Origin of the sequence: Exiguobacterium sp. ZOR0005 (genome assembly GCF_000798975.1) — a bacterium.
GTDB lineage: Bacteria > Bacillota > Bacilli > Exiguobacteriales > Exiguobacteriaceae > Exiguobacterium > Exiguobacterium aurantiacum.
In genome coordinates, this window is record NZ_JTLB01000026.1 from 57672 (window position 1) to 100046 (window position 42375).

A 42375-nucleotide genomic window follows, 5' to 3' on the forward strand; every position below is an offset into this window, starting at 1 on the left:
AGGAGCGGGAGCGCCACTTCGATCACTTCCGTGTCCCCTTCGACGTCACGTGTGACCGTCGCCGTCGTCCCATCGATCTCGAGCTCGGTGATCGTCGTCACGTAGTTCATGTCGAGCAGTTCGGCGACGCGCGGAGCGACTTGGCCGCTACCGCCGTCGATGGCGACGTTCCCGGCGAAGATGAGATCCGGTGCTTGCTCTTTCAAATACGTCGCGAGCACTTTCGAGATCGTCACATGGTCCGCGTCCTCGACGTCGTCCTCGATCGAGATGCGGACCGCTTTGTCCGCTCCCATCGCGAGCGCCGTGCGCAACTCTTTGTCCGCGTCTTCCGGTCCGACCGTCACGACCGTGACTTCTCCCCCGAGGTCGTCACGTTTGCGGATCGCTTCCTCGACCGCGTATTCGTCATACGGGTTGATGATGAACTCGGCGCCGTCTTCTTGGATTTCCCCGTTCTCAAGCTGAATCGCTTCCTCCGTATCGAACGTCCGTTTCAGCAATACAAAAATATTCATCGTAGTTCCCCCTTTAAGTTGTTCGCACCATCATTCATGAATCGGCATTCATTTTTTGGGCCAATGAGAGGGCTTACGGTTAAGCAAGCCCTTTTTTTAACATATGGTGTACTTTCGGAAGCGTCGACATCAAGTCATACTTGAAGCCGCTCGCCATCCAACTCGTGACCACTTCATCGATTGTGCCGAAAATCATTTGCCGGGCGAGCCGGTAGTCGAGCTCGTTGTCGAACTCCCCTGTCTCGATCCCATGCTTGACGACCGCATCGATCAAATTCAAATATGGTTTCAATACTTCGCTTATTTTTTGGCGAAGCGCCAAGTTCGACTGTCGCAACTCGATTTGTGTCACGACGGCGAGGTCGTAATCGGCCGACAGTTGTTTCAGATGTGACTCGATCAAGCGGTACAGCTTGTCCCCTGCCGTCGTCTCCTGCTCGATCTGTTGCTTCGAGTAGTCGATGAACAGCCCCATCTTCGTCTGGAACAACTCGATCAAGAGATGTTCCTTGTTTTTGAAATACAGATAGATTGTTCCGTCCGCGACGCCCGCCTCTTTGGCGATGGCTGTCACCTTTGCACCGTGATAGCCATGGTCCGCAATCACTTTCACTGCCGCATCGATAATGCGGTCACTCTTTGATCCATTCTTTGTCATAAACCCCAAGCTCCTTACCGCTGCAGAAAAATGAATGATGGTTCATTCATTTATTATTCTATCATGTGTGAAGGCAGTGTCAACTGCTTTGTTTCACTTGTTTCGCCTTCTCTTCATCGACGAGGACGCGACGCAAAATCTTACCGACGAACGTCTTCGGCAACTCATCGCGGAACTCGTACAGCTTCGGCACTTTATACGCCGCCAGTTTCTCCCGACAATGCTTGTCGAGCTCTTCTTCGGTCACGTTCACGCCGTCACGGGTGACGATGAACGCTTTGACCGTCTCGCCGCGATACGGATCAGGCACGCCGATACAGACCGCTTCTTTCACGGCCGGATGTTCGTAAAGCACTTCTTCGATTTCCCGCGGGTAGACGTTGAAGCCGCCGGCGATGATCATGTCTTTCTTCCGGTCGACGATATAGAAGAAGCCGTCCTCGCCCATGTAGCCGAGGTCGCCGGTCGCGAGCCAACCATCTTTCAAGACGGCCGCCGTCTCTTCCGGCTTTTGCCAGTACCCTTTCATCACTTGCGGACCGTGGAGCATCACTTCCCCGATCTCACCGATATCGGCCGGCGTCTCGCCGTCCGCTTTTACAATTTTAGCAGAAGTGTCCGACAGCGGCACGCCAATCGAGCCGACGATGCGCTTGTCCCATAAGAAGTTCGCATGTGTCACCGGTGACGTCTCTGACAACCCGTACCCTTCGACGATGCGTCCGCCCGTGATGCTCTCGAACTGTTCTTGAACCTCGACCGGCAGCGGCGCCGAACCGGAGATACATGCCTCGATCGACGACAAGTCGTATTTCTTCAGTTTCGGGTCGTTGAGGATGCCGACATACATCGTCGGTGCCCCCGGGAAGAAGTGTGGTTTTTTCTTGTGAATCGTCTTCAAGACGTCGGTCACGTCAAAGCGGGGCACGAGGACGAGCTCATAACCGTTCGCCATCCCGAAGTTGAGGCAACATGTCATCCCATAGACGTGGAAGAACGGCACGACGCTCAAGACGCGTTTCTCATCGCCACGGTTGTATCTATAGAAGAAGTTCGAAATCTGATCGACGTTCGCCGTCAAGTTGAAGTGGGTCAACATGACGCCTTTCGGCAGACCGGTCGTTCCGCCCGTATATTGCAAGACGGCGACGTCTTCTTTCGGGTCGACCTCGATCGGCTTCACCGGACCGAAGTTTTTAAAGTCTTTGAACAAGACCGATCCCGTCGTATCGATGACGATATTGTTCTCACGTTTCACTTTGATCGGGTACAGTTTGTTTTTCGGGAATGGAAGATAATCGGCGATGCTCGTCGTGATGATCGTTTGAATATCGGTCTTCTCTTTCACGCGGAGCGATTTCGGATAGAGGAGGTCGAGCGTGATGACAATTTTCGCGCCCGAGTCGGTGATCAAGTTCTCGAGTTCATGCTCGGTATAGAGCGGGTTCGTCTGGACGACCGTCCCTCCGGCATACAAGACGGCGTAGAATGAGATGACGTATTGCGGACAGTTCGGGAGCATCAGGCTGACCCGGTCCCCTTTTTGTAGCCCTTTTGACTGGAGCATCGTCGCGAGACGATGGGCGGCATCATCGATTTGGGCGAACGTGAGCTCTTTTCCGATGAACGAGACGGCCGTCCGGTCCGGGAAGTCTTTCGCGGCTCGACTGAGCGCCTCATAGAGGGGCTTCACCTCATAGTCAATCGTCTTCGGCATGTCGGCTGGATAATCTTGCAACCACGGTTTGTTCATCGCTTTTCCTCCTTGAGAATGAATAGTGATTCAGTTACATCCATTATAATGCTAAGAAAACGCTTTCATCTACCCTTTACCCAATAATTTTCAGAAAATATCGAAAAAAAGCGATTGGATCATAAAATCCAATCACTTTCAAATGCGTTTGAAGTAATCCTCGGTCTGTTGTGCGTTGCCGATTTTCTCGTCAAGCCGTTCCTGCAAATCTTTCTCCCATTTGATTGCCGAGAAGTCGATTCCGAACCATGCCTCCATCTCCGGACGAGAGAAGGCGTACGTCCGGTTCGGGAAGGCGAAGCGGACGATCTCCGCGTTCTTCACGAGTGTGAAATATGTCGCGGCGTTGCGGATGGCGAGCCGCTCCTGCTCGATCCGGTCCATCTCCGGATCGTCATAGCGCACGGTAAGACCGTACGGCCGCTTCTTCGTCTGCAACTCGACCGATTTATAACAGTCATGCATCGGCAAACTATGAGCAATCCCGACAACGGCGCTATTGTCGCCGACAGTGGCACCTTTATACTGGAACGGATTCGGGCGACCTGTCGACGAATCCGCACAACCCGACAAGACGAGGAGCAGAACGAGCAATAGACTGAACCGTTTCATGGGAATCCTCCTTAAGATTTGAGTTGCAAGTTGAAGCGGTAGAGCAGGCGTTTCGCGAGCAAGTGGGCGAGGAAGCCGCCGATCAAGAAACCGATGATGTACAGTGTGACACTCGTCGGGTACGAGAATGCCGATAAAATGATGCCACCGAGCATGGCGAAACAAATGACCATGATGACATGGACGAGCCAAAGCCAGCCCGTGAACATGAAGAAACGGCCGTTGTTCTCCTGCGGGGCCCGGTTGAACATGAGAAGACCGAGACCGAACGTCAACCCGATGAAGAGGAGTGAGCTGAATATCCCGACCGTCGCAAAGTCACGCCACACCGAATTGTCGGTAAACAAGTTATACGTGTCGACGTTCGCGATGTTCACAAGCGGTGACAAGATTCGCATCGGAAGGCTTTCCATTGCTGCCGAGTACCAGTCGTACGAGACATATCCTGTAATCGCTTGAATCGACCCATTCACCAACGACAAAATTCCAATCGGGAACAAGAAGGCAACGATCGACCAGAGCACTTGAGAAATCGCCTCGCCTCCGAACGAGCCCATCCAAAGCGACAACGTGAAGACCGAGATGCCAATCAAGATGACCAAACCGATGACGGCGGCCACTTTCAACGTCTGTCCTTCGATCAAGAACGCGTAGCGTGACGTGTGAATCACGACGAGCATGATTGCCCCGCCGATCAGCGACGACAGGACGATGCCGCTCGTGCCAATCAACCATTTCGATATGTACAGCTGGTTGCGGCTGAATGGGAGCGACATCGAAAAGTCGGACATTTGGCTATTGCGCTCACTGCCGATCAAGACAGATGCCATCAAGAATCCGAACACGACGTAGAGGAAGACGACCGTCTCAATCGGTAAGAGCGTCCCTAACTCACCGATCGCATAACCGACTCCAGGTATTGTCGTGAAGAAGTCTTCCGTCTCGAGTGAAGCGACGTCACTAGGAATCACCCCGTCATCATACTGGGAAGGGTTCTGTTGAATATCACGAATCCGTTCATCGTAGTACTGCATCTCATTAAACACCGGCACCGTGTAAGCGAGAATTCCGAGCCCGATGAGTAAAATCCATAAGAGCGATACTTGTTTCCAATCTTTTTTAAGTAGCACGTTAGACAACATTCGCCTCACCTCCTAATTGGACGCGGAACACGTCTTCTAGCGACATCGGAATCTCTTCGACGAGCATCGGCTTGTAGCTGTCGACGAACGCCTCGAGCTCATCCGACCGCTCACGGGCCATGAACAAAACGACACGCCCGGTCACGCTTAAAATTTCGATATCTTTTCTTTCGAGCAGTGCGACTGGCACCTCATCTTGGAAGACGACTTGCCACTTCACGCTCAAGGCGCGCGCCTCTTCGAGCGTCATGACGGCTTTGACCCGTCCCTTTTCAATCATGATGACACGGTCTGCGATTCGCTCGAGCTCGTGCAACTGGTGACTCGAGACGATGATCGAGCAATCACGCTGCTCGATTTGCGCGATCATGAGCTTCAAGACGTCCGCTTTGGCGACGACATCGAGTCCGTCGGTCGGTTCGTCGAGAAGATAGTATTTCGCCTGAACAGCGAACGCGAGCGACAGCGTCACCATCGCCTTCTGCCCTTTCGAGAGCTGACGAATCTTCTTATTGTCGATGTTGTATCGCGTGAGCGTCTCACGGAACGTCGAGCGGTTGAACGTCGGATAGATCGACTCGTACAAGGCAGCCGCCTCGTTCACCGTGTAATGTTTGAGCGCGTCGGCCGAGTCGGGCACGAAGATGACGTCCCGTTTCAATTCCGGCGTGTTGAAAATACTCGTCTTCCCATATAAGACGTCGCCTGTGTCCGGCCGGATGATGCCGACCATCGTCCGGAGGAGCGTCGTCTTGCCGGCCCCGTTCCGTCCGACGAGCGCGACGATTTCGCCGCGATGGACTGTAAAGTCGACCCCGTCGAGCACAGTCTGTCGATCAATTTTCTTCGTTAGTTGCTGGACTGTCAGCATGGCTCTCCCCTACTTTCTTATATTCCGTCTCGAACAACGTCACCGCTTCATCGAACGAGACGTTCGCGTAGTGGCAATCGATGGCGAGTTTTTGAATGGCTTCAATCACCGGTCCGCGCGAGGCGTCCTGGTCGACCCAATCTTCTGATACGAACGTGCCGCGGCCGCGATGCATCTCGAGAAGTCCTAACCGCTCGAGCTCCTGATACGCCTTGCTGACCGTATTCGGATTGATAACGAGGTCGGTCGCAAGTTCGCGCACCGACATGACCTTGTCCCCGGGCCGTAAAATGCCGCGGATGACGAGTGCTTTCGTCTGGTTTACGATCTGTTCGTATAAAGGTTCCGAACTTTTCATATCGATATTATATAGCAATTTCTCACACCCTCTCCCTTATCCGTTATAAGTGTATTATATGTACTAGTACACGTAAATGCAATAGTTCTTCGAGGGCATCTTTAGTTTACAGGGAATTGGAAATAATTTGTATACGCCTTTAGACCGAGACGGTTTCGGACTTTTCGGGTACATTGGAGGAGAGGTGACAAAGGATATGAAAAAAAGATTGTTGTTTGGTGCAGCCGCCCTCTTCGTGGCAGGCTCGATGTATGGACGTGGGGAAGCGACGGAACGCTATGAGACGTACATATATGACACATATGGGGAGAACGTCGAGGTGGACGTGTCGCGTGATTGGAAGATGGCGAACTTTAAAGCGACGTTCGAACTCGAGCGTCCCCCGCTCCAAGGCACGTATCACGCCCGGACGTACGGTGACGGAACGATCCATGACGACGTAATGCCGACCTACTGGGTGAACGAAGCGGAGTCGACGATTCATGCCCGGCTCGTCGACGCGAATGCCTTGACGGAAGCAGAGACGGTACGCGCGACCGTGTCCGATAGGGCCGGACGAGGACAAACGATCGAGACGATGCCGGCGACGTCCATCTTCGAACTGAATCCTGAACGATTTTTAGGCGTCGCGATCATGTTGCACGAGGCGTGGGACGACACGGACGAGCAAAAGCAGCGCGTCCTCAACATCATCCGTCTGCTCGAGGACGATGTGAGATCGATCCACTTCTCGTTCGACGTGACGCCGGACGAGGATGACGACTTCACGGAACGTTATTTGAACGTGACGCAGAACGGGCGCGATGGCGAGCCATCATTCGCCTCGCTCCAGACGATCGACGACTTGAACGACCACGACCGGCTTTACGGGTTCGACGAGACAACGTTCATCACGGAATACCGTTTTGACGGGACGAAGATCGACCGGGACACGGCCGATTGAACAGGTCGAGTCGCCTCACTTTACATGGGGCGATTCACTTGCTATCATTTGACGAGTCAATGATTGATTAGTCAAACGAGAAAGGTGGGACGCTATGGAGCTACGTGATGTGAGCCGTTTGCTTTACCAAATCAAACTCGCCGACCAACGTGTCGCGACGGCGTTCGAGAACGAGACCGGCTTCAGCCTGACCCGTTACGAGATGCTCATGGTCGTCAATGAGAAAGGCGTCTGCTCACAAAGTGAGATTAAAGACGCGATGAACATCGACCACGCCGCCGTCACCCGGCACTTGAAGATCCTTGAAGACAAGGGTTACGTCTTACGTGAGCGGAACGCCGCGAACCATCGTGAAGTGTTCGTCCGCCTGACCGACGACGCCGCGCGCGACTTACGGTCGTGCGAACAAAAGCACGACGCGTCCAACCATTTGATGAGCGTCTTGTCGGAAGATGAGATGGCGCAACTGTCCGCTTTACTTGAAAAATTAAACCAAGTCTAAACAGAGAGAAAGAGGAGATCCCCTATGGCAACTACATTTAAAAACGATACATTCCAAGACGTCGTCCTCGGTCGTAAATCGATCCGTGTGTACGATGAGAACGTGAAAATCTCACAAGAAGAGATGCTCGAGATGATCCAGGAAGCGACGATGGCCCCGTCATCGGTCAACATGCAACCGTGGCGCTTCGTCGTCGTCGAGAGCCCAGAGGCGAAAGAGACACTCAAACCGCTCATCAAGTTCAACGTGCGTCAAAACGACACGTCGGCCGCGATGGTGCTCATCTTCGGTGACATGGAATGCTATGAGCTCGGCGAACAGATTTACGACCAAGCCGTCGCGGAAGGTAAAATGCCGCAAGACGTACGCGACCAGCAGCTCGCTGCTATCCTCCCGTACTACAAGAACTTGTCGAAGCAAGAGATGAACGACATCGTCAAGATCGACTCGAGCCTCGCCGCGATGCAGTTCATGCTTGTCGCCCGTGCGCACGGTTACGACACGAACCCGATCGGCGGTTTCGAGAAAGACCAACTCGCCGAGACGTTCGGTTTAGACAAAGACCGTTACGTGCCGGTCATGATCCTCTCTGTTGGGAAAGCGGCAGAAGAAGGCTACCAATCGGTCCGCCTCGACGCTGAAACAATCACAAACTTCAAATAATCGGAGGAACCCCACATGATCCTAATCAATGCCATCTTCGACGTGAAAGAAGACGCGTTCGACAACTTCTTGACAGATATCAACAAGCTCATCGACTCGTCGAAACAAGAAGCCGGTTGCTTGAGCTATGAACTGTTCCAATCGACGACGTCTGAGAACCGGTTCGTCATGATCGAGAACTGGGCCGACCAAGCGGCCGTCGAGCAACACAACCAAAACCCGGACCTCATCGCGTTCGCCCAAAACGTAGGCAACTACGTGACGGCGAAACCGGTGCTCCATGTGACGGAAGTAAACTAACAAATGCCTAGAGCGGTCAACGCTCTAGGCATTTTTTTAATGGTGTGGTTCCGTCACGGCTTCGACCCATGCGGCGCCTTCGTACAGGGCTGCCCACTCGGCTTCCGTCAATTCCCCGACGATGAACTGTTTTGCTGGGAAGATGGTCGATCCGTTTGCTTGCGCGTGGACCCGGGCGAGATACAGCCCGTCTTCTTTTAGCGACGTCGTCAATGCGTACGTCCCTGCCCCGACCCGTTTCGCTTCTTGCATCCCGTATGACAGCGTCCCGTCCGCCTTTTGCAGTTCAAGGTGGACGAAGTCCGGTTCGTCTTCACTGAGCGCGATCTCGAACGTGACCGGTACTCCGGGAATGACCTCGTCCGGGAACTCAAGCGTCGCCTCAAGCGGGGCTTCTTCTTTATACAAAGTCGTCGCCTCCGGATTGACCGCGCAACCAGCTAACGCCGTTACGGCGACGAGGCATGAGATGATGGATAGCTTCCATTTCATTCGTTTCACCCCGCATTCAAATAACGCTGTAGTGTCGTTGAGCGTCGGATGACGACCCAATCGAGTAACGCGACGATGAGAAGCGACAACCCGACGAGCGGGAAAACGATTCCAAAGCCGACAAGCAAGACGAGGAACACGTTCCGCCGTATTTTCGACGGTGCGGATGGCGCCCCGCTCTTCGCGTTCGGCTTCCGTGAATACCATAAGTAGGCACCGCTCACGACGACGAACACGACGCCGAGACAGATGACGAGGCCAAGCAACTGGTTGAACAGTCCGAACTGTTTCCCTGTATGAAGCGTGATCCCGAGTGCGACCGCCTTGCCGACGATGCCGTAATGGTCGTAGCGATAATCAGCGAGCACCGCCCCCGAATACTGATCGAGGTGGATCGTCGCCTCGTCTTGGGCCCGGTCCGGGTAAGCCGACAACGTATAGACGCCGTCTGCCGTGCCCGGAAGGCTAATCGTATAGCTCGGGTCCATCCCGACCGTGGTCGCGATTTGATTGACTTGATCGAGCGAGAGCGGAACGTATCCGGCAACAACGGAGTTCGGCACCGGGAGCGTCTCCGCCGCCCACGGGACGTCCGCGACGTCTTCTGTCTTCACGGATGAGGTCGGTGCTTCTCCGCCCCAAATCGACGGCGGATAGCCGACACCGGCGTTCGTCGCGATCGATTGGAAGTTCGCGCCCCAAAACCCGGACCACGGGAGACCGGTCAAGACGAGGAACAAGAGCCCAGCTGTCACCCAAAACCCAGGGACGACATGCAAGTCACGCCGCAACACCCGTTTCCCTTTCCGGAGGCGCGGATAAATCGTCCCCGACGCCTGTAGCCCGTTGCGCGGCCAGAATAGATAGAGTCCCGTCGCCATCAAGACGATCGTCCAACAGGCGACGAGCTCGACGATTCGGTCACCGAGCGTTCCCATCATCAGTTCGCCATGGAGGACCTCCACTTGGTTCATGAAGCGGTCGGCGTTTAATTGTGACCCGATGACGTTCCCGCTGTAAGGATCGACGAACACTGTCGTCGCCCCTTCTTCGGTCATGACACGAAATTCACTCGAGCGGTCCGGCGACTCACCCGGTCGATACCGTGTGATTGGTGTATCCGGATACTCGGCTTGAACCCGATTGAGTAGCTCCGTCGCGCTCAACCGTTCCCCGCTCGGCTCGACTTGATAGTAGTCGGCATAGATGACTTGCTCGATTTGTGGCTTGAATAAATAAACGGCCCCCGTGACCGCTAGCACCAATAAGAACGGTGCGATGATCAATCCGGCGTAAAGATGCCAGCGCCAGACGGCACGGTACCAATCACGCCCCGATGAAGATGATTTCATGATGATTCCCCCGGTTATGTAATGTGTCCAATATGTGAACAGGTTAATTGTACGCACTCACACTTTTTGTGATCGCTTACTTTGTGGCTGTTGTTTGTCTATCTGACGAAATAAACGTGAAGTTAGATTCATCGTAATTACACAACTGCGCTTGATAACTTGTAGGATAAGATGAACTCATCTTGTAGACTGATTGAAGTGAGGTGATCTAGATGAAATATACATGCCCTTGTTGCGGGTACAAGACGCTTGACGAAGAACCACCTGGCACGTATGACATTTGCGGCATCTGTTTTTGGGAAGATGACGTGGTCCAGTTCAATGACCCGGACTACGAAGGTGGTGCCAACGAAGTGTCACTCCGACAAGCACAACAGAACTATATTCATGTTGGCGCATGCGATCGAGGCTCGCTCAAATTCGTTCGGACTCCGGACGAGGACGACGTCAAAGATCCAAAATGGCGACCACTTCGTAAAAAATGAGCATAAAAAATCCGCTTCTACGCATAGGTAGAAGCGGCTATTTTTATAACCCGATGATCGCGACAGACACACCGAGAACACCGATGAGCGCCATCGCGTAAACTGGTACGCGTGGCATCTCGCCGTTGTTATCGAGCGCCTTCCCGAACATGAAGAACACGAGCGGGTGAACGAGGAACGGCATCGAGAAGATGAGCGGGATGAGAAGCGACGCTTCCGTCCCAAACATGCCGCCTTGGATCGCTGCGAAGAGACCGAAGTGCGAGATCGCTGACGACTGAGCCATTGCCGAATAGTCGAACGCGATCGTGCTGAAGCTGAGGAGCACGAGTCCGCCGAAGACGGCCATGATCTGCCAGCCGAACGAGAACTGCATGAGTGCCTTGACTTCTTTGAAGTCTTCGCCGTTCGCAGCGCGCAAGTTTTTGAGCGCGAGGAACGTAAGTGTGAGACCGACCAAGACGATGATTGCCGTCGGCCAGATCCAGAGTGCCCCGTTATCGGCACTGATCGCCAAAATCGAGAAGACGAAAATGTGACCGAAGAACGGGATGTTGATCATAATCGGGGCACGTTTCGCTGCGACTTTCCCGAAGTCACCAGCTGTACATGCACCTGTGAGACCACTGTGCGAGAGCGATCCCGCCATACCTGGTGCGAGGTTACGGATGTGTCCTGTACGTGCGAACCACATGAGGAGCGCGATTCCACCGAACATCCAGAACAACTGTCCGAAGAATCCGTAGAAGAGGACCGAGTTCATGCCTTCGATGGCGAAAGCGTCCCCGATGCGTGAACCACCGACCATGAAGTTCGCTGCCAAAACGACCGGGATCCCGGCGAAGAGGAGCGCGCGAACCGTCGGGCCGTACGTCCAGTTTTGGAAGATGGCACCGAGCGCTGACGACAAGATCATCGCGAAGAAGATCTGCGGGAGCGCGATAACAGGTTGGACGAGCGTGGCGATCGCGAACGAGATGAACAAGATGGCGATCAAAATCACCGTCTCGATCAAGCCTTTACGCATGTACACCTGTTTGTCGTCGATTTGCGCCTTGTGGTCGATCAACAGGAACGATGCCGCGAGACCGATCAACGCGAGAATCGGATAGTAAAGCATGATGCCCTCAGCCGTACCCGGTTGAATCATCATACGGAAGAACCCTTCCAATCCGACGAGCAGGAAGAATGAACGGAGGATGAAGATGAACTGCGTCCGTCCCGTTCCGAGGAACATCTCTTCTTTTGACGGCACGACGATGTCTTTCACGTCGAGCGCTTGTTTGCTTAAGATTTTACGTAGCTCTTGCCCACCGACGAAGAACGACACGACGAGCGCGATGATCGTCGTCCGTGAGAGGAAGTCGACGAGCGGGAATTCTGGGAGACCCGGCGTCGCGATGCCCATCTCGACCATGACGAAGCCAAGACCAAGTCCGAAGATGACGATGACGAGGATTGGCGAGAACCGTGAACCGGCCACGACCATCCGTGACAAGATGACCATCGGGATGACGAAGGCCATTAACAACCAAAACTGGTTGAGTAATTGAACTTGAGATAACTGCTGTACAATTTCCATGGATAAACCCCTTATACATTTTTTTCACACTGTCTCGAAGTGTAACGTATTGTCGATTTTGTGACAAGGGGGTGTGACGTATTGTAAAGATTGAAAGCGGAACCAAATGAATTGGTCCCGCTTTCGGTCAATTATTCGGTTGACGAAGACCCCAAGTGCCTTTATTTCCTGTGGCATAAAACAAGTCTTCTTTCCCGGCGAAACTCGCGGAATCGCTCGAGTGGGCACGAATCTGTTTATTGACGTGCGCCTTCCAATCTTTGTACCGATCGAGCTCGAGTTGATAGTACGACTTCTCGATGTAGTCATAAATTTCTTTCAAAGATGCCTTCCCGCCGTGATGCTGGAGGGCGAATTGGATTTTGCGAAGTAGTGCGCGCTTCAAGTTATCCCTCACCTTTCACTAAATACTTCTAAATACTCTTCAAACTTTTGTTCAACCGCTCTGACGATTCTTTCATGAACAAATTCGCTCTCAATACGAAATTCTTCCCTAACACAGAATATATCATCAACTAACTTAAAAGGCGGAGAAATATTGCTCACTCTTGTAGGAGTAGTCGATAGGTACTTCAATGGCAGTGTTTTTAAGTGCCGTTTCATTTTCGCTTCGGAGAAAGGAGCTTTAAATTCCTCGCTTATATTTTTGAGAGCGTACAAGCGGTGTTGGCTACTAACTAAGTCATAATAAGGTCTTGCTAGTTCAGTTATTGAAACTGGGGCATGCCAATCATGAGGACCTCGCTCTAACATAATCTTCAGTACATTCATTTTATAAGGTCCCTGCCTATCGAACTCATCTATGTACTGAATTAACTGCTTAAGCCGTTCTTCCATAATTACGCCACCCTCATTCTGAAGCTTTCCGACTGAAGTAGTGATGCAGCCGCACTTCAACGATTTGACTGACCCATTCGTAAACCAAAGGATGAGCATACGCTTCGTTCTGCTCAATATGTAAGGACTCCTCTGACACGAAGAACGGCCCTTTTGCTATTTTATCAAAAGGCATCCGTAACAGTAACTTTTCAATCCGTTGCTGCTGGAACGGGGATTGGAAGTCTTTCGTTTGCCCGTCAATCTGTTGCCGATATGGGAATGTGTTGATGAACTCATAGAATGGTCGAGCCGCCTCGCTCGCCGGAAGTGGTCGAAGCCATCCATCGATTCCACGGCCTAGCATGATTGATAGCACAATCATCTTATAGCTCTTCGTCATGTCCGTGTACTCCACTTCAAGCAACAACGACTTCGCCTCTTCAAACAGATGACTCTCTTCATCATCTAGCTCACCTATCCGGTCGAGAAACCCGTAAAAACCGCCATCTTTCTTCCATTCAGAACGATAGGCATCGATTGAGTATTCGCCTCGTTGAATCAACTCTAGGTAACTCGGCCTTCTCCCTAACTCTTCTTTCACCATGTAGTAGTTCCGCTCCAACTGTTGCCGACGCGTCGAAGAACGGGTCACCATCCGCTTCAATAAGTCGATGGCCTGTAAATCAAATTCGATTGTACAACCGTTTGGTAAATCGATTCCTGTAGGAAGTGACTTGACGACCGGTTGTCGTTTTGTCGTCAGGAGTGCCAACTTCTTGTCGATATTTTTGTAGTTCCCAATTAAATCGATAATGGTGCAATGCGTCTTCCCGCTCAGTAAGCGGAGTCCACGACCAATCTGTTGGGTGAAAACCGTCAACGATTCAGTCGGGCGGCAGAACAATAACGTATCAATCTCTGGAATATCGACACCTTCATTGAACAAGTTCACCGCAAAGATGATATCGAGATGTCCTTGTTTCAATTGACGGATGACTTCCGCACGGTCATATTCGGTCTGGCTATGTAACGCGACGGCTTGAACACCTTGTAGGCGGAAATAGTCGGCCAAGTATTCAGCCTGATTGACTGACGAACAGAAACTAAGCGCTCGTGTTTGGTGATGTATCTTCCACGCCTCATAGATTTTTTGAGCGACACTCTCTTTCAACTGCTCCGCCAACAGTTCGTCCTGATCATAGCGACGACCATTGATCAATCGAATCTGCGAATAGTCAATCTCATCATAAATCCCAACGTAATGGAATGGCGTCAAATACGACTCTTCAATCGCTTCTGTGAAGTGCATCTGATAGGCGACATTGTCGTCGCACAAGGCATAGACGTCTCCACCGTCCAACCGGTCCGGTGTCGCTGTCAATCCTAGCAAGAATTTCGGTTCGAAATAGTCCAAGACACGACGATAAGACGGTGCCGCCGAGTGATGAAATTCGTCGACGATTATCAAATCGAACTGATTTGGCGCGAACTGTTCCATTCGGTGTTTCGAGGCCAACGTTTGAATCGAAGCGAACAAAACATCTGCCGATTCTTCATCTCTCGAGTCACCGCCAAGGAGTAATCCTGTCTTCCATTCATTGGAGACCCTTATAAAAGAGCTCTCAGCTTGAAGCAGAATCTCTTTTTGATGGGCGATGAAGAGTACTCGTTTGAACTGTCTGGCGAAAAAGGCGCTCAAGTACGTCTTTCCTAAACCTGTAGCGAGTACGAGCATCGCCTTACGTCTTCCTTCATCCATCGTCTCGCGTAACGCCTTCAACGCAGCATCTTGCACGGTGTTCGGCGTTATTGTATCGTCCTCGATATAGACCGGCGTCGGTTCTGCAATTTGCTCCGCTTCCTTCATCCGGTCTTGACGGGCATTGTACTCTTCACGATAAGGCTGTATCGAGACGGCATTCATGATTTGGGCGTAATCACTATAGAAGAGATCGTGAAACGCATCGACCGATTGCTCGAACACGTCCTCCGAGATACTTGCTGGAATCTCGACGTTCCATTCGACACCTCGATTCAAGGCGCTATGCGACAGATTGGAAGAACCGACAAAGAACGTTCCGCCATCTTCTGTTCGGAACAAGTAGGCTTTCGGATGGAATGACTGACCTTTGGATCGATAGAGTCGCAGTTCCACGCCTTGAATGTTCATTAACATTTCCAGAGCATCCGGATTCGTCAAATAGAGATAATCGCCAATTAGAATCCGGACTTGCGCACCGCGTTTAACTGCGCCCTTTAGGGAAGCTGCAATTTCTTGCACGCCCGATACTTGCGCAAACGCGACGACCATATAAATTTCAGTCGCCGCGTCGATTTGGTGTTGTAATGGAATTCGTAAATGACTCGTATGCAGACGTAACTCACTCATGATCAAGGACCTCTTCCAAGAAGAGACCTTTTTCAAAACCGCCCCGCTTTTCACGCTTCTCCTCGCGGATGCGATTCAATTCTTCGAAGCTTGCACCATGCATCTTCCCGAGCGTATAGACGAGTTCCAAAATATCAGCCAATTCTTCGAGTGATTCTTCATCGATGTTCGTCTCTTCATACTCTTTGATTTCTTCATAGAGTTTCAAACGGGCCTGTTCGAAATGTTCGGCTTGATTCAAGTGTTTGACGACAGGAATTTGCCCTGCTTCGTGAATGATTTCAGGGATACGGTCGCGGATTAGTTTGTTATAGCGCTCCATAATTTATTCATCCTTTCTCTAAGGCGTGATGGTAGATCCACATTCGATTAAATATTATACTTTCATTATATCCAATTATTTGGAATAGCGCTTTAAGTGCAGGGAGGTATTTTATGATAACGTCAGAAATCCAATCAATATTTAATGTATTTAACAATAACTATGTATACGAAATACCTGATTTTCAACGAGATTTTGTCTGGGGCGAACACGAAGTAACTCAATTGTTTAAAGACTTTAACGAAGATACAGAGGAGTTTACAAAAGAAAGTTCTTTGTTAGATGGATATTTATTGGGGAATATCGTTTTAATTAATAATGACGCAACTACAGCGAGCAAAATTGTTATCGATGGTCAACAAAGACTCACTACACTTTCTCTACTCTACAAAGTACTAGAAGAAACAATTGATTATCGTCTTCATCGAAAAGAAAATAGTATTGAAACCATGCAAAAATGGATGAATATGCGCGGAGAATTAAATAAAGGTTATGGCTTATTTGATGATGAAGCAAATTTTAAAAATTCAAAGATACAACATCATAAGAGTCTAGAATTCGGAAGTATTTACCGACACATCATACGTCCAGATTCAAGTGCAAAGAATAGTCTACAACAATCTAGTCAAATCGAAGAAGTCTATGAAGTTTTAAAAGAAGAGCTCTCAAAGTTGAGTGACCAAGAACTACCTAAATTTGTGAACTACATTAAACACAAAGTGATGCTTATTGTAACGACCGCTCCAACGTTATCTAAAGCTTTTCAGTTATTTGAAATCTTAAATAACCGAGGTAAAGACTTGGAACCTTTAGATTTGATAAAGAATATGCTCCTCAAAAATTTGGCAAAAGAACATTATAGTGAAGATGAACGTGATAAATTTACAGAACTATGGCGGAAATTTAATGATAACCTTGCGCTGAATTCTAAGAAGAAAATTGAGTCTTCTACTTTCCTGAAACATTATTTAGTCGGAACAACAGGCGAGAATGTCCGCAAAGATAAATTGTTTAACTATTATTCAGAATTAAACCCATCAAAAGAAAACGTACTAATGATGGTTTCAGAAATGCATGATGTTTCGTATACTTACGGGAAACTTGAACGAAAAGAATTCGATGGCTTTATCAAAAATACACATCTACTAGATATTCTTTTTAAGCTTTTAAGTCTAAAACAAGCACAAACCATCCTGATCCCATTCTACAACGAATCTGAGCAACGTAAGTCAGAAGTCGTTGACTTAGCAATTCGCTTAGGAGCTAGTGTTATCTTCTCTTATACTCAAACAAACTATATCGAGGCTGAGATACCTTCACTAATCAAAAAATATTACGCTACTTTGGATAGAGAGGGTTCAGATCGAGCATACTTCCAATTCACGAATGAATTAGAGCGTCGCATTCAGGAAAAAGCAAAGCTAGCTAAAGATGCTGTATCTACAAGAAGGTTTGAAAATACTCGTGGAAATTATAACAAGAAAGGTTATGACCTTTTACGTTTCATTGAATCATATGGTCACTTAGACAGTGCTGTGCTTTTAACGTCAAATCGAAGTAAAAAAATCACTTTAGAACACATCATGCCGAGAACACCTGTGAATCAAGAATTTATAATCGATTCCGGCTTTACAGATATCGAAGAATATAAAGAATACGTGAATCGAATCGGTAATTTTGCTCTAATACACAATGATGAAAACTCCGCTCTCTCGAATAAAAGTTTTGATCAAAAACGTCTCGTATACGCTCGCTCGTCAATTTGGACAACTCAAGTACTGAACAGTATGTTAGTTTCGACAATGAAATCCGGAAAAGAAGTACATCAGTATGAGGTAATTAATGAATCTTTGTTTGTCCAGGCCGAAGAAGGGATTTGGACAAAAGAGAACATTCATGCACGTTCAGAGAAAATTGCACTATACTTGGAATTGATTCTTACTAAGGGCGGTAGTAAATAATTTAGCTACTCAACACATAAAAGAAGCGACCGTTGAAGGGTCGCTTCTTTTATTCCACAATCTCAAACGCCTTCACATACGCCACGTGATCAAGGAACAAAATCATCTCCTCATCGAATTGAACGAACCCGTCCGACGCGTGTCGGAACGATTGATAAATCGACTCGAGCGCCGCATAGCGGCTCTCCGCCTCGACCGTATACGTCAAAATCTCTTCGTTGATCAAATGAAACTCAATCTCGTACGATTTCATGCTGTCTCCTCCGTTTCGTGTGGATAGCGAGCCTGTCTGCTATCCTTTACCCGCTCTTTGCCGTCTCGTCTCAAAATTCGTCCACCTCGTTGACTTCGGTCACAACGACACCCGTATCCCCGACTTTCCCCAAGTCTTTAACGATTGGGTCTTCATACGCCAAGACATGAAATTCTTGCTCGACCGTGCAGATCACGTAATGCGACAACGACCCCCGGTACGTGTTGACGCGTTCTGTCGACATCGTGTCTGCGGCGAATCGCGTGAATTGAGACGTCTTCAGCTTCACGATGGGGTAGGCATTGCGTAGCCCTTCTTCGTGCATGCTATGGTCCTCGATCGTCCCGAGAAACACGGCATATTGCTCAAAGCGGATGAGGATCCGGTCGCGCTCCGCGTCCCACGTCAACAACATCGTCGCATCCTCCGCTCCGAAACACGTCCACTCGAGCGGATAGTACATCTCGCCTTTCATCTGAAACGACTCGACATCGAGCACGTAGTCCTCCGTCGTCATCAAAAAATTCAAATCGATGGCCAAACCGTTTCCCCCTTTCAAAAAAAGCGACGTCCGCAAACGTCGCTCTCCCTCAATAAAAGATAAACCACAGTGCCGCTGCCACTAAAAACAACCCGGCCCCGATGAAGAGAATCTTCGCTAATCGTTCATATACCATGTCTTCACCTCACTAACGCCGCACCGACGATGAGCGAGACACCAATCGAGAGGAGGAACGCCAAAAGCCCGACGGCGATGTTCCCTTTCCCAATCTCTTCGTTCACCTTCAAGGACGGGGTCAAAAATTCAAACAACCAATACGTGACGAGGAGCAAGAAGAAACCGAAGCCCCCGCCGACCAAAATGTCGACCATGCGATCGTGGTGGCTCTCGACGACACGGAAGATGTTGGCGAGACCGACAACCTTCCCGCCCGTCGCGAGCGCCACGGCGATGTTCCCTTTTTGAATCTCGCGCCAATTGCTGTACGGCGTCGTCACCTCGAAGATGGCGAGCCCGACGACGATCATGAGCCCGGCGATCGTATACAGACCGAACGACTCGAGCATGACGTTAAACGTTACGTTACCCAATAGCATCTCGTCCTCACTTCAACTCGACGACCGTGACCCCGAGTCCACCTTCGCCCATGCCGCCCGGACGCTGACTCTTCACGTGGCGATGTCCTTTCAAGAACTCTTGCGTCGCTTGCCGCATCGCGCCCGTACCGAGCCCATGGATGATGCGGACGTTGTCGTAACCCGACACGAGCGCCTCGTCGATATATTTGTCTAGGCGTGAGAGTCCTTCTTCGACGCGGACCCCGCGCAAATCGAGCTCCGACTTCGTCGTGCTCTGGCGCTTCAACGAGCTGCCTTTCGCTTTGAGCGGCTGCTCTTTCGACGGTCCGATTTTCTGAAGGTCGTCCGCTTTGACGTTCACTTTCATGATCCCGACCTGGACGTTGTACTCGTTGTCGTTGATCTGGTTCACGATATAGCCTTTTTGATTGAACGTCGTCACTTTCACTTCTTCGCCTTTACTGAACGTACGTTTCTGTTGCGCTTTTTGTTTCACTTTTTGGATCTTTTTATCTTGGAGCGTCGGTTTCGCCGATTCGAGTTCTTTCTTCGCGGCGATGATCTCATGCTCTTTGACGATGCCCTGCTCACGCAGCTTCTTCAAACGGTCGATGACTTCGTTCGCTTGACGCTTCGCCTGCTCGACCGCCTTGTCGGCTTTCGCCTCGGCCTCGCTATACATCGTGTCGCGTTCTTTCTCGAACTCGGTCATCTTCGCCTCGAACGCCGCCTGTTCTTCTTCAAGGTCGTGGCGCTTGACGATCAATTCTTGTTCGAGCTGCTCGGCGCGTTGTTTCGCCGACTCGAGCTCGTTGATCATCGATTCGACCGACTCGGCATCGGTGCCGACATGGCTCCGCGCCTTGTCGATGACGTCGTCAGACAATCCGAGACGACGGCTGATCTCGAACGCGTTCGAGCGTCCCGGCACGCCGATCAACAGACGATACGTCGGGCTGAGCGACTCGATATCAAACTCCATCGATGCGTTCATGACGCCTTCCCGGTTATAGGCGTACGCCTTCAATTCCGAGTAGTGCGTCGTCGCGGCCACACGGGCCCCACGGCGCTTCACTTCGTCGAGGATGGCGATGGCGAGCGCGGCCCCTTCTTGCGGGTCGGTTCCGGCACCAAGCTCATCGAACAAGACGAGCGACATGAAGTCGATCTTGTCGAGCATGCTGACGATGTTCGTCATGTGCGAGCTGAACGTCGAGAGACTCTGCTCGATTGACTGCTCGTCTCCGATATCGGCGTAGACGGCGTCAAACACGGACAGCTCCGTCCCGAAGTCGGCCGGCACGTAGAGACCTGACTGCACCATGAGCTGAAGCAGACCGATCGTCTTGAGCGTGACCGTCTTACCGCCGGTGTTCGGACCGGTGATGACGAGCGACGTGTAATCCTCGCCGAGCTCGACCGTGATCGGGACGACCTCATCGCGAGGGATGAACGGATGACGCGCCTGTTTCAACTTGATTTCCCGGGCGTCGTTTAGCTTCGGCTCGGTCGCCTTCAACTCATGACCGTACGCGACTTTCGCGAACACGAAGTCAAGCGTGGCGAGCACGTCGAGGTTCGTCACGACCGAATCGGCGACACCGCCGACAAGGTTCGACAGCTCGCTCAAGATGCGGTCGATCTCGGCGCGTTCTTTCAAACGCACTTCTTGAATCTCATTGTTGATCGAGACGATCGCCTGCGGCTCGATGAAAAGCGTCTGACCGGAAGCCGACTGGTCATGGACAATCCCGCCGAACGCTTGGCGGTACTCTTGTTTCACCGGGACGACGTAACGGTCGTTCCGGATCGTGACGATGGCGTCCGACAACATCTTGGCGTTGTTGCGGAGGATGTTGTCGATGCGGGAGCGGACGCTGCCCTCGAAGCTACGGAGCTGCGTCCGGAGGCCGCGCAGTTGCGAGCTCGCCGAGTCTTGGACCGTGCCTTGGTCGTCGATGGCGTGTCGAATCGACTGCTCGACTTCGATCAGTTTCGTCAAACGCTCCGCATACTCGTCGAGGCGCGGGATACGGAGGTCCTCATTGTCCTCGTGGAGCTTCTCGAAGAAGTTCTTCACTTGCCGGCCGCTGTACATGACGGCGGCGACGGCGAGCAGTTCGCTCGTCGAGAGCACCGAGCCGATGGCGGCCCGCTTCACTTCGGCGCGGACGTCGGTCAGTCCACCGAGCGGGAGTCGGTCACGGAGACGGACGACCTCGGTCGCCTCCTTCGTGACGTTCAAATTGGCGAGCACCCGGTCGTATGAGTAATCGGGTTGCATCGTGAGCGCCCGGTCTTTCCCGAGCGAGCTCGCGGCGTGGGCGGCGAGCTGTTGGCGTAGTTTTTCATATTCTAAAACGCGTAATGCGTGGTCCATCTAGCATGTTCCTTTCTGTCGCTTCGCGTCAAAGAACGCCTTGGCGTCCTTAAACGAGAGGCAGTTGATGATATCGGACGGTTCGAGATAGGCCTTACGGGCGTGCAAGACGCCGAGCGCCATATCTTCCATCATGTCCGGGTGGTGCGTGTCGGTGTTGATCATCAGTTTGACGCCGGCCGCTTTCGCTTTCTTCAGCGTCGAGGCCGTCAAATCGAGGCGGTTCGGGTTGGCGTTCAACTCGAGCGCCGTGCCCGTCTCTTTCGCGAGGGCGATCAAGCGCTCCTCGTCGATCGGATAGCCGTCACGGCGTCCGATGAGTCGGCCCGTCGGATGGGCGATGACATTGACGTAAGGCGAACGACAGGCGTTCTCGAGCCGGGACATGATCTCGTCGACCGATTGGTCCATCTTTGAGTGGATCGAGGCGACGACGTAATCGAGCGTCGCTAAAAACTCCGGCTCATAATCGAGTGTGCCGTCAGGCCGGATATCCATCTCGACGCCGCGCAACACGTGCATGTCGTGCTTCTTCGCGGCTTCGAGGATCTCTTCCCCTTGCGCCTCGAGACGTTCCTCGGTCAAGCCGTTGACGAACGTCATGTACTTGCCGTGATCGGTGATGGCGATCCATTCATAGCCGCGCGCTTTCATCGCCGCGACGAGCTCGTCGACCGTCAACTTCCCGTCCGACCAGACCGTGTGCATGTGGGCGTCGGCCTTGATGTCGTCGAGTGTGACGAGTTTCGACAAGTCGTGCTCGAACTCGAGGTTTCCTGCCCGCAGCTCGGGCGGGATGAACGGCAAGCCGTAACGCTCGAACAGCTCCGCTTCCGTCTCCGGTTGCCAGAGGCCGTCCGCCGTCTCGACGCCGTACTCGGAGATCGACTCGCCTTTTGCTTTCGCGAGCTGGCGCATGCGGACGTTATGGTCTTTCGAACCGGTGAAGTGGTGGAGCGTCGCGGCGAATGCGCCCGGCTCGACCATCCGGAAGTCGACCGACACCATCTCTTCGCGTTCGAGGACGAGCGATACTTTCGTTTCCCCGGCTGCGATGACTTCATTGATGAACGGGAGCTCGAGCAGTTTGTCCCGGAGGGCGACCGGTTCCTCGGTCGCGATGATGAAGTCCAAGTCTTTACACGTCTCTTCGGCCCGGCGGAAGCTGCCCCCGACCGAATGACGGAGGACGAGTGGTTCGTTTTCGAGCACGGTCTCGATTTCTTCGACGACCGGACGCATCATCGCGTACGATAGGCGTTCCGGGCGCGACTCGAGGTTTTTCGCCGCGGCGAGCAGTTTCTCAACGCTCTTCGCGCCGAAGCGTGGGAGCTCGGAAGCCGTCCCGTCTTCGAGGACGCGGATGAGCGATTCCAAGTCGACGACACCGATCTCACGGAGTTGCGCGAGCTTCTTGCCGCCAAGCCCTTGAATCTTGAGTAATTTCATCAGACCGAACGGGATCTCTGCTTGGAGCGACTCGAGCACTTCGCTCCGCCCCGTGTCACGCCATTCTTCGAGCACGGCCGCCGTGCCTTTGCCGATGCCTGGGATCGTCGTCAAGTCCTCAATCTCATCGAGTTCAAGTTCTGAGTTCTCGAGCGCCGTCGCGGCTTTCCGGAAGGCGTTGATTTTGAACGGGTTCTCACCCTTGATTTCCATGTATTGTGCGATCTTTTCGAGCAGCATCATCGCTTCAACTTTATTCATAACTTTTCCCCCTTATCCATACAGAAAAGGCCGAGACACAAGCACTTGCTTGCATTCCGGCCTGTCGTGTCACAGCATCTTATTCGAGAACCATTCCGAAAGATACGGTGTATCTTGAATGATGAACGTCGCAAGCGACGAGTTGTCGACGGCGTTTTGTACACCGGCCATCGGGACGAACGCGATCACCCAAAGGATGAAGAACGTGATGACGTACGACTCGAAAAATCCGAGAACGGCACCGATGATCCCTTTCAATTGACGCAAGATCGGCAAGTCCGTCAAGAAGTCGAGCATCGACAAGATGAGATGCAAGACGAGTTTCGTGATGACGAACAAGACGACGAACCAGAAGACGTTATAAAACGTCATCTCGATCCCTGAGAGCGAGTTCAAGTCGAGCACACCGCCTGGGAGCGTCCCGTCAAGTTGCGACGGATATGGGATCCATAGTTTGAACGCTTCGGCGAGGTCCCGGTAATAGGCGTTGGCGACGATAAAACTGATGATGAGCGCGACCCAGTGGCCGAGCTGTAGAATCGCCCCACGGCGGAAACCGTTGACGATTCCGATAAACAAGAAAAACAGTATAAGTAGAGTAACCATATAGTAATTTATTCTCCCGTATTTCGTTTAGATTTGACGTGATCGCTCGCGATTTGAATGGCCGCGAGAACCGCCGCCTGACGAGCGTCTAAATGAGGGGACTGTTCACGAATCTCACGGATCTTACTATCGACGAGAAAGCCCACTTCCCTCACATGATCGGCTGGCTCCTCGCTCACAATCGTATAATCTTGACCCGCGATGTGGATCGTTGTTCGTTGTACCTGCACGCGTCACCCCTCCTTTACGTCTATTCAAAATTAATCATAACATCGATTGTATATTAGGAAAAGAAGAAGCCCCTTCCTTTTATGCGACAACAATTTATGTTACCCTATTTCAAAGTTGTCAAACGTCAATCTTTGTTGAAAATGAAAAGATAGGGTGGCAACCGCGCTGGAAATGTGCGAAAATAGCAACAATTCAAACATTTAGAAAGGATGATTTATTTGAAATTACGAATTGGCCTTCTAGGTCGCATCATCATCGCTATCGCGTTTGGTATTTTAATCGGTAGCCTCGTACCAGAAAGCCAGAGCTGGATTGTACGGACGTTCGTCACGTTCAACACGATTTTCGGACAGTTCTTAGGCTTCGCTATCCCACTCATCATTCTCGCCTTCATCATCCCGGGCATCGGGGAGCTCGGAAAAGGTGCCGGCAAACTTGTCGGCTTGACGGCCGTCATCGCTTACTTGTCGACAATCGTCGCCGGTACGCTCGCTTACTTTGCGACGAGCAACTTGTTCCCGCAAATCTTGGCTCGCGATACGGCGTCAGCTGAAAACCCAGAAGAAGCACTACTTAGCGGATTCTTGAACTTCGAGATTCCACCCGTGTTCGGTGTCATGACCGCGCTCGTCCTCGCTTTCGTGATCGGAATCGGGATTGCCGCGATTGAAAGCAAGCGCTCACTCGACCTTGCCATGGACTTCCGCGATATCATTGAACTTGTCATCAGCAAAGTCATCATTCCACTCTTACCGATTCACATCGCCGGAATTTTCATGAACATGACGTACGCCGGTCAAGTCGCCGAGATCCTCTCGGTGTTCTCGCTCGTCTTCGTCACGATCATCGTCCTTCATGCGACGATGCTCATGATTCAATACTCGATCGCAGGCGGCCTCAACAAAGAGAACCCGCTCAAGTTGCTCAGAACGATGATGCCGGCTTACTTCACAGCCATCGGGACGCAATCATCGGCAGCAACGATCCCGGTCACGCTTCGCCAAGCGAAAGCGAACAACGTCGACGAAGGCGTTGCCAACTTCGTCGTTCCACTCTGTGCGACGATCCATTTGTCTGGTTCGACGATCACGCTCACATCGGTCGGTGTCGCGCTCATGTACTTGAACGGCATGCCGATGTCATACGCGATCGTACTCCCGTTCATCCTCGCCCTAGGCGTCACGATGATCGCGGCACCAGGTGTCCCTGGTGGAGCCGTCATGGCCTCACTCGGACTGTTCGGCTCGATCCTCGGCTTCGACGCGACGATGCAAAGCTTGGTCATTGCGCTCTACTTGGCGCAAGATAGCTTCGGTACAGCGACGAACGTCACAGGTGACGGTGCCATCGCGAAAATCGTCCACTACTTCAAACGTCATACGAAACTTCTCGACGATCCAAAAGCACGCGAAGAAATCGCATAACGTGCTCAACGGGCAAGCCTAACGGTTTGCCCGTTTTTCATACATACAAGGGGGAAACCGGAATGGAATTCAAGGTTTGGACCAATCCCGATGCATTCGCAGAGCGCGTCTTGCCGGAATTGATGAAGCGAGAAGCTGAGCACAGTCTGATGATCGGCATCCTCGGTAACATCCAGCGCGGCGTCTACCCTACATATCACCAGCTGACGGTCGAGGACGACGGGCAGCTGCTCGCCATCATGCAAGTCACGCCCCCGCATCCTCTCAACTACATCATCGTGGACGCCTCACATGCGCGAGAAGTTCACTTAACGACCATTCCGGCATTACTGGAACAGGACATCCCATTCACCGAAATCGTGTCGGAACGAGTCCACGCCGAGACGTTCGCCACGCTCTGGCGCGAACATACAGGACGAGACGTCTCGCCATTTATGGCTCAAGGGCTGTACCGGCTCGAGCGCGTGAACGAGATCATGATGGCCGAAGGGACGATGCGCCATGCGACGACAGACGATCAAGCACTGTTAGAGGACTGGTATCGCGCCTTCGAACGAGATTCGGGACTTGACCCTTCCGAGACGGAGAAAGTCGTCCGTACCGTCACTATGATGATCGAGAACGACGACGCCGTCATTTGGGAAGTCGACGGCACACCCGTCTCATGCGCGAAACGTTCAAGGCCGACCGAGAACGGAGTCACCGTCTCGTTCGTCTACACCGTTCCCGAGCGGCGTGGGAACGGCTACGCCCGCTCCATCGTCGCTGAGCTCAGCCGCGAGCTATTGAAGACAAAACGCTTTTGTACGCTCTACACCGATTTGACCAATCCGACATCGAACAAGATCTATCAAGAAGTCGGCTATGAACCGATCATGGAATCTTCTTGGATCCGACTCGCTAGATGAATCGCTCCGCCTCCCCTATACTAATAGGTGGAGGCGATTTTTTATGAGGCATTGGTGGAATCAAATCCCGAAACGGGTCCGTCTCGTCGTAGCGACCATGCTCATCGGCTCGGTCGTCGCTTATATGATGATCGTCGGCGGCATGAGCGTCCTTGACGACCCGAACTGGGACACGCTCTGGTTGAGCGTCCTCGGCGCCGCCTTGTTGACGTTCATCAGTTACCGGGCAACAAAAAAGTGATCGACGCGTTCGTCGATCACTTTGTCTGTTATTAGAAGAATGAAGCTGGGTTGACCGTGTTGCCCGCGCTCGAAGACGAGTACGAGTAACCGCCACGGTGGATCTCGAAGTGAAGGTGTGACCCTGTCGAGTTACCTGTGCTACCCATGCCACCGATATGTTGGCCTTGTGAGACACGTTGTCCGGCCGAGACCGACACTGAGCTCAAGTGAGCGTATACTGTCGTCCACACTTGTCCGTTAATGACGTGTGTGATGATGACGTGGTTCCCGTAAGCTCCGCCCCATCCTGCAGTCGTGACCGTACCCGTTTGTGCCGCACGAATCGGCGTGCCTACTGGTGCAGCCAAGTCAATACCGTTATGGAACGTATAACCGTTCACTCCGCTCGCTGGTCCCCATCCTTGTGTGAGACGGCCGCCAGACGGACGTTGGAACATACCACCGCTCGCTGGAGCAGACGCTGCTGGCGTCGCTGCCGCTGCGCTCGATGAAGAAGACGCGGTTGCGTTCGAAGCTTGCTTTTTCTTCGCTGCTGCCGCTGCCGCTGCCGCTTCAGCTTCTGCTTTGCGCTTCGCTTCTTCGGCCGCACGACGTTGCGCTTCGATCTCAGCCTTGATTGACGCTTCTTGGGCTTGGAGTGTCGACTCCATTTCCTTCAAGCTCATCAACTTCGATTCGAATTTGATTTTCTCAGCGTTCAATTTTTTAACTTTCGCTGCGCGCTCTTTCATTTTCTTGTCGAGTGCCGCTTTGCGTTCTTCAAGTTGCTCTTTTTGTGTGACGAGGGCATCGCGCTCTGATTTGAGCTCCGCCTGTGCAGCTGCGAGCTTCTCTTTCGTCGCTTGATACTCTTCGAAGATTTGCTTGTCATTCTCTTGGATCGTACCGGCCGTGATCATCCGTGTGATCAAGTCGCCGAAGTCTTTCGAACCGAAGATGAACTCCGCCCAGTTGATCGACGTGCCGCCGTTCTTTTGCATCGTCGCCATGCGCTCTTTCATGAGTTCTTCTTGAGCTTTCATTTTCGCTTCGTACTTTTTGATTTGAGCCTCAAGCTCTTTAATCTTTTCTTGTGTCGCACGAATCTCAGCTTTCTTTTGAGCCACGTCGTTGATGACCTCTTGGAGTTGAGCGTCTAACTTGTTGATCTCTTGCTGCTCTTTGCTGATCGCTCGCTCACGCGATTGAATCGATGAGTTCGCCTTTGACTGTTCAGAACTATTCTGTTGTTGCTGCTGCTGGACTTTCTTTTGCTTGTCTGTGAGTGACGCCGCAAAACCAGGAGTCGTGCCGCTGATAAGAAGAGTCCCTAGAGTGACGGTTGCCGCAAGTTTCTTCAAGTTGATCAATGTGCTTCCCTCCGCTGAGTCGTGTGAATTTCTATATATAATAGATCAATGTTTGTCGATTCATGACGAGAACCATTCTCGCCCTGTGACTCATTATAGCAATCTAAACCTAAAGTTATTTTACACTTATATTTCATTCGCATTACATTGACCTGATTTAGGTTTTATCGTTAAAAAAACGTGGGTATATAAGGGGATTTTCTCGATTTCTTGTCATAAAGAAGATTTATAAAAAAAGAAAAACGCTTCGTGGAAGCGCTTTTCACATAACAACCTATCACATTTTTGTTTCACCTAGTCGCGATATATCCTGCCCGACTCCGTCTTTTCCCTTTTCGTTTCGCCAAATAGATGCCTCCGACGAGCAATACCCCGCACAACGCACCGACGCTATCCAAGACGACATCTTGGATGAGCGGTGTCCGTTCCGGCGTCAAACTTTGGTGGAACTCATCGTAGACGGCGACCGTATTGGCAAGCGTCCAAGCGAACAGGAGTATGAGTCCGGCATGGAGACGGACGCGAGACACTGCTTTGACAAAGAGCGCCCCAAGGATGAAGAAAATCGTGAAGTGCGCCGCTTTTCGGATGAGGAATTCGATCAAGCCGACCGTTCCTTTCGCTTCGAGCGAGACCGGGCTACCCGCATAATCGAAGTCGACGCTTTCGAGCGCCGGCTCGGCCCAGCCCCAGTCGAACCGTTCGAGCGGCGAGACGATGCTTTGATCCGAATAAGGCGTCGAGCTCGAGAAGAACAAGCCGACGAGAATGATGGTGATCCAAATAAATTCATTTTTCAATATGTACATAACACCGTTCCTTTCTTCAAGACTTTCATTATAAGAGTTTCTCCACATTTCATTGTAACAGCGACATCATCGTTTCGTGACAAATTGATTGCGGACAACCGATTCAAAGTCGAATCCATAAAACGGGATTGATATAATGAAAAAAAGGGGGAATCAACATGATCTACCATTACGAAGCCGCCGATATGAGCGGTAAGCTCCAACCGTTGTCGAATTACGAGGGGGATGTACTGTTGATCGTCAACACGGCGAGCAAATGCGGGTTCACGCCGCAACTCGATGGCCTTGAAAAATTGTATGCGCAATACAAAGACAAGGGACTCCAAATTCTCGGCTTTCCGTGCAACCAGTTCGGCAACCAAGACCCAGGGACGAACGAAGAGATCAATGAGTTTTGCCAACTGAACTACGGCGTGACGTTCCCGATGTTCGCTAAAGTCGACGTCAACGGCAAAGACGCCCACCCGCTCTTCCAATACTTAGCGAAAGAAGCGCCGGGACTGCTCGGCTCGAAAGCGATCAAATGGAACTTCACGAAGTTCCTCGTCGACCGGCAAGGGAACGTCATCGAGCGCTTCTCGCCGCAGACGACGCCTGATGAAATCGAAAAAGCCGTCAAAAAATTGATTTAAATGAAACCAGTCCCATCCTCCGATCGTAACGTACAGAAAGGGGGATGGGATTCATGTTTCATACGTATACACGTCGACGTAACGTCGTCCGCACCATCGCATTTTTTGCTATCTTGTTTCTCGGCCTCGAGCTCGCCTTCCAAGAGGCGGACCAAACGATGGGCTACGCGGAAACGAACCCGAACTGGCTGCCTGAGGCGTGGACATCAAACCCGTTGCTCGTCCTTTACCTCGGTGTCCTGACAATCCTATTCGTCGACCTCATTGTGTCGAGCGGCGTCTATTTAAAGCACAGCTCGTCCGCATACGTCCGTCGCTTCATCGCTTTGCAACTGTTCGGCGTGCTCGTCGCCACGGCTGCCTACTTGACGGCCGTCTACGTCGAACCAAGCTGGCCGTTCACGTTTCTCGTCTCGTTCGGTGTCATGATGTCGTTCGGGTTATCAGATAAGTATTTAAAGCCGCTCCAACCAGAAAAACAGGAAGGTCTGCCGAACGAACGGTGACCTTCCTGTTTTTTAGCGTGGCGTGATGAAGTTGATCGTATAGAACGGGCTATTGTCGTCATTGTAGACGAGCCCGACCGAGGCGTGGCTGAAATCGGGCTTCAAGATGTTCTCGCGGTGGCCGAGCGAGTTCATGAGCCCCCAATGGGCGTGAAAAACGCTCATCTGACCCATTGCCAAGTTCTCCCCGGCGACCGAATACGTAAGGCCGTACTCGTTCATCCGCTCGAACGGGTCCCGTCCTTCCGGATCGGTATGGCTGAAGAAATTGTTCTCCGCCATGTTCTCACTGTGGGCGCGGACGACCGGGAGCAGCGGTTCATAGTCGGCGAGCGCTGACAAACCGAACTTCTGACGGTCCCAGTTCATGAGCAGGCGCATGAGCGTCTCGTTGGCGACCGTTCCTTCTGCCGAGACGTCCCCGTAGTACCCGTCGCTCGACTCCTCGACACGACGGTCGACGGCGAGGACGGCTTTCAACTTGTCGCCATCGTGTTCGTCAAAGAAAAACGTCACGTAGCTGCCGTTGATCGCATACACCGAGAACGACGGGTCGTCCGGGATCAAGTAGCGGCGCATCCCTTTGTCGTACGAGCGCACCGGGTCGAAGCCGATCCGTTCGACGTCCTGGCGGGTCGTCTCATCGAGAATGAGCCCTTCATACGTGGTACCCGTCTCGAACTGATAAAACCCTTTCTTCGCACCGTCGGCGTCAATCAACTCGAGTGCGCGGTCACCGTTTCGTTCGAGCAAATACCAGTCGTTCCCGGCGTATTGGCTAGCGAAACGGGGCGCGTCGGTGGCGACGTCTTCCGTCTCACCTGCTTCTTCTACGGCATCCGACTTCACTTGGACGCTCGTCGGCGCCGACACGTTCGGCACCTCGTACTTCCAAGCGGCATAGACACCGATCGCCATCAATAAGATGATGAGTTTACGGAACATGTTGACTCCTTTCGTGGAAAACCTTACCCTTGTTGCTCACCGAACGCTTTCAAGCGCGATTTGATGTCGATGAGCACCTTCATATAGTCGACGTATGTCGCTTCATCTATGTTCAGCATACCACTCACTTTGAGCGGCACCTCTTCCGCCTGCTCACGCAACGTGCGGCCAGACTCGGTCAATGTCAAGAGGACACGGCGCTCATCGTCGGTCGCCCGTACTTTCTCGACATAATCGATTTGCATCAACCGTTTGACGAGCGGCGACAACGTTCCCGAGTCGAGTGTGAGCCGTTCACCGAGCTGTTTCATGTCGATGCCGTCCTCTTCCCATAACACGAGCATGACCAAGTATTGGCTGTACGTCAGGTTCAATGGGGCGAGGATTGGCCGGTACAAGCGAGTGAGCTCTTTCGATGCGGTGTAGAGTTGAAAACAGATTTGATGCTCTAATGTTAACGAACTTTTCATATTATTTCCTCCGGCTGTAGTCTTAGACCAAGCATATCATTTGCACATTCATTTGACTGCCTTATAATTAAATTGTGCACAATACAATTGTTAAAAACGAAACGGAGGAAATGAATCATGAAACCATTATTCACAGCTTCTGCAACAGCCACTGGTGGCCGCGAAGGTCGCGTCACATCAACGGACGGTGTCATCGACTTGAACGTCGCGATGCCAGGCTCGAAACAAGCGGACGAGTCGACGAACCCTGAGCAACTGTTCGCAGCCGGCTACGCGGCTTGCTTCGGTAGCGCCTTGAACCTCGTCATCGGCAAAGAACGTGTCAAGACGGACGGGACGAGCGTCACAGGCCACGTCACGCTCAACCAGAACGAGGAAGGTTTCTTCATCTCTGTTGAACTTGAAGTCGAGATCAAAGGTGTCGACCAAGACACAGCTGACCGGCTCGTCGAAGCGGCACACCAAGTGTGTCCGTATTCGAAAGCGACGCGCGGCAACGTCGACGTCACTCTTACAGCGAAAGCAGCCTGACCTCCCCCCGCTCCTTGCCGAGCGGGGTTTTTTCACGAAACAATGTTCGCCGAATGCCTGACGATTCTTTGCTTCCGGCCCCGACTCCGAGTAGAATAAAAGAACCGAAGAGACGAGGAGGGACGATATGTTCGAACAAAAACGTAAATACATCATACTCATCATCGTCGCCTCATTTTTAGCCGCCGCCTTTTATAACGGACTCGTCGTCCGCACGTACGACGTGTCGACGGACAAACTTGAAGCCGGCCAGTCGCTCCGTATCGTCCTCCTCTCTGACTTGCACGGGTATTCGTACGGGAAGGAACAGAGCGCTTTGATCGACAAGGTGAAAGAGCAAGAACCCGACCTCATCGCGCTGCCGGGTGATATGCTCGACCGCAATCGGCCACCGGATGCCGCCTTCGATCTCATCAAAGGGCTTGAAGGATACGTCCCGATTTACTTCGTGACCGGCAACCATGAGATCGACGAATCGGACGACTACGTCCGGCACGACGTTAAAAACGTGTTCCGCTCTCACGGGGTCGTCGTCCTCGAGAACGAGGCGGAAACCGTGACAATCAACGGAATCGATCTCATCATCGGAAGCGCGGAAGACCCACTCCGGACGTACGCCGAAGATCTTTATGGGAGCTGGGAGCAAGATGTGTTGACGGCGCTCGCCGACATCGACACGGACGAGACGTTCAGCTTGTTGCTGTCTCACCGGGCCGAACAAGTCGAAATATACGCCGCACTCCCGTTCGATCTCGTCTTGTCCGGCCATGCCCACGGGGGACAAGTCCGGATTCCTTATGTGATGAACGGTCTGTACGCCCCAGATCAAGGGTTCTTCCCAAAATATGCTGGCGGGCTGTATGAACACGAGACGTTCGACCACGTCATCGGCCGCGGTTTCAACTATAGGATTAGCGTGCCACGCATCTTCAATCCACCCGAGATCGTCGTCATCGACGTGATTGGCACCGGGACTCCTCCGTGAGTCCCTTTTCCTATTTCCTCCATTTTTTAGATTCAGAAAGAATGGAAGCGGGTACAGTACACGTGTTGTGATTGACCCGTTTTTTGAAAAAGGAGGAATGAACGTATGCGTGCAGTGACGTACCAAGGTGCAAAGAACATCGAAGTGAAGGACGTGAAAGACCCGGAAATCGAGAACCGAGAGGAGATTATCGTCAAAATCACCTCGACGGCCATCTGCGGCTCGGACTTGCACATCTACTTAGGCAACATGCCGACCCGGCACGGTTACGTCATCGGCCATGAGCCGATGGGCATCGTCGAAGAAGTCGGTCCGGACGTGACGAAAGTGAAAAAGGGCGACCGTGTCGTCTTGCCGTTCAACGTCTCGTGTGGGCATTGTTTCTACTGCGAGAACGAGATGGAGAGCCAATGCGACAACTCGAACCACGCTCCGCATACGGACGCGGGCGGCTACTTTGGTTTCACGGAGCAGTTCGGTAACCATCCGGGCGGCCAAGCCGAATATTTGAAAGTCCCGTACGGTAACTTCATGCCGCTCGTCATTCCCGAATCGTGTGAGCTCGAGGACGAGGCGTTGCTCTTCTTGTCCGACGTCATCCCGACCGCTTGGTGGAGCTTGGAAAGTTCCGGCATGAAGGCAGGCGACACGGTCGTCGTCCTCGGTTCTGGACCGGTCGGGCTCATGACGCAGAAGCTCGCCTGGGTCCGGGGCGCCAAGCGCGTCATCGCCGTCGATCCTGAGCTGTATCGCTTGAATCGGGCGAAACTGTCGAACAACGTCGAGACGGTGCTCATGAAAGACCCGATCGACACCGGGAAATACATTTATGAGATCACAAACGGTGGGGCCGACGTCGTCATCGACTGTGTCGGCTTCGACGGCAAAATGTCGCCGATCGAGAAAGTGGAACAGAAATTGATGGTCCAAGGCGGGACGCTCAGCGCCATCAAAGTCGCCAAAGAAGCGGTCCGGAAGTTCGGGACGGTTCAGCTGACCGGAATATACGCGATGAACTATAATCAATTCCCGCTCGGTGACTTTTTCACACGTAACGTCAGCATCAAGACGGGCCAAGCGCCGGTCATCCACTATATGCCTGAGCTGTTCCAAATGATCGTCGACAAGAAGTTCGACCCGACCGACATCATCACGCACCGGATGCCGCTCGATCAGGCGGCGGACGCATATAAAATCTTTAACGACCATCTCGACGACTGCGTCAAAGTCGTCTTGAAGCCATAACGAAAGCGGTCCCCGAGACAAACCTCAGGGACCGCTTGTTGTTTACCAAATCGTCCGTTCCTCACAGCACTGGGATGCCCGTTCGATTTGGACGGTCGAACGTTTGAACGTGCCGAACCGCTTCATACGGTCCGTCACCTCGTGCAATACTTCCTGGTCATCGGTCGCCTCGCCGATCAAAACGTGACACGTCACGGCGAATTCGTTCGAGGTGATCGACCAGACGTGCAAGTCATGGACCTCTTCCACGCCGGCGACGGTCATCAAGTCTTGTTGCATCGCGACGACGTCGACTTCCGCCGGCGCCCCTTCCATCAATATATGGACGGCGTCACGCGTGACCCGATAGCCGCTGATCAAGATGAGGACGGCGACGAACACGCTCGCGATCGAGTCGGCGAGCGTCCAACCGAACAACAGGATGAGGAGCGCCGCCGTGATGGCCCCGACCGAACCGAGCAAATCGCCGAACACGTGCAAGAGCGCACTCCGCACGTTCAAGTTGTCCCGCTCGCCCCGCATCAAGATCCACGCCGCGAGCACATTGACGAGCAAGCCGATGACCGCGATCGCGAGCATACCTTCACTCATGATCTCAGGTGGTGCGAACAGGCGTTTATACGCCTCGATGATGATATAGATGGAGATGACGAGCAACGTCAACCCGTTCACGAACGCCGCTAATATCTCGAAGCGCCGATAACCGAACGTCCGATCCGGCGTCGCCCGTCTCGCCCCGAAGCGGACGGCGAGGAAACTGAGGCCGAGCGCCGCGGCATCGCCGAGCATGTGTCCGGCGTCCGATAGCAAAGCGAGACTGTTCGTCCACAACCCTCCGATGACTTCGACGACCATGAACGTCGCGATCAACACGAACGCCCAGAACAGTGCCCGTTGATTCGTCGTATGGTGGTGATGGTCGTGTCCGTGATGATCATGTCCCGACATATGACTCCCTCCCTTTCCTTCATTATATTCCTCTCACCTTAAACATTCAAATGTTCATTTGATTGTTAGCGCGAAAAACGACGCTGACAGGAATCCCCATCAACGTCGCATCGTTACTTTTGTTCAAGGCGGACCCGCATGATGCCGCTGTAAGGGAACAGCTTCAATTGCACCGTCTCCCCTTCGTACCAACTGCCGGAAGGCTGTTCGCTCGCCGCCGTCGCGTCTGGTGTCGCTACAGTCTGACGGTCCCAGTCGATCGCCTTCACTCGACCATCGCGCATCATGAGGAAGTAGCCGTCGTAGAAGTGGTACTCGTTCACTTGGTCACGCTGCACCGCTTTTGGTGCGCCGAGCGTCGATCGGATAGACTCGCGGTCTTTACCGAGCAAGTCGAGCGCCGATTCGGATGCTGTCGGCAACACTTGTTGCCACGCCGATTTGATGTCCTCGTCCGATTGTGACGTCGTCGCGGTCGTCACCCGGTCTTCGGTCACCCACCCTGTCATCCGTTCATTCAGCTGCAGCTTGACGAAGCCGCTTACCGTCTCGAGCCGCTCATAGCGGTCGCCAAGGTCGGCTTCATAGACGACGGTCGCCCGGTCGTCCGCGTACACTTTCGTATACGGGGCCTCGATATAGACGACGTCTTCTGTTTCTTCCTCGACCGCCGGCTCGTCTTCAGACTCCGCGCCGACCATCTCGGTAGCGATGTCGTCTGACTGCGGTAACGCCGTCTCCTTTTTCTTCGAATCCATGAGTGCCGCCAACGCGATCACCCCGACCAAAGATGCGATCAATACGAACGCCGTCAACGATCTAAATAACCGTTTGCGCTTCCGCGATGCGGCCCGTGATGCCCGAACTTCTTCCTTCATGATTTTCCACCCCTACTCGTTTCGTCTCATCTGTTCGGATTCGTCAAACGGTAATACGTTTCCTGCCTAGTCGAAAAATTTTTGTTCCTCATTCGCGAGCGCCTCGATCGTGCGGAGCGCGGCGTCGACGTCGACCGGCGGACCCGTCTCCTTCGCATGGACCTTCACCGTCTCCCCGAGCTCGATGACCCGGTCGGTCAATCGATGGAACGTACGGTCGTGCGAGATGAGAATCAACCCGCCCCGGTACACCTCAAGTGCGGTCTCGATTTGCTCACGCGTCGCCACGTCCAAATAGTTGGTCGGTTCATCGAGGGCTAGCAAGTGCGCGTCCGAGAAGTAGAGGATGAGGAAGGCGATGCGACACTTCTCCCCCATGCTCGCTTCACGAATCGGCTTATACACTTCGTCGCGCCGAAACAAGAAGTGGGCGAGGAGCGTCCTCGCTTCCGTCTCTGGGATGTCACTTTCGGCGAGCAGGGCGTCGAGCAAAGTCCCATCGTCCGGTAATTTGGCGAGCGTCTGCGAAAAATAGCCGATCTTCAATCTCGGGTGCCGCGTCACGTTTCCCGATGCCGGGACGAGCTCACCGGTGATCAGTTTCAAGAGCGTCGTCTTGCCTGAACCGTTCGGTCCGACGATCGAGATGCGGTCGCCGCGGTTGATCGTGAACGAGAGCCGTTCGAACAACGGACGCCCATAGCCAAACGAGACGTCATCGAATGACAGCCACGCGCTCGCCTCGAGCGGATCGGTCTGGAACCGGACGTGGATATGGGTCGCCTCTTTCGGCTTGTCAGGACGCGCCGTCTCGAGCTGTTCCAGTTTTCGTTCCCTCGCCTTCATTTTGACGGCAAGGTTCGCTGCCCCTTTTTGGGCACCGGGACTTCTGACGCTCGCCGTCGCTTTCGCTCTCAAATGCCAGCCCTTGTATCGATGAATCATATCGAGCAGTTCCGACTTCCGTGCCACGTAACGGGCATGATCGCGTGCGTCACGTCGTTGTTCTTCTCGTTTTTGAGCCGTGTACGCCGTATAATTTCCCGGGTAACGTGTGACACGCCCCTCTTCTAACTCGAGGATGACGGTGGCAATATCGTCGATGAATTGTCGGTCGTGGGAGATGGCGAGCACCGTCCCGTCGAACGCGTTGACCCATTCGGTCAACCACTCGATCGAATCGATATCGAGATGGTTCGTCGGCTCGTCAAGCAGAACGACATCGACGCGACGCATCGTCAGTCGCGCCAGCTGAACGCGCGTCTGTTCGCCCCCGCTCAGTTCGCGCAGTCGGCTCGTCTCGTGTGCTTCGAGGCCGAGTTGTTTGAGCGCTCGTCTCGCTTCGTCCTCGAGCCCGAAGACATCGGCCGCTAGCGCCTTGTCGTACACGGAAAGCACTCGTTGCGTGTCACCCGACGTGACGGCCGCATAGAGCGGATAACGTTCAAGGTCGCCTCGCATGACGTACTCGAGTGCGGTCGAGTCATTTTCCAACACCGTCTGTTCGACGACGCCGATCGTGCCTCGTACATCGACCTTCCCCGCTTCTGGCACGAGTTTCCCGACAATCAATTGGAAGAGCGTCGTCTTCCCGGACCCGTTCGTCCCGAATAACACGGCCCGTTCGTTTGGCGCCACCTCGAAGGAGACGCCGTCAAATAAGGGTTGCCGGTCGTGATCGAACCGGACTTGTTGAATGGATAACATACTTGTTTCACCTCGCTTATTGGTCCGATACGCGATGAAACAAAAAACACCATCCGCATGTAGCGATGGTGTGAAGAGCTCCGGTCAAGCGAAAAAAAGGGTCACCCCCGCGGCTTGAAATTGGACACACTTCACCCGTGACTGTTCGTGCGAACAGTGATGATTCGTTTCATCGTTTAAGTGAGTGTGACTTTTTCATGGCGCGCGGTACCTTCCTTTCCTAATCTACTGCCACCGTACCAAATTGAAAGCGGATTCGCAAGGCCCGGACCATAATCTCCCATCGTTTCTACGGCTTCGGGCTGATGCGGGTTCGACGTGCGAGCGGTATGATGAAACCATCTTAGATTGATGAGGTGAATGATATGAGACTTCGAAACCTGCTCGTCCCGAGCGCCGTGTTGGCGAGCGTCGGTACGTTCTTCTATACGCGATTGAAACAAAAGTTACCACGACCCGAGTTCAAACGCCCGACCATCAAGCCTGACTTGTCCTCTCTCGACGAGACGAGCGTCAGCGCCACGTGGATCGGCCATTCGACCGTGCTCATCCATTGGTACGGTCTGAAGATTTTGACCGACCCGGTATTCTCAAACCGGATCGGCGTCCACCTCGGTCCCGTCACGTTCGGGATGAAGCGGCATACCGCCCCTGCCCTGTCGATTGAAGAAATCGGGCATGTCGACGTCATCTTGCTCAGCCACGCCCACATGGACCACTTCGACCATAAAAGTTTGAAACGGCTCATCACCCGCGACACGGTCGTCATCTCGGCCCCGGGAACGAGCAAGCTGTTACGCAAATATCCGAGCCTGCAGACGCTCGAGATGCACCCGCACGACAAGTTGACGCTTGCGAACGGGCTCAACGTGCAAGCGATCCCGGTCGCCCACTGGGGCAACCGCTTCCCATGGGACAAACATATGGGGTATAACGGCTACGTCTTGAAATATAAAGGCGTCCGTATGCTGTTCGCCGGTGACACGGCCTATACCGAATCGTTCAACGGCCTCGCGAGCAAAGAGCCGATCGACCTCGCCTTCTTCCCGATCGGCGCCTATCAGCCCGACTCGTTCCAAGAAGCGCATTGCACACCGGAACAGGCGTGGACGATGTTCAAACAGAGCGGGGCGAAACGGTTCTTCCCGATGCATTGGGACACGTTCGTCTTGTCGTACGAGCCGGTCGAGGAGCCTTACGCACGACTCGTCGCCGCAGCGAAACTAGACCGTGACCAAATCGTGATCAAAGCGCACGGAGAAAGCATTCAGCTGTAGCTTTCACTTTCACTTTCGACCGAATTTCGGTAACGTTAGAAGTGATAGGGAGGGAATCAATATGGAATGGACAACACTTAACAATGATGTATCGATGCCGATGCTCGGCCTCGGCGTGTACAAGGTCGAGGACGGTTCCGTGACGGTCGATACGGTGAAGGCGGCGCTTGACGCCGGCTACCGATTGATCGACACGGCCGCCATCTATCAGAACGAGGAGAGCGTCGGACGCGCGATTCGTGAATCGAACGTCCCGCGTGAAGAGATTTTCGTGACGACGAAACTTTGGAACGAGTACCACGGGTTTGACGAGGCGCTCCAGGCGTTCCAAGACAGTCTCGACCGGCTCGGCCTCGACTATGTCGACTTATTTTTGATCCATTGGCCGATGCCGCGCTTTGGTAAGTTCGTCGAGACGTACAAAGCGCTCGAACAACTTTACGAAGAAGGCAAAGTACGGGCCATCGGCGTCTCGAACTTCGAGGTCAGCCACCTCGAACAGATCATCCAATCGTGCTCGATCGTGCCGGCCGTGAACCAAGTCGAGATTCACCCATACTTGTCCCAAAAAGAGTTGATCGCGTTCTGCAAACGATATGACATCCAAATCCAGGCGTGGAGCCCGCTCATGAAGGGCCGTGAGGCGCTCGTTGACCCGGTCATCACGGACATCGCGACGAAGCACGGCAAGTCACCGGCCCAAGTCATCTTGCGCTGGCACTTACAGAACGGTGTCGCCGTCATTCCGAAATCGATCACACCGAGCCGGATTCAAGAGAATATCCAAGTGTTCGACTTCACGTTGACGAAAGAGGACATGGCAACGATCGACGGGCTGAACCGAGACGAACGGACCGGGTCCGACCCGAACGAGATGCATAAAATCCATTATTGAGAAGAGATGGAACTGTTCAAAAAACGAGCTTCCGACTTGATCGGCTTCAGCGATATCGATGACGTGTTCGAGAAATATATTAATGACTAAAAGGCGGTGACGTATGGACCTCATGTGGATGTTGATTCTGTTCGGCCTGTTCATGCTTTCCATTTTGACCGTATTCATCAGTAGTGTGCTCAATGCGCTGTTTAGACAGCTTCATCCACTCGTCCACGTCGTCATCGTCGCCGCACTCAGTTATGTTTTCTCGAACCTCTTCTATGACCAACATACATTTTGGCCAGTGGTCTTCGTCGTCACGATCAGTTACGCGGCGCCACTTCTCGTCGTAACGCTCTACAACAAGGGCGAGCGCTTTGAGCGCGAACGCCTGAAATGACGAAATGCCCCCTAGACTCCAATCGGATTCTAAGGGGCATTTTTCATTTACCTTCATCAATCAACTGTTCAGCGAGCCGTTGGAACAAATGACTCATATGGACAGCCGAGGCGATGGCGAGCGACTGTTGGATGCCGTTCGTCTCGTTCGTCCGCACGTTGGCGAGAAGCGTCTCGGCCTGCGCCTCGAACGCCTGCATGTTTTGCACTTTCTGGACTTGATACGCGTCATAGAAGTCCTCGAGCGAGAATTCCTCGTCCGACTCGTTCAACGGCCGGAGCGTCTCTTTGATGTCATTGATTGAAAGTAACCCCTTCATCTCGTAGATCAAGCTGAGCAGCATCAAGTGCTCGTTCGTATACTTCTTGTTTTTGACAGGATGGAACAGCTTGCCTTTGGCATAGTTGTTGATCATCGTCTTCGTCAAAATCGTCTCGGTCTCGTCGCGCTTCATCTTTCCGTAATGTTGCTCGAACAGTTGAATGACTTGGTCCATATATAAGTCGATCGTCGGGAGCACCTGCTTCGGCAGCGTCCCTTCCGTCTGGACGATATCGGTCGGCTTCATCTACATCACCTCTCCTTTAGTATACGAATAAACCAGATTTGTCGAAACAAAAACCTTGTTGTTTTCATGTGTTCAGCTTATCATGTAGTTATGAATACTACATGATGTGATAAGGAGTGTTTTACATGAATTCGATTTTTCGGGAACCGATTAACGCATTGACCCATTTAGCTGGGGCCGTGCTCGCATTCGTCGCGTTGATTGCGATGACGGTGAAAGCATCGATGCTCGGGGAGCCGCTCGCTATTATGGCGGCGATTTTATTCGGCATCAGTCTCGTGTTTTTATACTTATCGTCCGGCCTTTACCACAGCATCATCGCCTCGCCGAACGTGATCGCTTTCTTCCGGAGAATCGATCATGCGATGATTTATGCGTTGATCGCCGGGACGTACGCGCCGCTCACCTTGCTCGCGCTCGAAGGTCCGACGCGTTGGGTGTTGTTTGGCACGGTGCACGCCCTCGCCTTGTTCGGCATCATCTTCAAACTCGTCTGGTTCCACGCGCCGCGCTTCTTGTCGACGGCACTTTATATCGGGATGGGTTGGTTATCGGTGTTCTTCATCGGGCCGCTCCATAGCGTCATCGGCGACGCCGGCATCTTCTGGTTGATCCTCGGTGGCGTCATGTATACGATTGGCGGCCTCATCTACGGATTCAAACCAAAGTTCGTCAACTGGCGCGGTTGGGGCTTCCACGAGGTGTTCCACTTGTTCATCTTGTTCGGCAGCTTCGCCCACTTCGTCTGCGTGTTCTGGTATGTCTTTTGAGCCCTCCTCGTGAGGGCTTTTTTTGTTGAGCAGTTTCGTTTACTTCGATTTCAAGACATCCTACACTCATGTTAGGAGGGATGATGATGAAAATTCAAGTTTGGTCAGACTACGTCTGCCCGTTCTGTTATATCGGGAAGCGACGTTTAGAAGAAGCACTCGAACAGTTCCCGCACGCGGACAACGTCGAGGTGGAGTTCAAGAGCTTTGAGCTCGATCCGAACGCCCCGACGACGGATTCGCGCTCGATTTATGAAGTGCTCGCCAAGAAATACAGCATGCCGCTCGAGCAGGCGAAAACGACGACGGCGCAAGTCGCGGCCCAAGCTCGCACGGTCGGTCTCGATTACGATTTTGACAACATGGTCGTCACGGGCACGCTCGACTCGCACCGGTTGACGCACTATGCGAAGACGGTCGGCAAAGAGAAGGCATTGTCGGAAGCGCTCCTGAAGGCGTATTTCGTCGACGCGAAACATATCGGCGACCATGACGTCCTCGTCGAGATCGCGACAAGTGTCGGACTCGATGCGGACGCCGTGAAAGACGTGCTCGCGTCAGACGTGTACACGGAAGAAGTGCGCGCCGAAGAGAAGCGCGCGAGCGATCTCGGTATCACTGGCGTCCCGTTCTTCGTCTTCGACAATAAATACGGCGTCTCTGGCGCGCAACCGACCGAGGCGTTCACACAAGTGCTCGAGAAGACGTGGGCCGAATCGGCACCGACGCTTCAAGTGATTTCGGGCGGTGCGACGTGCACGGACGACAACTGTGATATCTGATGTAAAACGAACAAAAGCAAAGCATTCGCCCATATGTGGATGAATGCTTTTTAGTTAACGTGAACTACTCACCACTTGCTTGCTTCGCAACCTGAAGTGGGAGCTTCTTGGGAAGGCCGTGCTTTGATTAGCCACGGTT

General features: G+C 52.7%; 48 protein-coding genes (1 of these 48 cut by a window edge). 19 read left to right on the plus strand and 29 right to left on the minus strand.

The features are described 5' to 3' along the window. The 7 genes from L971_RS12155 to L971_RS12185 form a co-directional block, all read right to left on the minus strand. Nucleotides 1-518: the 5' portion of an electron transfer flavoprotein subunit beta/FixA family protein gene (locus L971_RS12155; RefSeq protein WP_029335670.1), read on the minus strand. It extends 256 nt beyond the left edge of the window; only the first 518 of its 774 coding nucleotides appear in the window; the start codon lies at nt 516-518; its stop codon lies beyond the left edge, outside the window. A 79-nt stretch (nt 519-597) separates the two neighbouring features. Then, nucleotides 598-1176, minus strand: coding sequence for a TetR/AcrR family transcriptional regulator (locus tag L971_RS12160; RefSeq protein WP_024369807.1), 579 nt, complete (start codon nt 1174-1176; stop codon nt 598-600). A gap of 79 nt (nt 1177-1255) precedes the next feature. Continuing rightward, on the minus strand, nt 1256-2929 hold the full coding sequence (locus L971_RS12165) for an AMP-binding protein (RefSeq protein ID WP_047376082.1): 1674 nt from the start codon (nt 2927-2929) through the stop codon (nt 1256-1258). A gap of 138 nt (nt 2930-3067) precedes the next feature. Beyond that, a complete protein-coding gene (locus tag L971_RS12170; protein ID WP_024369805.1) occupies nt 3068-3541 on the minus strand; it encodes a DUF4825 domain-containing protein in 474 nt (157 codons plus the stop codon). 11 nt (nt 3542-3552) lie between these two features. Continuing rightward, entirely contained in the window at nt 3553-4683 is a 1131-nt protein-coding gene (locus L971_RS12175) for an ABC transporter permease subunit (protein ID WP_024369804.1), read from the minus strand. Further along, nucleotides 4673-5554, minus strand: a complete 882-nt coding sequence (locus L971_RS12180; RefSeq protein WP_024369803.1) for an ABC transporter ATP-binding protein — start codon at nt 5552-5554, stop codon at nt 4673-4675. Before L971_RS12180 ends, L971_RS12175 begins: the two co-directional genes overlap by 11 nt. After that, complete coding sequence (locus L971_RS12185) at nt 5520-5930, minus strand: GntR family transcriptional regulator (protein WP_024369802.1); 411 nt, start codon at nt 5928-5930, stop codon at nt 5520-5522. The genes L971_RS12180 and L971_RS12185 overlap by 35 nt, the downstream gene beginning before the upstream one ends. Before the next feature lie 178 nt (nt 5931-6108). Here L971_RS12185 and L971_RS12190 point away from each other — a divergent pair, with 178 nt between their 5' ends. The 4 genes from L971_RS12190 to L971_RS12205 all read left to right on the plus strand — a co-directional run bounded on the left by L971_RS12190 (nt 6109) and on the right by L971_RS12205 (nt 8320). Then, nucleotides 6109-6855, plus strand: coding sequence for a hypothetical protein (locus L971_RS12190; RefSeq protein WP_047376087.1), 747 nt, complete (start codon nt 6109-6111; stop codon nt 6853-6855). Nucleotides 6856-6949: 94 nt separating this feature from the next. After that, entirely contained in the window at nt 6950-7357 is a 408-nt protein-coding gene (locus L971_RS12195; RefSeq protein WP_024369800.1) for a MarR family winged helix-turn-helix transcriptional regulator, read from the plus strand. 24 nt (nt 7358-7381) lie between these two features. Then, nucleotides 7382-8020, plus strand: coding sequence for a nitroreductase family protein (locus L971_RS12200; protein WP_024369799.1), 639 nt, complete (start codon nt 7382-7384; stop codon nt 8018-8020). A gap of 15 nt (nt 8021-8035) precedes the next feature. After that, nucleotides 8036-8320, plus strand: a complete 285-nt coding sequence (locus L971_RS12205; protein ID WP_024369798.1) for a putative quinol monooxygenase — start codon at nt 8036-8038, stop codon at nt 8318-8320. A gap of 36 nt (nt 8321-8356) precedes the next feature. Here L971_RS12205 and L971_RS12210 read toward each other — a convergent pair whose 3' ends face one another. After that, nucleotides 8357-8812 (minus strand): hypothetical protein, encoded by a 456-nt coding sequence (locus L971_RS12210; RefSeq protein WP_047376089.1) that lies wholly within the window; start codon nt 8810-8812, stop codon nt 8357-8359. 5 nt (nt 8813-8817) lie between these two features. Then, entirely contained in the window at nt 8818-10164 is a 1347-nt protein-coding gene (locus tag L971_RS12215) for a PepSY domain-containing protein (protein WP_047376091.1), read from the minus strand. A gap of 212 nt (nt 10165-10376) precedes the next feature. On the opposite strand from L971_RS12215, the gene L971_RS12220 reads away from it, so the two are divergent. Then, entirely contained in the window at nt 10377-10649 is a 273-nt protein-coding gene (locus tag L971_RS12220; RefSeq protein ID WP_047376096.1) for a CPCC family cysteine-rich protein, read from the plus strand. Nucleotides 10650-10692: 43 nt separating this feature from the next. Here the strand turns inward: L971_RS12220 and L971_RS12225 are convergent, their stop codons facing one another. From L971_RS12225 to L971_RS12245, 5 genes are all read right to left on the minus strand, one after another. Then, complete coding sequence (locus L971_RS12225; RefSeq protein ID WP_024369794.1) at nt 10693-12231, minus strand: hypothetical protein; 1539 nt, start codon at nt 12229-12231, stop codon at nt 10693-10695. A gap of 127 nt (nt 12232-12358) precedes the next feature. Beyond that, entirely contained in the window at nt 12359-12616 is a 258-nt protein-coding gene (locus L971_RS12230) for a hypothetical protein (RefSeq protein ID WP_029335679.1), read from the minus strand. Between the two features lie 8 nt (nt 12617-12624). Beyond that, nucleotides 12625-13068 carry a hypothetical protein gene (locus L971_RS12235; protein WP_047376099.1) on the minus strand — a complete coding sequence of 148 codons (444 nt, stop codon included), beginning with the start codon at nt 13066-13068 and terminating at the stop codon, nt 12625-12627. A 13-nt stretch (nt 13069-13081) separates the two neighbouring features. Next, complete coding sequence (locus L971_RS12240; RefSeq protein ID WP_047376103.1) at nt 13082-15439, minus strand: DEAD/DEAH box helicase family protein; 2358 nt, start codon at nt 15437-15439, stop codon at nt 13082-13084. After that, the gene (locus tag L971_RS12245) at nt 15432-15761 is read right to left on the minus strand and encodes a nucleoside triphosphate pyrophosphohydrolase (RefSeq protein WP_047376108.1); all 330 of its coding nucleotides are present in this window, start codon (nt 15759-15761) and stop codon (nt 15432-15434) included. The genes L971_RS12240 and L971_RS12245 overlap by 8 nt, the downstream gene beginning before the upstream one ends. Nucleotides 15762-15874: 113 nt before the next feature. Here L971_RS12245 and L971_RS12250 point away from each other — a divergent pair, with 113 nt between their 5' ends. Further along, nucleotides 15875-17722: a DUF262 domain-containing protein gene (locus L971_RS12250; RefSeq protein ID WP_047376110.1), complete on the plus strand. Its 1848-nt coding sequence runs from the start codon at nt 15875-15877 to the stop codon at nt 17720-17722. A gap of 49 nt (nt 17723-17771) precedes the next feature. Here the strand turns inward: L971_RS12250 and L971_RS12255 are convergent, their stop codons facing one another. From L971_RS12255 to zapA, 7 genes are all read right to left on the minus strand, one after another. Further along, nucleotides 17772-17975, minus strand: coding sequence for a hypothetical protein (locus tag L971_RS12255; protein ID WP_024369785.1), 204 nt, complete (start codon nt 17973-17975; stop codon nt 17772-17774). 70 nt (nt 17976-18045) lie between these two features. Next, on the minus strand, nt 18046-18516 hold the full coding sequence (locus L971_RS12260) for a hypothetical protein (protein WP_156111533.1): 471 nt from the start codon (nt 18514-18516) through the stop codon (nt 18046-18048). A gap of 140 nt (nt 18517-18656) precedes the next feature. After that, entirely contained in the window at nt 18657-19073 is a 417-nt protein-coding gene (locus L971_RS12265; RefSeq protein WP_029335689.1) for a DUF350 domain-containing protein, read from the minus strand. A gap of 7 nt (nt 19074-19080) precedes the next feature. After that, nucleotides 19081-21435 carry an endonuclease MutS2 gene (locus L971_RS12270; RefSeq protein ID WP_024369782.1) on the minus strand — a complete coding sequence of 785 codons (2355 nt, stop codon included), beginning with the start codon at nt 21433-21435 and terminating at the stop codon, nt 19081-19083. After that, the gene (gene polX / locus L971_RS12275; RefSeq protein ID WP_047376114.1) at nt 21436-23145 is read right to left on the minus strand and encodes a DNA polymerase/3'-5' exonuclease PolX; all 1710 of its coding nucleotides are present in this window, start codon (nt 23143-23145) and stop codon (nt 21436-21438) included. Between the two features lie 69 nt (nt 23146-23214). Beyond that, nucleotides 23215-23751, minus strand: a complete 537-nt coding sequence (locus L971_RS12280; protein ID WP_024369780.1) for a CvpA family protein — start codon at nt 23749-23751, stop codon at nt 23215-23217. 8 nt (nt 23752-23759) lie between these two features. Continuing rightward, on the minus strand, nt 23760-23981 hold the full coding sequence (gene zapA / locus L971_RS12285) for a cell division protein ZapA (protein WP_024369779.1): 222 nt from the start codon (nt 23979-23981) through the stop codon (nt 23760-23762). A 210-nt stretch (nt 23982-24191) separates the two neighbouring features. Between zapA and L971_RS12290 the strand changes: the two genes are divergently transcribed. From L971_RS12290 to L971_RS12300, 3 genes are all read left to right on the plus strand, one after another. Further along, nucleotides 24192-25406: a dicarboxylate/amino acid:cation symporter gene (locus tag L971_RS12290; protein ID WP_029335691.1), complete on the plus strand. Its 1215-nt coding sequence runs from the start codon at nt 24192-24194 to the stop codon at nt 25404-25406. 62 nt (nt 25407-25468) lie between these two features. Next, nucleotides 25469-26314 (plus strand): GNAT family N-acetyltransferase, encoded by an 846-nt coding sequence (locus L971_RS12295; protein ID WP_047376117.1) that lies wholly within the window; start codon nt 25469-25471, stop codon nt 26312-26314. Nucleotides 26315-26357: 43 nt separating this feature from the next. Beyond that, on the plus strand, nt 26358-26555 hold the full coding sequence (locus L971_RS12300; RefSeq protein WP_024369776.1) for a hypothetical protein: 198 nt from the start codon (nt 26358-26360) through the stop codon (nt 26553-26555). 31 nt (nt 26556-26586) lie between these two features. Here L971_RS12300 and L971_RS12305 read toward each other — a convergent pair whose 3' ends face one another. Together L971_RS12305 and L971_RS12310 are read right to left on the minus strand one after the other, a co-directional pair. Continuing rightward, nucleotides 26587-27906, minus strand: a complete 1320-nt coding sequence (locus tag L971_RS12305; RefSeq protein ID WP_029335696.1) for a murein hydrolase activator EnvC — start codon at nt 27904-27906, stop codon at nt 26587-26589. A gap of 290 nt (nt 27907-28196) precedes the next feature. Then, nucleotides 28197-28715, minus strand: a complete 519-nt coding sequence (locus L971_RS12310; protein ID WP_024369774.1) for a VanZ family protein — start codon at nt 28713-28715, stop codon at nt 28197-28199. A gap of 158 nt (nt 28716-28873) precedes the next feature. On the opposite strand from L971_RS12310, the gene L971_RS12315 reads away from it, so the two are divergent. After that, the gene (locus tag L971_RS12315) at nt 28874-29347 is read left to right on the plus strand and encodes a glutathione peroxidase (protein WP_024369773.1); all 474 of its coding nucleotides are present in this window, start codon (nt 28874-28876) and stop codon (nt 29345-29347) included. 53 nt (nt 29348-29400) lie between these two features. Beyond that, entirely contained in the window at nt 29401-29853 is a 453-nt protein-coding gene (locus L971_RS12320) for a hypothetical protein (RefSeq protein WP_047376119.1), read from the plus strand. 12 nt (nt 29854-29865) lie between these two features. On the opposite strand, the gene L971_RS12325 is transcribed toward L971_RS12320, so the two are convergent. Beyond that, on the minus strand, nt 29866-30798 hold the full coding sequence (locus L971_RS12325) for a CAP domain-containing protein (RefSeq protein WP_024369771.1): 933 nt from the start codon (nt 30796-30798) through the stop codon (nt 29866-29868). A gap of 23 nt (nt 30799-30821) precedes the next feature. Next, a complete protein-coding gene (locus L971_RS12330; protein WP_024369770.1) occupies nt 30822-31268 on the minus strand; it encodes a MarR family winged helix-turn-helix transcriptional regulator in 447 nt (148 codons plus the stop codon). Between the two features lie 117 nt (nt 31269-31385). Between L971_RS12330 and L971_RS12335 the strand changes: the two genes are divergently transcribed. The 3 genes from L971_RS12335 (at nt 31386) to L971_RS12345 (ending at nt 34029) form a co-directional block, all read left to right on the plus strand. Continuing rightward, nucleotides 31386-31799: an organic hydroperoxide resistance protein gene (locus L971_RS12335; RefSeq protein WP_047376120.1), complete on the plus strand. Its 414-nt coding sequence runs from the start codon at nt 31386-31388 to the stop codon at nt 31797-31799. A gap of 127 nt (nt 31800-31926) precedes the next feature. Beyond that, nucleotides 31927-32784, plus strand: a complete 858-nt coding sequence (locus tag L971_RS12340) for a metallophosphoesterase (protein WP_047376121.1) — start codon at nt 31927-31929, stop codon at nt 32782-32784. A 105-nt stretch (nt 32785-32889) separates the two neighbouring features. After that, entirely contained in the window at nt 32890-34029 is a 1140-nt protein-coding gene (locus L971_RS12345; RefSeq protein WP_024369767.1) for an alcohol dehydrogenase catalytic domain-containing protein, read from the plus strand. 42 nt (nt 34030-34071) lie between these two features. On the opposite strand, the gene L971_RS12350 is transcribed toward L971_RS12345, so the two are convergent. The 3 genes from L971_RS12350 to abc-f form a co-directional block, all read right to left on the minus strand. Beyond that, entirely contained in the window at nt 34072-34977 is a 906-nt protein-coding gene (locus L971_RS12350) for a cation diffusion facilitator family transporter (protein WP_024369766.1), read from the minus strand. Nucleotides 34978-35090: 113 nt separating this feature from the next. Continuing rightward, the gene (locus L971_RS12355) at nt 35091-35855 is read right to left on the minus strand and encodes a hypothetical protein (protein ID WP_047376126.1); all 765 of its coding nucleotides are present in this window, start codon (nt 35853-35855) and stop codon (nt 35091-35093) included. 66 nt (nt 35856-35921) lie between these two features. After that, entirely contained in the window at nt 35922-37562 is a 1641-nt protein-coding gene (abc-f, locus tag L971_RS12360) for a ribosomal protection-like ABC-F family protein (RefSeq protein ID WP_047376128.1), read from the minus strand. A 365-nt stretch (nt 37563-37927) separates the two neighbouring features. Between abc-f and L971_RS12365 the strand changes: the two genes are divergently transcribed. The 3 genes from L971_RS12365 (at nt 37928) to L971_RS12375 (ending at nt 40116) form a co-directional block, all read left to right on the plus strand. Beyond that, nucleotides 37928-38839 carry an MBL fold metallo-hydrolase gene (locus L971_RS12365; protein WP_029335710.1) on the plus strand — a complete coding sequence of 304 codons (912 nt, stop codon included), beginning with the start codon at nt 37928-37930 and terminating at the stop codon, nt 38837-38839. A 61-nt stretch (nt 38840-38900) separates the two neighbouring features. Then, nucleotides 38901-39734, plus strand: a complete 834-nt coding sequence (locus L971_RS12370) for an aldo/keto reductase (RefSeq protein ID WP_047376130.1) — start codon at nt 38901-38903, stop codon at nt 39732-39734. A gap of 103 nt (nt 39735-39837) precedes the next feature. Beyond that, nucleotides 39838-40116, plus strand: a complete 279-nt coding sequence (locus L971_RS12375) for a hypothetical protein (protein WP_024369761.1) — start codon at nt 39838-39840, stop codon at nt 40114-40116. A gap of 43 nt (nt 40117-40159) precedes the next feature. Here L971_RS12375 and L971_RS12380 read toward each other — a convergent pair whose 3' ends face one another. Continuing rightward, nucleotides 40160-40684, minus strand: coding sequence for a DUF1836 domain-containing protein (locus L971_RS12380; RefSeq protein ID WP_024369760.1), 525 nt, complete (start codon nt 40682-40684; stop codon nt 40160-40162). A 125-nt stretch (nt 40685-40809) separates the two neighbouring features. Between L971_RS12380 and L971_RS12385 the strand changes: the two genes are divergently transcribed. Both L971_RS12385 and L971_RS12390 read left to right on the plus strand, forming a co-directional pair. Beyond that, the gene (locus tag L971_RS12385; protein ID WP_024369759.1) at nt 40810-41454 is read left to right on the plus strand and encodes a hemolysin III family protein; all 645 of its coding nucleotides are present in this window, start codon (nt 40810-40812) and stop codon (nt 41452-41454) included. 86 nt (nt 41455-41540) lie between these two features. Then, nucleotides 41541-42236, plus strand: a complete 696-nt coding sequence (locus L971_RS12390) for a DsbA family oxidoreductase (RefSeq protein ID WP_024369758.1) — start codon at nt 41541-41543, stop codon at nt 42234-42236. Nucleotides 42237-42375 lie beyond the last annotated feature (139 nt).

Coding starts and splice junctions, on each gene's coding strand:
- L971_RS12160 (WP_024369807.1), bottom strand. CDS start 1,176: ATGACAAAGAATGGATCAAAGAGTGACCGCATTATCGATGCGGCAGTG.
- L971_RS12165 (WP_047376082.1), bottom strand. CDS start 2,929: ATGAACAAACCGTGGTTGCAAGATTATCCAGCCGACATGCCGAAGACG.
- L971_RS12170 (WP_024369805.1), bottom strand. CDS start 3,541: ATGAAACGGTTCAGTCTATTGCTCGTTCTGCTCCTCGTCTTGTCGGGT.
- L971_RS12175 (WP_024369804.1), bottom strand. CDS start 4,683: ATGTTGTCTAACGTGCTACTTAAAAAAGATTGGAAACAAGTATCGCTC.
- L971_RS12180 (WP_024369803.1), bottom strand. CDS start 5,554: ATGCTGACAGTCCAGCAACTAACGAAGAAAATTGATCGACAGACTGTG.
- L971_RS12190 (WP_047376087.1), top strand. CDS start 6,109: ATGAAAAAAAGATTGTTGTTTGGTGCAGCCGCCCTCTTCGTGGCAGGC.
- L971_RS12195 (WP_024369800.1), top strand. CDS start 6,950: ATGGAGCTACGTGATGTGAGCCGTTTGCTTTACCAAATCAAACTCGCC.
- L971_RS12200 (WP_024369799.1), top strand. CDS start 7,382: ATGGCAACTACATTTAAAAACGATACATTCCAAGACGTCGTCCTCGGT.
- L971_RS12205 (WP_024369798.1), top strand. CDS start 8,036: ATGATCCTAATCAATGCCATCTTCGACGTGAAAGAAGACGCGTTCGAC.
- L971_RS12210 (WP_047376089.1), bottom strand. CDS start 8,812: ATGAAATGGAAGCTATCCATCATCTCATGCCTCGTCGCCGTAACGGCG.
- L971_RS12215 (WP_047376091.1), bottom strand. CDS start 10,164: ATGAAATCATCTTCATCGGGGCGTGATTGGTACCGTGCCGTCTGGCGC.
- L971_RS12220 (WP_047376096.1), top strand. CDS start 10,377: ATGAAATATACATGCCCTTGTTGCGGGTACAAGACGCTTGACGAAGAA.
- L971_RS12225 (WP_024369794.1), bottom strand. CDS start 12,231: ATGGAAATTGTACAGCAGTTATCTCAAGTTCAATTACTCAACCAGTTT.
- L971_RS12235 (WP_047376099.1), bottom strand. CDS start 13,068: ATGGAAGAACGGCTTAAGCAGTTAATTCAGTACATAGATGAGTTCGAT.
- L971_RS12240 (WP_047376103.1), bottom strand. CDS start 15,439: ATGAGTGAGTTACGTCTGCATACGAGTCATTTACGAATTCCATTACAA.
- L971_RS12245 (WP_047376108.1), bottom strand. CDS start 15,761: ATGGAGCGCTATAACAAACTAATCCGCGACCGTATCCCTGAAATCATT.
- L971_RS12250 (WP_047376110.1), top strand. CDS start 15,875: ATGATAACGTCAGAAATCCAATCAATATTTAATGTATTTAACAATAAC.
- L971_RS12255 (WP_024369785.1), bottom strand. CDS start 17,975: ATGAAATCGTACGAGATTGAGTTTCATTTGATCAACGAAGAGATTTTG.
- L971_RS12265 (WP_029335689.1), bottom strand. CDS start 19,073: ATGCTATTGGGTAACGTAACGTTTAACGTCATGCTCGAGTCGTTCGGT.
- L971_RS12270 (WP_024369782.1), bottom strand. CDS start 21,435: ATGGACCACGCATTACGCGTTTTAGAATATGAAAAACTACGCCAACAG.
- polX (WP_047376114.1), bottom strand. CDS start 23,145: ATGAATAAAGTTGAAGCGATGATGCTGCTCGAAAAGATCGCACAATAC.
- L971_RS12280 (WP_024369780.1), bottom strand. CDS start 23,751: ATGGTTACTCTACTTATACTGTTTTTCTTGTTTATCGGAATCGTCAAC.
- L971_RS12290 (WP_029335691.1), top strand. CDS start 24,192: ATGATTTATTTGAAATTACGAATTGGCCTTCTAGGTCGCATCATCATC.
- L971_RS12295 (WP_047376117.1), top strand. CDS start 25,469: ATGGAATTCAAGGTTTGGACCAATCCCGATGCATTCGCAGAGCGCGTC.
- L971_RS12300 (WP_024369776.1), top strand. CDS start 26,358: ATGAGGCATTGGTGGAATCAAATCCCGAAACGGGTCCGTCTCGTCGTA.
- L971_RS12310 (WP_024369774.1), bottom strand. CDS start 28,715: ATGTACATATTGAAAAATGAATTTATTTGGATCACCATCATTCTCGTC.
- L971_RS12315 (WP_024369773.1), top strand. CDS start 28,874: ATGATCTACCATTACGAAGCCGCCGATATGAGCGGTAAGCTCCAACCG.
- L971_RS12320 (WP_047376119.1), top strand. CDS start 29,401: ATGTTTCATACGTATACACGTCGACGTAACGTCGTCCGCACCATCGCA.
- L971_RS12325 (WP_024369771.1), bottom strand. CDS start 30,798: ATGTTCCGTAAACTCATCATCTTATTGATGGCGATCGGTGTCTATGCC.
- L971_RS12330 (WP_024369770.1), bottom strand. CDS start 31,268: ATGAAAAGTTCGTTAACATTAGAGCATCAAATCTGTTTTCAACTCTAC.
- L971_RS12335 (WP_047376120.1), top strand. CDS start 31,386: ATGAAACCATTATTCACAGCTTCTGCAACAGCCACTGGTGGCCGCGAA.
- L971_RS12340 (WP_047376121.1), top strand. CDS start 31,927: ATGTTCGAACAAAAACGTAAATACATCATACTCATCATCGTCGCCTCA.
- L971_RS12345 (WP_024369767.1), top strand. CDS start 32,890: ATGCGTGCAGTGACGTACCAAGGTGCAAAGAACATCGAAGTGAAGGAC.
- L971_RS12350 (WP_024369766.1), bottom strand. CDS start 34,977: ATGTCGGGACATGATCATCACGGACACGACCATCACCACCATACGACG.
- L971_RS12355 (WP_047376126.1), bottom strand. CDS start 35,855: ATGAAGGAAGAAGTTCGGGCATCACGGGCCGCATCGCGGAAGCGCAAA.
- abc-f (WP_047376128.1), bottom strand. CDS start 37,562: ATGTTATCCATTCAACAAGTCCGGTTCGATCACGACCGGCAACCCTTA.
- L971_RS12365 (WP_029335710.1), top strand. CDS start 37,928: ATGAGACTTCGAAACCTGCTCGTCCCGAGCGCCGTGTTGGCGAGCGTC.
- L971_RS12370 (WP_047376130.1), top strand. CDS start 38,901: ATGGAATGGACAACACTTAACAATGATGTATCGATGCCGATGCTCGGC.
- L971_RS12375 (WP_024369761.1), top strand. CDS start 39,838: ATGGACCTCATGTGGATGTTGATTCTGTTCGGCCTGTTCATGCTTTCC.
- L971_RS12380 (WP_024369760.1), bottom strand. CDS start 40,684: ATGAAGCCGACCGATATCGTCCAGACGGAAGGGACGCTGCCGAAGCAG.
- L971_RS12385 (WP_024369759.1), top strand. CDS start 40,810: ATGAATTCGATTTTTCGGGAACCGATTAACGCATTGACCCATTTAGCT.
- L971_RS12390 (WP_024369758.1), top strand. CDS start 41,541: ATGAAAATTCAAGTTTGGTCAGACTACGTCTGCCCGTTCTGTTATATC.